Annotated in this window: 44 protein-coding genes; 28 read left to right on the top strand and 16 right to left on the bottom strand. The window is 36.2% G+C overall.

What is annotated here, in order from left to right; genetic code table 11:
- Positions 1 to 104: 104 nt before the first annotated feature.
- Complete coding sequence (gene psb34 / locus CY0110_RS30040; RefSeq protein WP_008277300.1) at positions 105 to 275, bottom strand: photosystem II assembly protein Psb34; 171 nt, start codon at positions 273 to 275, stop codon at positions 105 to 107.
- Between the two features lie 149 nt (positions 276 to 424).
- On the opposite strand from psb34, the gene CY0110_RS19715 reads away from it, so the two are divergent.
- From CY0110_RS19715 to CY0110_RS19735, 5 genes are all read left to right on the top strand, one after another.
- Positions 425 to 868, top strand: a complete 444-nt coding sequence (locus CY0110_RS19715) for a hypothetical protein (RefSeq protein WP_008277301.1) — start codon at positions 425 to 427, stop codon at positions 866 to 868.
- A gap of 570 nt (positions 869 to 1,438) precedes the next feature.
- Positions 1,439 to 3,721 (top strand): sensor histidine kinase, encoded by a 2,283-nt coding sequence (locus CY0110_RS19720; RefSeq protein WP_008277302.1) that lies wholly within the window; start codon positions 1,439 to 1,441, stop codon positions 3,719 to 3,721.
- The gene (locus CY0110_RS19725; protein WP_008277303.1) at positions 3,693 to 4,139 is read left to right on the top strand and encodes a response regulator; all 447 of its coding nucleotides are present in this window, start codon (positions 3,693 to 3,695) and stop codon (positions 4,137 to 4,139) included. Before CY0110_RS19720 ends, CY0110_RS19725 begins: the two co-directional genes overlap by 29 nt.
- Before the next feature lie 37 nt (positions 4,140 to 4,176).
- Entirely contained in the window at positions 4,177 to 4,416 is a 240-nt protein-coding gene (locus tag CY0110_RS19730) for a hypothetical protein (protein ID WP_008277304.1), read from the top strand.
- Positions 4,417 to 4,430: 14 nt separating this feature from the next.
- A complete protein-coding gene (locus tag CY0110_RS19735; protein WP_008277305.1) occupies positions 4,431 to 4,766 on the top strand; it encodes a XisI protein in 336 nt (111 codons plus the stop codon).
- A gap of 346 nt (positions 4,767 to 5,112) precedes the next feature.
- Here CY0110_RS19735 and CY0110_RS28780 read toward each other — a convergent pair whose 3' ends face one another.
- Entirely contained in the window at positions 5,113 to 7,158 is a 2,046-nt protein-coding gene (locus CY0110_RS28780; RefSeq protein WP_008277306.1) for an FG-GAP repeat domain-containing protein, read from the bottom strand.
- Positions 7,159 to 7,539: 381 nt separating this feature from the next.
- Here CY0110_RS28780 and CY0110_RS19745 point away from each other — a divergent pair, with 381 nt between their 5' ends.
- The 3 genes from CY0110_RS19745 (at position 7,540) to CY0110_RS19755 (ending at position 9,304) form a co-directional block, all read left to right on the top strand.
- Complete coding sequence (locus tag CY0110_RS19745) at positions 7,540 to 7,749, top strand: type II toxin-antitoxin system HicB family antitoxin (RefSeq protein WP_198139214.1); 210 nt, start codon at positions 7,540 to 7,542, stop codon at positions 7,747 to 7,749.
- On the top strand, positions 7,742 to 7,987 hold the full coding sequence (locus CY0110_RS19750; protein WP_008277308.1) for a type II toxin-antitoxin system HicA family toxin: 246 nt from the start codon (positions 7,742 to 7,744) through the stop codon (positions 7,985 to 7,987). The genes CY0110_RS19745 and CY0110_RS19750 overlap by 8 nt, the downstream gene beginning before the upstream one ends.
- A 132-nt stretch (positions 7,988 to 8,119) precedes the next feature.
- Positions 8,120 to 9,304, top strand: coding sequence for an aspartate aminotransferase (locus CY0110_RS19755; protein ID WP_008277309.1), 1,185 nt, complete (start codon positions 8,120 to 8,122; stop codon positions 9,302 to 9,304).
- A gap of 282 nt (positions 9,305 to 9,586) precedes the next feature.
- Here the strand turns inward: CY0110_RS19755 and CY0110_RS19760 are convergent, their stop codons facing one another.
- Entirely contained in the window at positions 9,587 to 10,627 is a 1,041-nt protein-coding gene (locus tag CY0110_RS19760) for a catalase family protein (protein ID WP_008277310.1), read from the bottom strand.
- A 282-nt stretch (positions 10,628 to 10,909) separates the two neighbouring features.
- Here CY0110_RS19760 and CY0110_RS19765 point away from each other — a divergent pair, with 282 nt between their 5' ends.
- The 4 genes from CY0110_RS19765 (at position 10,910) to CY0110_RS19780 (ending at position 14,209) form a co-directional block, all read left to right on the top strand.
- Positions 10,910 to 11,665, top strand: coding sequence for a biliverdin-producing heme oxygenase (locus CY0110_RS19765; protein ID WP_008277311.1), 756 nt, complete (start codon positions 10,910 to 10,912; stop codon positions 11,663 to 11,665).
- 139 nt (positions 11,666 to 11,804) lie between these two features.
- Positions 11,805 to 13,202 carry an oxygen-independent coproporphyrinogen III oxidase gene (hemN, locus tag CY0110_RS19770; protein WP_008277312.1) on the top strand — a complete coding sequence of 466 codons (1,398 nt, stop codon included), beginning with the start codon at positions 11,805 to 11,807 and terminating at the stop codon, positions 13,200 to 13,202.
- 318 nt (positions 13,203 to 13,520) lie between these two features.
- Positions 13,521 to 13,853, top strand: a complete 333-nt coding sequence (locus tag CY0110_RS19775; RefSeq protein ID WP_008277313.1) for a type II toxin-antitoxin system RelE/ParE family toxin — start codon at positions 13,521 to 13,523, stop codon at positions 13,851 to 13,853.
- Between the two features lie 5 nt (positions 13,854 to 13,858).
- Positions 13,859 to 14,209, top strand: coding sequence for a helix-turn-helix domain-containing transcriptional regulator (locus CY0110_RS19780; RefSeq protein WP_008277314.1), 351 nt, complete (start codon positions 13,859 to 13,861; stop codon positions 14,207 to 14,209).
- A gap of 20 nt (positions 14,210 to 14,229) precedes the next feature.
- Here the strand turns inward: CY0110_RS19780 and CY0110_RS19785 are convergent, their stop codons facing one another.
- A complete protein-coding gene (locus tag CY0110_RS19785; RefSeq protein WP_008277315.1) occupies positions 14,230 to 14,799 on the bottom strand; it encodes a hypothetical protein in 570 nt (189 codons plus the stop codon).
- A gap of 196 nt (positions 14,800 to 14,995) precedes the next feature.
- Positions 14,996 to 16,807: a translation elongation factor 4 gene (lepA, locus tag CY0110_RS19790; protein WP_008277316.1), complete on the bottom strand. Its 1,812-nt coding sequence runs from the start codon at positions 16,805 to 16,807 to the stop codon at positions 14,996 to 14,998.
- Positions 16,808 to 17,092: 285 nt separating this feature from the next.
- On the opposite strand from lepA, the gene CY0110_RS19795 reads away from it, so the two are divergent.
- A complete protein-coding gene (locus tag CY0110_RS19795) occupies positions 17,093 to 17,347 on the top strand; it encodes a BolA family protein (RefSeq protein WP_008277317.1) in 255 nt (84 codons plus the stop codon).
- 146 nt (positions 17,348 to 17,493) lie between these two features.
- On the top strand, positions 17,494 to 17,817 hold the full coding sequence (gene grxD / locus CY0110_RS19800; protein WP_008277318.1) for a Grx4 family monothiol glutaredoxin: 324 nt from the start codon (positions 17,494 to 17,496) through the stop codon (positions 17,815 to 17,817).
- Between the two features lie 116 nt (positions 17,818 to 17,933).
- Here the strand turns inward: grxD and CY0110_RS19805 are convergent, their stop codons facing one another.
- Positions 17,934 to 18,185 carry a DUF6761 family protein gene (locus tag CY0110_RS19805; protein ID WP_008277319.1) on the bottom strand — a complete coding sequence of 84 codons (252 nt, stop codon included), beginning with the start codon at positions 18,183 to 18,185 and terminating at the stop codon, positions 17,934 to 17,936.
- A gap of 321 nt (positions 18,186 to 18,506) precedes the next feature.
- On the opposite strand from CY0110_RS19805, the gene CY0110_RS19810 reads away from it, so the two are divergent.
- Entirely contained in the window at positions 18,507 to 19,286 is a 780-nt protein-coding gene (locus tag CY0110_RS19810) for a response regulator transcription factor (protein ID WP_008277320.1), read from the top strand.
- A gap of 131 nt (positions 19,287 to 19,417) precedes the next feature.
- Positions 19,418 to 21,004 carry an FAD-dependent oxidoreductase gene (locus CY0110_RS19815; RefSeq protein ID WP_008277321.1) on the top strand — a complete coding sequence of 529 codons (1,587 nt, stop codon included), beginning with the start codon at positions 19,418 to 19,420 and terminating at the stop codon, positions 21,002 to 21,004.
- A 147-nt stretch (positions 21,005 to 21,151) separates the two neighbouring features.
- On the opposite strand, the gene sbcD is transcribed toward CY0110_RS19815, so the two are convergent.
- The 4 genes from sbcD to CY0110_RS19835 all read right to left on the bottom strand — a co-directional run bounded on the left by sbcD (position 21,152) and on the right by CY0110_RS19835 (position 24,300).
- Positions 21,152 to 22,372, bottom strand: a complete 1,221-nt coding sequence (gene sbcD, locus CY0110_RS19820; protein ID WP_008277322.1) for an exonuclease subunit SbcD — start codon at positions 22,370 to 22,372, stop codon at positions 21,152 to 21,154.
- A gap of 282 nt (positions 22,373 to 22,654) precedes the next feature.
- Complete coding sequence (locus tag CY0110_RS19825) at positions 22,655 to 23,023, bottom strand: VOC family protein (protein WP_008277324.1); 369 nt, start codon at positions 23,021 to 23,023, stop codon at positions 22,655 to 22,657.
- A gap of 2 nt (positions 23,024 to 23,025) precedes the next feature.
- A complete protein-coding gene (gene map, locus CY0110_RS19830) occupies positions 23,026 to 23,787 on the bottom strand; it encodes a type I methionyl aminopeptidase (protein WP_008277326.1) in 762 nt (253 codons plus the stop codon).
- A 93-nt stretch (positions 23,788 to 23,880) separates the two neighbouring features.
- Positions 23,881 to 24,300 (bottom strand): DUF1824 family protein, encoded by a 420-nt coding sequence (locus CY0110_RS19835; protein ID WP_008277327.1) that lies wholly within the window; start codon positions 24,298 to 24,300, stop codon positions 23,881 to 23,883.
- Positions 24,301 to 24,791: 491 nt separating this feature from the next.
- On the opposite strand from CY0110_RS19835, the gene CY0110_RS19840 reads away from it, so the two are divergent.
- Complete coding sequence (locus CY0110_RS19840; RefSeq protein WP_008277328.1) at positions 24,792 to 25,004, top strand: DUF2839 domain-containing protein; 213 nt, start codon at positions 24,792 to 24,794, stop codon at positions 25,002 to 25,004.
- A 1-nt stretch (position 25,005) separates the two neighbouring features.
- Here the strand turns inward: CY0110_RS19840 and CY0110_RS19845 are convergent, their stop codons facing one another.
- Complete coding sequence (locus CY0110_RS19845) at positions 25,006 to 25,599, bottom strand: acyl carrier protein phosphodiesterase (RefSeq protein ID WP_008277329.1); 594 nt, start codon at positions 25,597 to 25,599, stop codon at positions 25,006 to 25,008.
- Positions 25,600 to 25,751: 152 nt separating this feature from the next.
- Positions 25,752 to 26,747: a beta-carotene hydroxylase gene (gene crtR / locus CY0110_RS19850; RefSeq protein ID WP_008277330.1), complete on the bottom strand. Its 996-nt coding sequence runs from the start codon at positions 26,745 to 26,747 to the stop codon at positions 25,752 to 25,754.
- Between the two features lie 300 nt (positions 26,748 to 27,047).
- On the opposite strand from crtR, the gene CY0110_RS19855 reads away from it, so the two are divergent.
- The 6 genes from CY0110_RS19855 (at position 27,048) to CY0110_RS19885 (ending at position 33,316) form a co-directional block, all read left to right on the top strand.
- Positions 27,048 to 28,430, top strand: a complete 1,383-nt coding sequence (locus CY0110_RS19855) for an aromatic ring-hydroxylating dioxygenase subunit alpha (protein ID WP_008277331.1) — start codon at positions 27,048 to 27,050, stop codon at positions 28,428 to 28,430.
- Between the two features lie 70 nt (positions 28,431 to 28,500).
- A complete protein-coding gene (locus CY0110_RS19860; protein ID WP_035800100.1) occupies positions 28,501 to 28,956 on the top strand; it encodes an NUDIX hydrolase in 456 nt (151 codons plus the stop codon).
- 115 nt (positions 28,957 to 29,071) lie between these two features.
- Entirely contained in the window at positions 29,072 to 29,482 is a 411-nt protein-coding gene (locus tag CY0110_RS19865) for an FAD-dependent oxidoreductase (protein ID WP_008277333.1), read from the top strand.
- A gap of 616 nt (positions 29,483 to 30,098) precedes the next feature.
- Entirely contained in the window at positions 30,099 to 31,826 is a 1,728-nt protein-coding gene (ltrA, locus tag CY0110_RS19875; RefSeq protein ID WP_008277335.1) for a group II intron reverse transcriptase/maturase, read from the top strand.
- A gap of 5 nt (positions 31,827 to 31,831) precedes the next feature.
- Positions 31,832 to 32,953: an FAD-dependent monooxygenase gene (locus tag CY0110_RS19880; RefSeq protein WP_008277336.1), complete on the top strand. Its 1,122-nt coding sequence runs from the start codon at positions 31,832 to 31,834 to the stop codon at positions 32,951 to 32,953.
- 27 nt (positions 32,954 to 32,980) lie between these two features.
- A complete protein-coding gene (locus CY0110_RS19885; protein ID WP_008277337.1) occupies positions 32,981 to 33,316 on the top strand; it encodes a 2Fe-2S iron-sulfur cluster-binding protein in 336 nt (111 codons plus the stop codon).
- A gap of 146 nt (positions 33,317 to 33,462) precedes the next feature.
- Here the strand turns inward: CY0110_RS19885 and CY0110_RS19890 are convergent, their stop codons facing one another.
- The gene (locus CY0110_RS19890) at positions 33,463 to 33,972 is read right to left on the bottom strand and encodes a hypothetical protein (protein WP_035800105.1); all 510 of its coding nucleotides are present in this window, start codon (positions 33,970 to 33,972) and stop codon (positions 33,463 to 33,465) included.
- Positions 33,973 to 34,014: 42 nt separating this feature from the next.
- On the bottom strand, positions 34,015 to 34,449 hold the full coding sequence (locus tag CY0110_RS19895) for a hypothetical protein (RefSeq protein ID WP_008277339.1): 435 nt from the start codon (positions 34,447 to 34,449) through the stop codon (positions 34,015 to 34,017).
- Between the two features lie 309 nt (positions 34,450 to 34,758).
- Between CY0110_RS19895 and CY0110_RS19900 the strand changes: the two genes are divergently transcribed.
- Positions 34,759 to 35,334: a DsbA family protein gene (locus CY0110_RS19900; protein ID WP_008277340.1), complete on the top strand. Its 576-nt coding sequence runs from the start codon at positions 34,759 to 34,761 to the stop codon at positions 35,332 to 35,334.
- A gap of 207 nt (positions 35,335 to 35,541) precedes the next feature.
- Here the strand turns inward: CY0110_RS19900 and gorA are convergent, their stop codons facing one another.
- The gene (gene gorA, locus CY0110_RS19905; RefSeq protein WP_008277341.1) at positions 35,542 to 36,894 is read right to left on the bottom strand and encodes a glutathione-disulfide reductase; all 1,353 of its coding nucleotides are present in this window, start codon (positions 36,892 to 36,894) and stop codon (positions 35,542 to 35,544) included.
- 507 nt (positions 36,895 to 37,401) lie between these two features.
- Between gorA and tkt the strand changes: the two genes are divergently transcribed.
- The 3 genes from tkt (at position 37,402) to CY0110_RS19920 (ending at position 43,006) form a co-directional block, all read left to right on the top strand.
- Complete coding sequence (gene tkt, locus CY0110_RS19910; RefSeq protein ID WP_008277342.1) at positions 37,402 to 39,414, top strand: transketolase; 2,013 nt, start codon at positions 37,402 to 37,404, stop codon at positions 39,412 to 39,414.
- Between the two features lie 157 nt (positions 39,415 to 39,571).
- A complete protein-coding gene (locus CY0110_RS19915) occupies positions 39,572 to 41,014 on the top strand; it encodes an ABC transporter substrate-binding protein (RefSeq protein ID WP_008277343.1) in 1,443 nt (480 codons plus the stop codon).
- A 6-nt stretch (positions 41,015 to 41,020) separates the two neighbouring features.
- On the top strand, positions 41,021 to 43,006 hold the full coding sequence (locus CY0110_RS19920; protein WP_008277344.1) for a hypothetical protein: 1,986 nt from the start codon (positions 41,021 to 41,023) through the stop codon (positions 43,004 to 43,006).
- A gap of 383 nt (positions 43,007 to 43,389) precedes the next feature.
- Here CY0110_RS19920 and CY0110_RS30480 read toward each other — a convergent pair whose 3' ends face one another.
- Entirely contained in the window at positions 43,390 to 43,659 is a 270-nt protein-coding gene (locus tag CY0110_RS30480; protein ID WP_008277346.1) for an SH3 domain-containing protein, read from the bottom strand.
- Between the two features lie 115 nt (positions 43,660 to 43,774).
- Between CY0110_RS30480 and CY0110_RS19930 the strand changes: the two genes are divergently transcribed.
- Positions 43,775 to 44,996: hydroxysqualene dehydroxylase (locus CY0110_RS19930; protein ID WP_008277347.1), on the top strand; the 1,222-nt coding region annotated here is incomplete at its 3' end.

Here is a 44,996-nt window from a genome sequence, read left to right on the forward strand (position 1 = left end):
GCAAAAGAAACAATTTTATTCAAAAGATACGGAAACAGCAAAAAACCTCAGTCACACTGAGGTCAAACGGGAGAAATTTGAGATGTCAAGCAAGAGATGAATTCTTAGCTAATAACCGTAGAAACAATAACTAAGCTGGCGACGAATAATGTAGCGATAGCTCCTTGAATTAAGTAGCGACGTTGTTGGTAGGGAGCAGGAAACTCAGCGTAGTAAGGTTTGGTTTCAATTGCATAAGTATTGGTAAGTCCGTTATCAAGTTGGGTGGTGTACATAGTTTGTTGCCTCCGATTGCTCTTCATATAAATTAATATAACAAACAATGTAATATTTTGTAAAGATTGCTTGACAAAATATTGCTGATGCTGATGATAATGTGAGCTTATCAATGGTTTACAGATAATTTAGATTAATTAATTTGAACATGAAACATAATTATTTTTTACTATGGTTTGTATTCTTAAGTATTATGTTTGTTCCTAAAAATGCCTATGGGAATGAGGTATGGTCAACGGAAGAATATACAGTAATTTATCTTGAAGACAGACAAAGGACGGCTGTTTGGAGTTATGGAGATGGATTAGGACATATTTTTATAGATGGTTTAGGAGGTAAATTTAAGAATAGAGGATCTTATAATGGTTATTGGGTACAAGAATCATCTTCTCTCCGTTGCGATACTTATAGAGAAGGGATGGATGGTGAACCTAGTTATTATTGGGGTAGATTTGAGATTACATTTATTGACCCGGATTTTCCTTCCCGTTGGCAAGCTAAGTTTGGTCTTTGTGATCAAAACCCTACTATTGTTCTTAATGGAACTCCTGTTGGTAATTTTTCGAGTTCAGTTCCACCTTCGATAGATTAATAAAAACGTAATTATTAAATAAAGAAAGATCAAGATAATGAATCAAGTCCTTTCTCTCGTTCCTGTGTCATCAATAACCCTTTAGTCAATTGGTGTTTTTGCAGTTTTAATGTTAGGTTTATTTGATCTTTCTCTATTTATTGCTGATTCACGCCAACAAGTTAAATTTTAATTTAATGGGCAACAATTGAGTATTACGGTAGATTTATATGGATAGACTATTCCTTTAAATTCTTTGATTATTGATAAGGCTAAAGTAATTAAATTTGGTAAAACCGAACATAATACTGATAAAAGATAACATAATTTTGATGAATAGAGTAAGCAAATTATAATAAAAATATTAAGATTGTTTTTCTTTACATTTCATATTAATTCTTAACCCTTTATCATCTCTATAATATTAATCTTGCGTTATACTGAATTTAATTCTGAGTCAACTGATACACTATTTTATTGCAAGTACATCCATTGAAAATTATACCGCTTCAAGCAAGTTCATATAGGTAAGTTATACGCTTTAGATCAACAATAATTAATTAATTAACCCAGTCAATTGAGGAAAACTTGATGATTAGCAATGTTAAAACCAGTCAAGACATCAATCTGCAAAGATTAGAAGAATTACAAATACATTTATGGGGAAAAACTCAACCTCACGGAGTCTTATTTGTTCTCGATGAGTCTAACCTCAAAATTGTGCAAACTAGCAGCAACACAAAACAATTTTTTGGGATTACACCAGAGGAAATTATTAAGCTAACTTTAGACAATATTTTTGATAGTTTCCAAATTGAACAGTTAAAAACAGGATTAGAAAGCAACAACTTAGATTTTATTAATCCTACCAAACTTTGGGCAAGGGTTGATGGAGATAACTATGTAATTTTTGACGGTGTTTTTCATCGAAATATTGAAGGCTTCTTGATTTTAGAGTTAGAACCAGCTATTTCTCAAGAAAATATACCTTTCTTGAGTTTTTATCATTTAGCCAAAGCTTCTATAAACCAGTTACAAAGTAATGCGAATTTAACGGATTTTTGTCAAATTATTGTTAAGGAAGTCCGTAAGATGACTGGGTTTGATCGAGTCATGTTATATAAATTTGATGAAGACGATCATGGAGAAGTTATAGCAGAAGATAAACTAGAAGAATTAGAACCCTATTTAGGTCTGCATTATCCTGCTTCTGATATTCCCTTACCTGCAAGAAGACTGTTTAGTTCTAACTATATTCGCTTAATTCCTAACGCAAAAGCAGAAGGAGTTGATTTATTTCCCAAGTTACACCCCGTCAATGATACGGCCTTAGATTTAACCCATTCTATCCTCAGAAGTGCCTCCCCTTGTCATCTCGAATACCTGCATAATATGGGTGTAGGTGCATCTTTAACCATCTCCTTAATTGATGAAGGAAAATTATGGGGACTGATCGCCTGTCACCATTTAACCCCGAAATATGTTCCTTATGAATTAAGAAAAGCTTGCGAATTTTTAGGACAAGTTGTCTTTGCTGAAATTTCGGCTAAAGAAGAAACAAAAGACTATGATTACCGCATGAAATTAACAGCAATACAGGGTGGGTTAATTGAATCAATGACCCAAGCTAATACCTTTATAGAAGGGTTAATTAAAAGTAACCAAAATCTCTTAGATTTAACCAGTTCTCAAGGGGTTGTCGTTTGTGTCGGAGATGAGTATAAATTAATAGGAAAAACCCCCAAAGAAGAAGATGTTAAATATTTGCTGCAATGGTTAAAGAAAGAAATTAATGAGGACGTTTTTTCCACTCCTTCTTTACCTAATTTATATGCAGATGCACGAAACTTTAAAGACGTGGCCAGTGGGTTATTAGCGGTTAAGATTTCTCACCGTAATTATATCCTATGGTTCCGTCCCGAAGTGATACAAACGGTTGATTGGGGAGGAGATCCGTCGAAAGCTTACGAAATGCAGAATATTGACGGAAATTTAAAGTTATGTCCCCGAAAATCCTTTGAATTATGGAAAGAAACCGTCCGTCTAACCTCCTTATCCTGGAAACCAGTAGAAATTAAAGCAGCATTAGGGTTAAAAGAAGCGATTGTTAACATTATTCTACGACAAGCGGACGAATTGGCCCAATTAGCCCATGATTTGGAACTTTCTAACGCAGAATTACGGAAATTTGCCTATGTTGCTTCTCATGACCTACAAGAACCTTTAAACCAAGTCTCTAACTACGTGCAACTGTTAGAAATGCGCTACGATGAAGCACTAGATGAAGATGCCAAAGAGTTCATCAACTTTGCCGTCGAAGGGGTCAGCTTGATGCAAACTCTCATTGATGATGTGTTAGCCTATTCTAAAGTGGATATGCGAGACATCGAGTTTCAATTAACTGAGTCTGAAACCGCGCTAGAAAAGGCGATCGCCAATCTTCGGGGACGCATTGCAGACACTAATGCTATCATTACCCATGATCCTCTACCCACGGTCATGGCCGATGGTACTCAGTTAATACAATTGTTCTTAAATTTGATTTCTAATGCGATCAAATTCCGCAAAGAAGCAACCCCAGAAATTCATATTCAAGCGCAACGGTTAGAAGAGGAATGGTTATTTTCTGTAAAAGATAACGGGATGGGGATCGATCCCAGGTTTAGCGATCGCATCTTTGTTATTTTCCAACGGTTACACACCCGTGACGAATATCCAGGTACTGGTATGGGTTTGGCCATTTGTAAGAAAATAATGGAGTGTCATCGCGGTAAAATTTGGGTAGAGTCAGAAGTAGGTCAAGGTGCAACATTCTATTTCACCATACCAGTAGGAGGTCAACAACGTGATCGCAAGAGAGGGTCAACAAGATAAAATTATCCTCTTAGTAGAAGATTCTAAGGCAGATATTCGTCTCGTTCAAGAAGTGCTAAAAACCAGTACCGTTCCCCATCAATTAATGATCGTCAGGAATGGTATGGATGCAATGGCCTACTTGCGAAAAGAAGGGGAGTTTAATGAGTCTCCCCGACCCAATTTAATTATTCTTGATTTGAATTTACCTCGCAAGGATGGGAGGGAAGTCTTAGCAGAAATTAAAAGCGATCCAAATCTTAAACGAATTCCTGTGATTGTCTTAACAACATCGAGTAATGATGAGGATATCCAAGAAAGTTATGATCTTTATGTCAACTGTTATATTACTAAGTCTCGTAACTTAAAAGACTTGTTTAAATTAGTGAAAGGAATTGAATCTTTTTGGTTAGATACGGTTACTTTACCCAATAATTAGTCATATAATAGATAATGATAGATTAGGAGTATAAAGGATGTCAGATTTTGATTTTCATAGAAGATTATCCGCAGTAGAACGAGAAATCAACAAGTTAAAAGATGGATATCAAGAATTAGATAGTGTTGTTGATCCTAAAGGATGGATAGGAGAATCATTTGAGTTGCTTGATAAAGATGTAGAAGCAGTTAAACAAGAAATCTCACAACTGAGACAAGAAGTTAATGGAAAACTTGATGCCATTCTTCAATATTTAACAGGAATGAATAAAAATTAATATGATAGTTTCATATGGATAAATCAACTAAATATCGTCAATTAGTAAAAAATATTTTATTAGAATATACTAATTATAATTCAAACTCTAATGGGTTAGAAACACAGGCAATTTTTGATGAGGAAAGAGAACATTATCAAGTCGTTAATTTTGGATGGGAAGGACAAAAATATGTCCATTATTGTCTCATTCATATTGATTTAAAAGGAGATAAAATTTGGATTCAATGGAATATGACAGAACAAGATATTGCTGAAGATTTAGTTGAATTAGGAGTTTCTGCACAAGATATTGTTATTGGGTTTCATCCTCCTAAGTTGCGTAAATTAACGGATTATGCTGTTGGTTAAAAATTATGTTTTAAATCCTTGCTTTTCTTGAGTTGACATGATATCATGAAAATGATGGAAAAGGTTTGCGCTTCTAACCTTTTGATCAGGTCGTATTTTTTAGATTGGGATAATGCTTTAATTCTGGGTTAATTAACATTGTACGAGTACAATAATAGTATCTTCATATTAATGTGATCGCTCTTTAAATTCTCTGTCATTTTCATTCAAGACAATATAATAATTTAAGCAAAAAGATATGACAAAGAAAAAGGATTTAACACTGTTAAATCCCTACAAATTGATTATATTTAACCGTAGGGGCATAATAATATTATGCCCTTAATTCTATCACATTGAACAAAAATTATATCGGTTTAATAAGATAATACTGGTCTGCATCCGCATTTGATGCAGCGTTACCATTGATTGAAATAAAGTGTTTTGTGACAGGTGAACCTGTGGGATAATTTTGACTCCAAGCCCAAAAGCCAAAGACTCCATTTTGTGTGTCATAGCCTGCAAAAATTGCAGTGTGGCGATGATTATAATTGCCGTTAGAATCAAAGATTGCTATAGCTGAACCAACGGCGACATTTCGGTTTTGAATTACGTTTTCTCCCCGTTTCCAATAACTTGTATTAATTTTTTCTGTATCAGTCATGTCTTTAACTAAATCAACACATTGATACCGATATCCACCGTCTGCTTCAATATATTGACCATCAAATTCACCATTTAAAAGACGGGTTAAATTGCTGGATGTTGTCATTAATGCTGGTGATGGTTCTGGGGTTGGTAATGATGGGGGTTGAGGGGTTGGTGATGGTGTACCCCTATCACCTGTTTCATGTAAAGCTGTACCAGTATGAAGGAGGGCAGATTTAAAGTTAGTAGCTCCTGAAAAAATATGAACTTCTGTGCTACGAGTTCCTGTTGAACTTTTCTTAATAGCAACTAAATCAGCACGTCCATCACGATTCCAATCTGTCATTTCAAATTCAAAATTAGAACCTGTTTCATGTAAAGCTGTACCAGTATTAAGGAGGGCAGATTTAAAGTTAGTAGCTCCTGAAAAAATATGAACTTCTGTGCTACGAGTTCCTGTTGAACTTTTCTTGATAGCAACTAAATCAGCACGTCCATCACGATTCCAATCTGTCATTTCAAATTCAAAATTAGAACCTGTTTCATGGAGTGCTGTACCAGTATTAAGGAGGGCAGATTTAAAGTTAGTAGCTCCTGAAAAAATATGAACTTCTGTGCTACGAGTTCCTGTTGAACTTTTCTTAATAGCAACTAAATCAGAGAATCCATCACGATTCCAATCTGTCATTTCAAATTCAAAATTAGAACCTGTTTCATGTAAAGCTGTACCAGTATTAAGGAGGGCAGATTTAAAGTTAGTAGCTCCTGAAAAAATATGAACTTCTGTGCTACGAGTTCCTGTTGAACTTTTCTTAATAGCAACTAAATCAGAGAATCCATCACGATTCCAATCTGTCATTTCAAATTCAAAATTAGAACCTGTTTCATGGAGTGCTGTACCAGTATTAAGGAGGGCAGATTTAAAGTTAGTAGCTCCTGAAAAAATATGAACTTCTGTGCTACGAGTTCCTGTTGAACTTTTCTTAATAGCAACTAAATCAGCACGTCCATCACGATTCCAATCTGTCATTTCAAATTCAAAATTAGAACCTGTTTCATGGAGTGCTGTCAAATCGAGATTTTGCTCAACTAAAACATCAACCCCACCAATATTAATAACTCCCCAATCATTTTCACTCTGTAATGATGCTAACTCACCATCAGATAATACATCTCCTTGCACCAAATGAGCGAATATTTCTCCTTCATCACCAACAGCATCAGTTACATTAATCTGATAATCTACATAATGCCCTGTTTCCTCTAAAATGACCGAAACAATATCACTTAAACTGTTATTGAGTAGAAAATCCTCTGAGACATAAATCTTACCGGTTGAAGTGGCAAACGCTCCATTTGCATCTCCCATATCCTCAGCAGATAACACCTCAATCTCTGGAAACAGACCAAAATCATCCTTTGCCCATTGTTGCGCTATACTATCAGCGATCGCCTGATTATAACTATCCCCAAAAGCGACAGTGAACGCATCAGAAAACCCCTCATGACTGGCAAATTCAGTTAAAGCATCCTGTGCTATATCCTTAGCTTGATTTAACTTCGTCTCTTGATTGGTACTCTCTCCAAGCATTTGCTCAAAAAAAGCAATTTTTTCGGCTAAAGAATTAATTTCTGCTAAATTCGCTCCTTGTTGGTTTGTGTGAGTAAAAGCAGATAGATTATATTCATCGTTAAAAGAAGACAAAGCTTGCTTTAACTCAGGAGAAAAAGAGGAATTTTCCCCAGACTCAAGATAATTATTCATTAAACCTCTCATGTATTAAAACTGTGAAAAATACTGGCTGATGCTTGTCAATTTGAGAAGATTATGACAAATAATTATTATCAATCGAGTGATAAAGATCGCAATAAAGCAGTGTTCAAAATCATAGTAATTATTACCCTAAAATGACTAACGGATCTTTCAATAATTTATAATGAAGATAAAGTTATTAAACTATTTGGATAGTTTTTTATGTGATATTTTTAACCCAAAATTAATGTTAAAAATATTTGATTTTCTTGACTTGACATGATATTATGAGAACAATAGAAAAGGTGTGCGCTCATAACCTCAGTTTTGAAGGATGTCATCTCTTGTTTTGATACAATCAGATTTTGACATCATTTTTAACGGAATTAGTGAATAATGAATAGAAGATTTACTGCGATTATCTATTGGGAAGAAGATGTTTATGTTGCTGAATGTCCAGAGGTGGGAACAGCAAGTCAAGGAGATAGCATAGAAGAAGCATTAGCTAATCTCAAAGAAGCAACCGAACTATATTTAGAAGAATTTCCTTTACCTAAAACATCCCCTCGTTTATTGACTACATTTGAGGTATTAAGTGCCTAAATTACCTAGAGTGAGTAGTCAAAAAACGCTCAAAACCTTAGAGAAACTAGGATTTGTGCAAATACGACAAAAAGGGAGTCATTTAATTCTCAAAAAAGAAATAAAAAGTGAAGAGGAAGAAATAATTGAAGTCGGTTGTGTTATTCCCATGCAAAGAAAGACTCTGGCAGTAGGAACATTAAAAAATATTTTAAATCAAGCAGGGTTAACAGTTGAGGAATTTCTAGACAATTTGTAAATAATTTATGAACCCTATGAACATAATATTATATTATTTATCTTGGTAGTTATTAATTAACAAAATTTGCAACAGTTTGTAAAGTTTGCTAAGATGGAAGTTTACTTATAATTTGTAAAACCCCCCGTGACTATGAGTTTGAGTTGGATGCGTCGCGCTGATCGCTTAAAAGCTTTACCTCCCTACGTTTTCGCTAGATTAGATGAACTCAAAGCCAAGGCCAGAGAACAAGGATTAGATTTGATAGACTTAGGGATGGGGAACCCTGACGGAATGGCACCGCAACCCGTCATAGAAGGGGCGATCGCAGCCTTACAGCAGCCTCAAACCCACGGTTATCCACCCTTTGAAGGAACTGCTAGTTTTCGTCAAGCCATCACTGCATGGTATCATCGCTGTTATCGAGTGGACTTAGATCCCAGTAGCGAAGCCTTACCTTTAATTGGCTCAAAAGAAGGGTTAGGCCATTTAGCTTTAGCTTACATCAATCCGGGGGATGTAGTCTTAGTTCCCAGTCCCTCTTATCCGGCGCATTTTCGCGGCCCTTTAATTGCCGGGGCTGACCTTTATCCCATTATTTTATCAGAAGAAAAAGACTGGTTAATTGATCTTAATTCTATCCCCGAAAATGTTGCTAAAGCAGCTAAAATTTTATACTTTAATTATCCTAATAATCCTACTACTGCCACTGCACCGAGAGCCTTTTTTGAAGAGATTATTAAGTGGGCAACCCATTACGAAATCATGTTAGTTCATGACTTATGTTATGCCGAATTAGCCTTTGATGGCTATCAACCCACCAGTTTATTAGAAATTCCTGGAGGTAAAGACATTGGTGTAGAATTTCATACCCTTTCTAAAACTTATAATATGGCCGGTTGGCGTGTCGGGTTTGTAGTAGGCAATGCTAAAATTATTCAAGGGTTAAGAACCTTAAAAACTAATTTAGATTATGGTATTTTTTCAGCGGTTCAAGCTGCTGCTGAAACGGCTTTAAATTTACCAGATAGTTATATTAAACAAGTTCAAGAAAGATATCAAACGAGACGAGATTTTCTAATCAAAGGATTAGGAGAATTAGGTTGGAAGATTAAACCCTCTCAAGCTACTATGTATCTTTGGGTTAAATGTCCAAGTGATACTAATTCCACCGATTTTGCCCTGGATGTACTGCAAAAAACAGGGATTGTTTTTACCCCAGGAAATGCCTTTGGAGAAGGGGGGGAAGGGTATGTCAGGATTAGTTTAATTGCAGATTGCGATCGCTTAGGAGAAGCGTTAAACCGTCTGAAACAAGCAGGAATTTGTTATAGATAATATTAGTAAGGAGCTTGTTTATATTGAAATTGATAGTCATTAAAATTATGAAGTAACTTAGGTGTAGTCAGTAGATTAGCACTTTTAATTTGGAGTTGATAAAGACAACCTTATTTCTGCATAATAAATCGAATTATCCCATCATTCTGCCCATTCCCAATCTGGACTCATTAGCGATTTTCCTATTTAATTGTAAACAATATGTTGATTCCAATAAAAACTTATATAGCTCACTTTCAATAGTAAAAGCAAGCTATAGCTATAAAATCAACTAAAGCATTATTAAGCATTATTTATTTTATTACGAAAATCAGCCATATCTCCATAAATTTTACGCGCCCGATTAACTCCCCCCAACGGTCGATATTCTTGTAAACAATTCCAAGGAGAAAAAGATTGTCTTTCGTCCATTTCTATACGTTCTTGATTATTAAATTCTTGTTGAAAAATCCTCATAGTGGCAACTTTAATAAAAGGGGATTCTTTCTCATCCCATAACACCGTCGGATCTTCAATTGGCATTTTTTCTGCATTAGTTTGTAGTTGAATACAGAAGTCAAAATAAGCATCTTTTTTGGCTAAATGCTTAGTCATTGCTTCTCGTAAATAGTTGGTTTTATCTTTAGCTGTTTCAATATTAAATTTTTTCCCTTCAAGGTGAGGAAATACAGCATATTTCATAGCAGTATCCCTAAATTTATAAGGGGTTGCACTCCAATAATTGGCCTCCAAAGGGCTTGTCATAACTTGACTTCTAACTTGATTTAATAAAGGTAAAGAATAAGCGATCGCTTCGTAAGACGCTTTTAGTTCATCAGGAATATGTTTAGGACTTCCATCAGCATTCATACTAATTTTTCCGTCCCGAATACCATTAACAATAGGAAAGAAATCTAAATAAGCTTTAGCATCTCTGAGAAAAAAGATTGGTGTATTAACTGCAATAAAATCTTGTTCATTAGGCACAGAATCTTCAAATGCTTTGCATCCTTTAACCCCTAATAACTTAATCGAAACCCCTCGAATATCGCCCAGGGTATCTGGTTGAAAATTTCCATTTTTATCTGACGCACCACTCCCATTAGAAAAGCGAACCCATATCGGATAAGTTTTAGGTTCAGCAAAAATTCCGACCTTGAATTGATCGGACATATTTTCCTCAATAATAAACTCCCCTTGAACATAACCATGACTTTTGGGATGTTGGGTTCTTGGACTCGGAGAAAACTGATAATCCCTCATCAAAAATTCAAAAATTTCAACTAATTTTTTAATCGTTTGTTGTTCGTCTTCTGGAAAATGTTCTTGACCTAGTTGTGACATAATTACCTCTTACTTTTGCTTAATGTTTCTTCTTTATAACTAAATTTTCAATTATTTCTCTTATTTTTAATGATAAAAACCATTTTCTCTTTAACCAACCTATAACGACAAATCTTTAACTCGCGTTATGTTAAGTTTTGCTAAATTTAGCAGTTAAGTGATAATATAACTGTATAGTAATAAACTGAAATAGAAATTACAGCACTGAGTTTATGGCTTCAGACAGAGAGAGCATTTTTCGTCTAAAGTCTAACCTCTAACTGCTACCAAGAGGTATTGATCATGAGTAATAACTTAGCCCTTAAGCTTCGGGAAGGAACCAGTCATTCTCACACCTTGGCAGAGAATACTGCCTTTACCAAGTGTTTTCTCAAAGGCATTGTTGAAAGAGAACCCTTTCGTAAACTATTAGCTGACTTTTATTTTTTATATTCTACCCTAGAAGAAGAGTTAGAACGCCATAAAGACGATCCTGTTATTAGTAAGATTTATTTTCCCGAATTAAACCGTAAACAAAACTTAGTAAAAGACCTAGAATACTACTACGGAGAAAATTGGGCAGCCGATATTTTCCCATCAGTAGCTGGTCAAACCTATGTCGCAAGAATTCGGGAAGTTTCTCAGATTGAACCTGCCTTATTAGTTGCCCACTCTTATGTTCGTTATATGGGTGATTTATCTGGGGGTCAAAGCTTAAAAAATATTGCTCGTTCAGCTTTAGAATTACCTGCAGATCAAGGAACCCAATTCTATGAATTTGAGCAAATTGCTACCGCAGAAGCTAGACGAGAATTCAAAGGAAAATATCGTGATGGTTTAAATGCTTTACCTATCGATGAAAGCTTAGAACAGAAAATTATTGATGAGGCCAACCACGCCTTTACATTAAACCGTGATGTGGTGCATGAATTAGAAGCTGATGTTAAAGAAGCCATCGGTGATCATGTGTTTGAATTAATCACTCGTCAGGCAATTCCTGGGGCAACTGAACACCCTCATGGTCATGGTCATCCCCACAACGTAGCTATTGCCGAATAAAGCTGTCAATCCTGTTATTACAAAGGGGAAAAGTTAGAAAAATAAACAATTGAGTTGCTATTTTTGTTAAACTAACTTCCCTTTTTTTCTGCTCGATCCTACCTAAGTTATCTAAACTCTTGAGAGGCTAATTAAGACTATGAACTTAACAGCTAAAACCATTGAATTCGACCAAGACTTAATTAAAAAATACGACAAATCTTTACCTAGATATACCAGTTACCCCCCTGCAACAGAACTTAAAAGTAAGGTAGGAGAAGTAGAATTTAGAGCAGGAATCGCAGCAGGGAATCATAAAAATACGCCTCTTTCTCTCTATTGTCATATTCCTTTTTGCGAAACAGCTTGTTATTTTTGTGGTTGTAATACCATTATTACAGGAAATAAAAAAGTTGCCGATCCTTACTTAGAATATTTAATTAAAGACATTGAAAGAACAGCCGAATTAATTTCTCCTAATCGTGCAGTCAACCAAATTCATTGGGGAGGTGGGACTCCAAATTACTTAAATCAATCCCAAATCGATCAGTTATTTAATACCTTAGTTAAAAACTTTAATATTGATAAAGATGCTGAGATATCTATTGAAGTCAATCCCCGATATCTTGATCGCAATTTTATCTTTTTCCTGAGAAAGTTAGGGTTTAATCGTATTAGTTTTGGAATACAAGACTTTGACCCGAAAGTACAGAAAGTTATTAACCGTGTTCAACCCGAAGAAATGTTATTTAATGTCATGGGTTGGATGAGAGAAGCTGAATTTGAAAGTGTCAATGTTGACCTCATCTATGGATTACCTTATCAAAACCGAAACACCTTTAAAAAAACAGTTCAAAAAACCATAGAATTAGATCCTGATCGTATTGCTGTGTTTAACTTTGCTTATATTCCTTGGATTAAACCAGCGCAAAAAAATCTCCCTGTTGATGAACTTCCCGATGCGCCAGAAAAGCTTGCAATGTTGCAAATGACCATCGAAGAATTCAATAATAATGATTATTTATTCATTGGAATGGATCACTTTGCTAAAGCCAATGATGAACTAGCGATCGCTCAATCTCAAGGTGATTTACATCGTAACTTTCAGGGTTATACTACCAAACCCGAATCTGATCTTTTAGCTTTTGGCATGACATCTATTAGTATGTTACATGATGTTTATGTTCAAAATCATAAGAAGATCAAAGACTACTATAAAGCCTTAGATGAGGGACATTTACCCATTGAAAAAGGCGTAACTTTGAGTAAAGATGACATTATCCGTCGCGCTGTTATTATGGAATTAATGTGTCAATCTCAACTCTATAAAAATCGCATTGAAGAGAAGTATAATCTCAATTTCGATCTTGATTTTGACGAATATTTTGCCCAAGAATTAATCGATCTCAAACCTTTAGAAGCTGATGGATTAATACATTTACATAGCGATCGCTTAGAAGTTACTAATACCGGTCGCTGGTTAATCAGAAATATTGCTGCGGTGTTTGATCCTTATCTCAAAGGACGCAAAGAACAGTCTTTTTCTAAGGCTATTTAATACTCACATCTTGCACCTGCGATTCAACTAGCTATATCCCCCCTTTAATTCCCCCCTTACTAAGGGGGGTAGGGGGGATGGCAAGAGGCAACAGGATTTATTTTGACTGTAACTGATTAAGAATTGATTTTCTTTATTTTGCTCTTAAGTTTTTCTGTACTGGTGCAAGATATCAGTAATAGCTTAGGGAATCAATTATTTTACGGTATTATAATAGCTTTAGATCAACTTCTAAAGCTATTTTTCTCTATATGGGGAGTTAAGTTTAGCTAAAGTCTCGACATAGACAGTAACTTATATGTTACTCTTGGATTTAAGATGAAAATTCAAGAATATATTAGAGAAGATGGGTCAAGTCCCTATGAGAAATGGTTTAACAGTCTTGATGTTCAAGCTGCTGCTAAGATAACGGTTGCTTTGTCTCGTTTAGAGTTAGGTAATACCTCTAATATTAAGTGGATTAATGGAATTGGAGAATATAAAATCAACTGGGGTCCTGGATATCGAATCTACTTAGCAATTGAAGGTAAACAACTTATAATTTTATTCGGTGGTGGAACAAAAAAGAGTCAACCATCGGATATCAAAAAAGCTAAAAAATTATACCAAGAATACAAAAACAGAAAAAAACAAACCAAAAAAAAGAATTAACGATTATGTCATTAACCAGAGATTATCTTGAAACAGTTAATAAGCGAGTCAAACAAGATTCTGAATTTGCAAAAGCTTTGCTTGATGAAGCTACCTATCTTTTTCTTAATGGGGAACCAGAGACGGCTAGACTCATATTAAGAGATTTAATTAATTCAACAATAGGATTTGAAGAACTAGCCATACAAACCGCTAAACCTAGTAAAAGTCTTCATCGAATGCTATCAGCTAAAGGTAATCCTACAATGGATAATTTAACAGCTATTTACTCTGTTTTGCGTAAAGCATTAAATGTAAATATTGCAGTGACAATAACCCCAAGTTCTGAACAACAAAACCAGATATTGAATGTTTAGGCTTAAAATCATTTTTACAACTATTGATGATTGTGAATTGCTTTATGATGTAATTCACAGAGTAATAATAAGTCCTCATATTGTTCATGACCTAAATTTTTATAATGTTTATGATGTACGTGTAATTCGTTAAAATTTCCTATTCCTAAGCCTTCAATACACATTTCACACTTTCTTTCTTTTATTAACATCATTGCCGATTTGATTTTTCTCCAATGTCTTGTTCTTAAATAACTTTCATAATTTATTTTTTCATTACTGTTTAAATTATAGCCTTGTGTATTTATCAAGAACCAAATTCTTTTGAATTTTTCTTGTAATTCTATACTGTCAGTTTCATGACTCAGTATTGTACATAAGTTCTTATGAAAACAATTAAAAGAGGTAGAATATTTCCTCTCACTCAGATATTGTAACTGATCGTTTCTGTCTTCTTTATGCTTTTCCAGTTGATAATGAAATATTTTGTTCTTATCTATAACTAAGGAACGATGATATAAATATTGCTGTTTATAGAAGTTGTGCGCTAATTTGGGATATATTTCTTGATACCATTTTTCATAAAAATTTTTAACTTTATTCGTTTTCATTTCTTCTCTCGAAAACAAATGAAATAAATCACTAAATGATATTTCTCTGAATATAAACCAATCGTAGTACATCGTATTTATTAAATTAATAATTAGCTAAAACTATTAATAGTGACATAAGTTTAATATAGATTAAAAGTCCCTGAAAAACATGACAAGAAGACTGCTATCATAACAATCTTCTTTATCCAATCAATTATTGAGGATCTAGCTTTAATACCGCCATAAACGCCTCTTGAGGAACGTCTACGGTACCGATCGCTTTCATCCGTTTCTTACCTTTAGCTTGCTTTTGTAGCAGTTTCTTCTTACGAGAAATATCTCCCCCGTAACATTTCGCTAACACATCTTTACGCAATGCTGGTATATGTTCACTGGCGATAACTTTAGAACCGATCGCAGCTTGAATGGGAACCTTAAACTGATGACGGGGGATCAACTCTTTTAACTTCTCAGTCAAAGCGCGACCCACATAATAAGCTTTATCACGGTGAACGATCATTGCCAACGCATCCACACTATCCCCATTAACCAGAATATCCAATTTAACCAGAGGATTTTCGCGATAACCGATCAGTTGATACTCCATGCTTGCATAACCCCGCGATCGCGACTTTAACTGGTCAAAAAAGTCCGTCACCACTTCAGCTAAAGGTAACTCATAGATCAAAGACGTTCTTGAGAGGGTAAAGTAGCGCATATCCTTAAACACACCCCGACGACTTTGACAGAGTTCCATCAACGTCCCTACATAGGTTTCAGGGGTAATCATTTCCACTTCAATATAGGGTTCTTCTACCTTTTCCCGTTCTTGGGGGGGTGGTAGTAAACTGGGGTTATCGACTTGAGTCATTTCCCCATCAATAGTGGTGACGCGATAGATTACAGAGGGTGCAGTGGTAATTAAATCTAGATCATATTCCCGTTCTAGGCGTTCTTGAACAATTTCCATGTGCAGTAACCCCAAGAACCCACAACGAAAACCGAACCCCATCGCGCTAGAGGTTTCGGGTTCATAAGAAAGGGCCGCATCATTGAGTTTGAGACGGTTTAATGCCTCTCTTAAATCTTCGTATTGATCGGCATCTGTGGGGAATAATCCACAAAAGACCATCGGTTTTGCTTCAGTGTAACCGGGTAACGGTTCTTTGGCCGGGGCTTCTGCTAAGGTGATGGTATCCCCAACCCTTGCATCTTCCACTGCTTTGATGGCTGCGGCAAAATAACCTACTTCCCCTGCGTGAAGGGAATCTAGTTGTATTTGATTAGGCGATAACACCCCTAACTCATCGATTTCGTATTCTTTGCCAGAAGCCATTAAACGAACGCGGTCGCCTGTTTTCACCGTTCCATCCATGACCCGAAAATAAACAATCACACCCCGATAAGGATCGTAATAACTATCGAAAATCAACGCCCGCAACGGTTTATCCACCGTATCGCTAGGAGGAGGAACCAAATGTACAATGGATTCTAAAATTTCATCAACGCCGATCCCTGCTTTGGCCGAAGCTTTAATAATACCCGTACAATCTAACCCTACCACTTCCTCTATTTCATTGGCCACTCGTTCCGGTTCGGAGCCAGGTAAATCAATTTTATTTAAGATAGGAATAATCTCTAAATTATTCTCTAAGGCCAGATAGACATTAGCGAGGGTTTGCGCTTCTACCCCTTGAGAAGAGTCCACCACTAATAATGCCCCTTCACAAGCCGCTAATGAACGAGATACCTCGTAGGAGAAATCCACGTGACCTGGGGTATCAATCAGGTTAAGGACGTATTCTTGCCCATCTTTTGAGCGATAGTTCATCCTGGCCGCTTGTAATTTGATGGTAATGCCCCGTTCCCGTTCCAAGTCCATATTATCAAGGAACTGCTCTTTCATTTTCCGTTGGGCAACGGTTTCAGTCATTTGTAACATTCGATCGGCTAGGGTTGATTTCCCGTGATCGATATGAGCAATGATACAAAAATTACGAATACGAGAAACAGGAACGTCGGTCATAGAATCTGTCGGTGGGGTAAGTTTACAAAAGTTGGCCTTGTGTATTAGTGTAAGATTTTTTTGCTTTAACTACCACCATTAGAGCGTTTTTCTAAAGGACTTTGTTCTTCTTAGATAGGATTAGGGTATATTAACTCTTTAAATAAAAATTTAATCAAGAAGATATAAACCTTGATACCTTATAGGTTCCCTAGGGATAGGGTGTCAGAAAAAAAGGAGAAGGCGTGAGCAAAAACCGCTAAAATTAATAATAGTATTTTTATTCGTTCTCCAAAGAAAAAGCCCATGGTTGCACTTGCACAAGTTGAAGATATGATTAAAGCCCAACTCCCGGATGCTCAGGTGGTAGTGCGGGATCTGACCGGTGGAGGTGATCATCTTGAGGCGATCGTTGTCTCTGCTGAGTTTGAAGGAAAAACCATGATTAAACAGCATCAAATCGTGTACGGCGCACTTCAAGATGCCATGGACTCCGAAGCGATTCATGCCCTTGCCTTAAAAACCTACACCCCTCAAGCTTGGGAAGCAGCCCGACAATAAATACTATCTGTACTGAGATAACCTTGTTATAAAGGTAGGTGCTGATTCGTCTATCTAGCCCTGATAGACTTAACAGACAACACGATTCTCTTCCTCACAGATCCAATAAGCCAATTATCATTAAATAAATCCCTCCAGGAGCAAGTATGAACCCAGAAACCAAAGAAAAAATTGACCAAATGGTTAACGATCACAAAATCTTGGTCTTTATGAAAGGTAATAAGTTAATGCCTCAATGTGGCTTTTCTAACAATGTGGTACAAATTTTGGGTACCCTTGGTGTTCCTTTTGAAACTGTAGACGTTTTAGCTGATCCTGAAATTCGTCAAGGAATTAAAGAGTATTCCAACTGGCCAACTATTCCCCAAGTTTATATTAACGGGGAATTTGTTGGTGGCTCTGATATTATGATCGAGATGTATCAAAATGGTGAGCTACAACAAATGGTAGAAGTAGCTTTGGCTTCTTAAAAAAAATAAGCCCGCACAAGCGGGCTGTAGTTCTCTGCCATAATTCTTTCAGGTCAAAATTTAGGATATTCATAGTCTTTTTTCTTTATTCTTGACCGAAAACATAAATATGGTCATTATCGATAATAATCAGTCTCACGTTCTAGAGCAGTAAACTCAAAATTAGAAGGATCGCGGAAAAAACGCCAAGCGTCCTCTTCTAAACGATGAATTAAATAGGGTTCTAAAACATTTACCTGTCGCAGACAAGCAAGATAGCCATCCATATAACATTGAATTTCATCAAAGCGACGGCCTCGGTTCCATAGCTCCACCATGCCGTCTGTGAGATTTTGGTAATAACGAATTGCCAAGGGATGTTGCAGCATAATCGATGAATAGGAATAATTTCAAAAGGCGTTGATACAAAATAAATGACTTAATCTTAATGAATCATTAAGAGAAAAACAAGCTACAATATTAAGTAAATCAAAAATTTAAGAAAATCTTACCAGTTCGGTATTTTACATTCTATCTCTGTCTTATCCATTTGAAAACCGTACAGGTAACTTGATCAAGACAAGAATGAATTTTATAGAATCTTAAGGTTTTCTTAGGAAATGCCCAAAAGCAGCGTAGCCGATGTTACAAATTCTTGACAATAGGTTTGTTACGCTAATGACTGTCAAATTAGAAGGACGAAAACTAAGGTGAGTCTCATTTATACCGCTATTGTTGAGGGGAATCCTCATCTACGCTCATTATTAGGTTGGCATCTGCAACAAGCAGGTTATACAGCGCAACAATGCGCCAATCTGCAACAAGCCCGCAGTGTCTTTAACCGTCGCCAACCCACCTTAGTAATCCTTGACGCTGATCTATCTGACGGAGATCCTCTAGAATTGTGCCGGTGGCTTCATCAACAACGGCAATCGATGATTCTTATTTTATCGGCCCGCAACACAGAAAAAGATATTGTCAGAGGGTTAAATGCAGGAGCGGACGATTACCTGACCAAACCCTTCGGAATGCAGGAATTTATGGCTAGGGTTGAAGCCTTAATTAGACGGGTTCGCGTGGCTGCTGCTCCTTTGTTCCTAGATTATGGTGACCTAAAAATTGATTTAGTACAACGTCGGGTTCAGTTCCAGGGACATTTTGTGGATTTGACCCCCCAAGAATTTAGCTTATTGTACGTCCTTGCCCAAGCAGAAGGAAATCCTCTCAGTCGCTCAGAATTACTGCAAAGAGCTTGGCCAGAAGCGATTGATAATCCCCGTACCATTGACACCCATGTTTTGTCCTTACGGAAGAAAATTGAAACCGATCCTCGTCAACCTAGTTTAATTCAAACGGTTCGCAATGTCGGTTATCGATTCAACTCAGAAGTCATACAAGAGTCCTCTGCTTCTCCTAAGACTTCGACCACAACTCAATCAGCCAAAATAGCAGCAGTTGAGCCAATTAATATTAACAAGTTATCCTCATAATATCCTTTCTAATAAATTTTAGATGGGGACTGAGCAAAACTTTTTTGTCAATCGTTATCAGTCTATAGCTAGATGTAAAGTCAATTTGATTTAAGGAGAATATTGACAAGACGCAACCAGTTTAGTTCTCCATGAAAGAAATAGCTATAGCCCACATAAATGACTTAGAAAATGGTCAAATGCAGCAAATAGCTGTTAACGATACACAAATATTACTCTCTAAAATCAACGATAAATTTTATGCAACTGGAGCATTTTGTCCTCACTCTGGCGCACCTTTAGAAAAAGGAATTTTATCCGAAGAAAGGATAGTTTGTCCTTGGCATAATGCTTGTTTTAATGCGATCGCAGGGCAACAAGAAGAACCACCAGGGTTAGACTCTTTATTCGTTTATGTGACTAGAGTTGAAGGGGAAGAAGTATTCGTTCAGTTACCTGACGAGACATCCCATCATCGCACCCTAGAAATGGCTCAATATGTTCCGAATGTAGATAATCGCACTTTTGTTATTTTAGGTGCCGGTACAGCCGGAATCAACGCAGTAGAAACATTACGACAAGAAGGGTTTCAGGGTAAAGTCATTTTGATTAGTGCCGAAGAAATATTACCTTACGATCGCACACAATTAAGTAAGAAGTATCTACAGGGGAAAACGAGAGAGAATGCTTTATCTTTACGCAGTCAGGAATTTTACGCTCAACATGATATCGAATTAAAATTGGGCAAAATTGTAACTAAAGTCAACCCGTTAAAGAAAATGCTGACTTTTGACGATAATTCCTGTCTTGAATATGATTCTTTACTATTAGCTACAGGCGGAAAAGCTAAAAAATTAAATGTAGCCGGGTCAAATTTAGCTAATATATTCACGTTACGTCAACTAGAAGATGTTAACTTCATCTTAGAAACGGCTAAAGATGTCAAAAACGTTTTAATTATTGGTTCGAGTTTTATTGGTATGGAAGCAGCAGCTAGTTTAACTCAGCAAGGACTAAACGTTACAGTGGTTTCTCCTAATGATGTTCCTTTCAAAAAAATATTGGGGGATAAGTTAGGTAAGATGTTTCAAAAACTCCACGAAACCAACGGTGTCACCTTTAAACTTGGCACAAAAGCGGTTGAATTTAATGGCGAGAAAAAAGTAGAGTCAGCCAAATTAGAAAATGGAGAAACCATTCCCACTGATCTCGTTATTGTTGGTATTGGTGTGGTTCCAAATACAGACTATCTAACAGACAGTGATCTCAAAGCAGAAGATAACAGTATCGCTGTTAACCAATATTTACAGACTAACATCGAAGATATTTATGCTGCGGGGGATATTGCTCTATTTCCTTATTTACCTATGGAAAAATCAACTCGTATCGAACATTGGCGACTCGCAGCACAACACGGACGTATTGCAGCTAAAAATATGTTAGGTCATAATCAATTGCAAGACGTTTCTGAAATTGTGCCTTTCTTTTGGTCAGGACAATATAACTTAAAATTGCGTTATGTCGGACACGCTGAACAATGGGATGAAATAGCGATCGATGGCGATTTAGATCAACCAGAGTTTCTAGCATTTTATCTCCAAAATAATAAAATTATGGCAGTAGCAGGAGTCAACAGGGATCAAGATATAGCTGCTATCTCCGAATCAATGCGCCAACAAAAAATGACCGATGCAACCACAGTTAAGACTCAAAAAATTAACTGGATTCAGAGGGTTTGATATAATTAATTGATAATATATTAGGTGGTCATAAATAAACGTAAAGTGGGCAATACTAAGAAAAAGCTTACAAACCTTAACTAGAAACTATTTAAGACATTGCCCACCCTACAAGTTTTATTCATTTAATTATGCCTACCTACTTAGTTATTCTTCAGTTAATAATAATTGTGCTGCTTCCAACATATCATTCCTAATATCCTTAATGTCCTCTTGATTATTAAGATAGGTTTTTAATGCTTCGATGGGATCTAAACTTTTTCCGATTCCTAATTCTGGTAAACGAGGACGAGACAATTGACTAATAATTTCAGGGCGAATAGTATAACTATGGGCAGTCTTTAATGCTTCATGAATCACACTATTATTAATGAGTTCTAACTGTTCAGAACGAATCTGATAATTTACCCTTACTACTGTATTTTCAATGGTCTTTTTTTCAATGGCTTTCACCAAGGCAGCTTGAGGATCTTCTGCTTGGGAAATATCAACTTTTATGGTTAAAAAAGGACGAGCCGGTAAAGAACAAAAATCCCAATTAGCTTTACCTTTTTCCAGGTCAATTAAAATATAACCTTTTTCTTCTTTTTCTTCACTAAAATCAACCCTTTCTATACTTCCTGGATAAATTACAGGGGGATCATTACTAGGATTAAGATTTTGATGTTTATGAACATGACCAAGAGCAACATAATCAAATTCAGGACGTATTAATAAAGAAATAGGAATGGTAAACCCTCGACCCACGGCTAAGAATTGTTCTGCCCCAAATCTGGCACGATTAACCATTAAATGACCTAATAAAATAGTAGGAAGATTAGGATCTAATTTTCTAATTTCTTCTTCTAAAACAGGCTCTAATGCTTTGATTAATAACTGGTTAATTTCATCTAAAGATAACCCTTCCGTTTTGGATTTAGTTAATAAAGAAGAGCGAGTTAACCAGGGTAAAGTTATTACTTGAATATCACCATTATTAGTAGTTATTTTATGGGTAATTAAGTTATCTCCGACAATAAAACCAGGAACGGCTAAGGTGCGATAAATACATAAACTTGCCCCTCCATTTCCTTGTGAATGTTGGTCATGATTTCCGACTAATAAAATAGTAGGAATATTAGCATCAGCCAATCGTCGAAATTGAGCAGCAAACGCTTCTTGAATATAAGGTGCAGGAGTCGCATCAGGAAAAGCATCACCCCCAAATAAAACCAGGTCAACGGGTTCATTAATTGCTCGATCAATACATAACTTTAAACAATTAATAAAGTCTTCTAAACGGGTATTTAAGCCAGTTTTTGGGTTAATTTTTCCGTGAGAAAAACCGCTACCGAGATGAATATCTGAAAAATGAAGAACTTTAATCATAGTGGAAGTTATTATCAATAAGATTCAGTATTACTTCTAAATTGATACATAGAAGTCTTTACAACATTTTTATTCGAGATAGCATTTGTTTAGCATTTTCGTCCTTATAAATGTGATGAAACAATTTTGGCACCCATTCTAATGTAACATTAGGACTAAGACTTAACGATTCAATTTTGTCAAGAAACAGATGTACTTGTTCATCTAAGTTAGAAACAGACTTATTTTCGTAGTTTACCAAGTTTAAAACTTTGTTTAAATGATATTTAACCTCGCTAATATTTAGGAAGATTGATGTAAAATTAAACGATTACCATCGGGATCGTAAGTATAAATTTCTTGACCATGAGAAGCTACATTAATCTTGCCGTCAGGAGGATAACCCATGTTAGTTAAAAGAGCGATCGCTTTTTCTAAGTTTTCCACTTCTAAACACAAACTTAAACCACTTCTTGCTGAATTATTAAACTCAGTTTCATGGCTACCTTTAGGCTGAAAAATCCCCAACCGTAACCCCAATAAGTTAAATTGTGCATAACGTTTTGGTTCATAAGGATGGGGTTGTTGGGATAATAAGTTACTGTAAAAATCAACGACTAAATCAAAATTACTTGTCCCCAACGCCACAAAAGCAGTGCTATATTGCAACATTTTTAATCAGAAAGGGTTAAAATTTCTACTCCTGTTTCAGTCACAGCAATGGTATGTTCAAATTGTGCCGATAACTTACCATCTTTAGTAATGGCAGTCCAACCATCTTCTAAAATGACAGCTTCCCACGTACCTTCATTAATCATGGGTTCAATGGTAAATACCATCCCAGATCGTAGTTTTTTGCCCTTTCCTCGCTTGCCATAATGGGGGACTTGGGGGGCCGTATGAAAGATATTACTCACGCCGTGGCCGACAAAATCTCTCACCACAGAGAATCCTTGAGGTTCGGCACATTCTTGAATGGCAGCACCGATGTCACCAATTCTTGATCCTGGTTTAACAGTTTGAATCGCCTCCATTAAACATTTTTCGGTCACTTCAACCAATCTTTGAGCCAAAGGAGAGGGAGTCCCCACAAAGAAAGTTCTTGAAGTATCCCCGTGATAACCATCTAAAATGGGAGTCACATCAATGTTAATAATATCGCCGTCTTGAAGGATTTGTTTTGCATTAGGAATACCATGACAAACTACATGATTAACACTGGTACAAATAGATTTAGGAAAGCCATGATAGCCTAAAGGTGCGCTAGTTGCACCGTGGGCTTGTGTCCATTTTTCCGCTTCATCATTAATTTCTAGAGTGCTAACCCCTGGTTTCACCATATCGGCTAAATGGTCTAACAGTTGAGCAGCTAAACGTCCAGCCCGACGCATTTTTTCAATTTCTCGTTTCGATAATAAGGTAATGGTTTCTCCCATGTTTTCGATGTGAAATTAACTAATAATGGTTTTTTCCATGATACCAAATTTCCCGATCATAAAGACTTGAGATTATCTCTTGACCCAGAAGAATTACTCAAATAAATTGAGCGGAAAATGACCGTAGATTCCAACTAAATTATGATTATCGGATTGACAAGAAAGTAAGACTCCACGGTAACTTCCTGTATAATAATCAACATAGTAAGACATCGTTTCAGTATTAAATTTAATATAGATAGGAGTTTGTCTTGGTGCTGTTAGAGAGGGTTCTAACTTCTCAGATATTCCTAAAGCTTTTAAATAACTTTTAAGGGTTTTAAATCCTTCTTGAAAGCTATCAGCGCAAATACCAATGTTCTCAGTGACACACAAATCTGAAACAATTTTAATAGCTTGCCGTAATTTATGTTTATCTGCTTCAAAATCTACAATTTTAATTTGGAGACAGCTATATTCTTTAAGAATTGTGAGAGCTTCCTCTACGCTTAAGTTAGTATTAGTTTGACTCATGATGGTAAGTTAAATGAATTAGTGTAGGACAAAATTGCTAACTAGATAATAATCATTTTATCCTCCCTTTGGAGCTAGGAGTCAGCAGTCAGAATTCATATTAATAATTAAACAATGTCTTGAGTGCGTAATTTGCTTGTTCTCCTGATTTCCTTTATTGATAGGTTTCTAAAATACAATCTGAAGCAGAGTATGCTAAACAAGTCGTGGTAAAGATTTAAGAAACCCTAAAATTGAAGTTAAGATTAATTAGTCGGACTTTGTAAACTTTACACAAATCTACAAAATTGAGTTTCATGATCCATGCTACGACGATAAGGGTCTTCACGGAGTGAATTCCCTGATGTTTTTAAGATTCCCTGTAGTAAACTTTGTGGTGAAATCTATTCTAACTAATATTAACTCATAAATGTTATGACTTTGTGTTAAAAGTTGACTGAAGATTCCCTTCAACAGTTATGATAAAATAATGATGAGTTGTAGGCTAATATATGGGTGAAGCAAAACGCCGTAAAGAAGCTTTAGGAGAACAGTACGGTCAAGAAGAACGTATTTTGCCTTGGCTCCCTATTTCTAAGCGTCAAGGTCAAGCTTTTTATCAATGGACAACAAGAGGGGCTTGGGTTGGTATCGGCATTATGGTCGCTATTTGGCTAACAGTCCGTGTTGTCGGGCCTGGGTTAGGTTGGTGGAATGTTCAATAGGTTAAAAAGTATGACGATTTTGGTTAACATACTCAACAAGCTGAGGAAAAAACAATAGAAAATCTGATTCTAATTCATGATAGTTGTGTTGTAAATCGTTATGAGCGATCACACAATGATTAGGTCGTTTAATTCGTTTAGCGAGTCGTTGACAGGTTCGCTTAATTCCTTCTGTTTTTTGATAAGAAACTAACCAATTTTCTAGAATAATTCTAGGTAGAATTAACTGTAATTTTTTAGGAAGCAAATAGTAATTTTTTTGTAAAATAATATAAATGTTTTGAGCAAATGTTTCTAAATTTTCTTCAGAAAATAGACTCCAGTTTTTAGCTAAAAAATGATCATAAAAAATATCAATTAAAACTCCAGAAAATCGTCCTTGGGATTGATAAATTCTGTTTTTACTCCATTTAAAAATCTCATGGGTATCCGTAAACCTATCAACCCTAAAATGGGTTTCAATTCCTTTAATAATACCTTGAGAGTAGAGTGAACTTTCTTGATCAATTCTTCCTTTAACGAAATCTCCCAATAAATTTCCGATTTGCGATTCTGGAGTATTCTCTGCTAACAACAAATGGGCCAGATAATTCATAATCTGTAAAAAAGGATTTATTTATGCCAATCTCTTATATCCAGGGTTAAAATTAAAGTTATTTTAACATAGTTTTTAAATTCCCATAGTATGTTAAACAATTAGAGGTCAATGATTCTTGACCTCTACACAGATAATTATTACCATTTTTCTCAAGAAGGGGATTGTCTTGAGTGCGTCTTCTCTTGGTGCGCGTTCCCTATGTGCTTCGCAAGCACCGGGGTCGCACCGCTACATTCTGAATACGATTCAGAATTACGCACTCGCTTTTTATGATGACCATGAAAACGAATCCCTAAAAATACATCATAGAGGAAATTCCAAAGGTTTTTTCCTTTTAATAATCCTAGAGATTGATCGCATCCTTTGGCATCTAATAACGGTTTAGTGGCATGATAAGCCGGTCTATATTTATACCAAGGAATGGAAGGCCATAAATGATGAACCAAGTGATAGTTTTGTCCAAAAATTAAGATGTTGAGAACTGCACTAGGATAAACCCTAGCATTTTTCCAGCGATCGCGTTCTTCAAATGGTCGATGGGGTAAATAATCAAAGAATAATCCTAAAGCTACTCCTACGACTAAAGCAGGAACAAACCAAAAATTCATCACATAGCCAATAAAACCGTAATGAATGCCTAGAAAAACAACCGTAAATAAAAATAATCTACTTAAAAACCATTCTAAAAGTTCGTATTTCTTCCAGAGACGACGTTTAAAAAAGAAAATTTCATGATAAAAAAAACGTGCTGCTATCATCCATAACGGTCCACCAGTAGAAACAAAATGATCCGGATCATTATCAGGATCATTGACATTCGCATGATGTTGTAGATGAACCCTTGTGAACACAGGGAACGCAAAGCCTAGCATTAAAGCACTTCCGTGACCTAAAATAGAATTTATAATACGATTACGGTGGGCAGCATTATGAGAGGCATCATGAATCACTGTACCTGATAAATGTAGGGCAAGAACACTACAAACAAAACAAATCAAGTCAGGCCACTCCCATAACCAATAACCGCAAATCGAACAACCAATGAGGGATAAAGCGGTAAAAAACATCACCACGTTGGGGTTAAACCCGCCTGGGGGTTTAAGAAACTCTCTAGGGACTGTTTGCAGCGTTTGTGCCGACTGCATTGCTGTTTCTTGCTCCTTTATCGACATTATGATTAATCTTTGAGTAGTTTACACGATAATAGAAATTTAATAAAGATTTGTAACATTATCTCATCTTATGTAATGATTAAGGTTAAATTACGAAAACTCAAGCTTAAAGTGTAGTTCATTAGTTCAGATAGAAGACGTATTAAATTAAGAATAGTTCAAATATGAGACACTTTAAGAATAAAACATAAGTATTTTAATGATTTCTAATAAGGCAGCTTTAACATAAATAAAACGTTAAAATTAAATAAAAGGTCAAAAGATTCAATAAGCATGAGTAATCAATTTTCTTGGAGTCAAAATTGGTATCCTATCAGTCCGTTAAGTTATCTTGATGCGTCTGTTCCCACTCCTGTTACCGTCTTGGGTAAAAAGTTGGTTATTTGGCAGAATAAAAAGCAACAGTGGGTTGTGATGGACGATCAATGTCCCCATAAGTTAGCACAACTTTCTTTAGGAAGAATAGAGGATGATGGAACCTTAATGTGTCGACATCATGGATGGTGTTTTAATGCGGAAGGAAACTGTACAAAAATTCCTATGTTAGAAGAAGAAGCTAGAAAAACCGCTTGTAATAGTTCCCGTTCACAAGTGACAGTTTATCCGACACAAGTTAAACAAGGATTATTGTGGGTTTGGCCCGATGATAAAACAACAGCATTTGAAGATTGTCAGTTAAAAGAACCAGCAATTATTCCTGAGTGTGGTTTAGATGTTACCGCTACAGATTGGCATTTATTAGAGGTTCCTGTGGGTTATATTGTCTCAGTAGAAAGTAGTTTTGATCCCTCCCATGCTCAATTTCTTCATGAAGGTTTAGCAGGGTTTGCTCCTGAAAAAGCTATACCGATAACCTCTTTTAAGACAGTGGGAGAAATATCAGCAGAATCAGGATTTACTTTAAAACATAGTGGTTACAATATTTTTAACAAGGATATGGAAGCAACAAGACAATTTAATCCTCCTTGTTGTAACACGACAATTTACCGTTATCCTAATGGAAATATGATGTTAGCGCAACTTTATTTTATTCCTACTGAACCTGGTCGATGTCGTTATATTAGTAAGTTTATTACTAGCATGAACTTTTCACAAAATAACTTTATCTTAGATCGACTACCTCAAAAATTAAAAACAGGATTTCAACATTTATCAACTTATCAATTAAGTGACCAAGATTTAATGGTTATGCACGCTCAAGAAACCTTACAAGCTAGTTTAGAAAAACCTTGGCACAAAAGCTATTTTTTACCAGCAAAAGCTGATATTGGAATTATTACCTTTCGTCAATGGTTAGATCAGTTTGCAGGAGGCAAACCAGCTTGGAAAAATGTTCAAGAAAAATTGTATCAACCCCTGACAGAAGAACAATTATATGAGCGTTGGCATCGACACACAAAATATTGTCCTAGTTGTCGAGCTAGTGTAGATTTTTTAGGAAAAGTTGAAACCTATTCTCGTTATTCAATCATTATTTTTTCGGTTTTAACTTTACTTTTATTGCTTCTACCAATCTCAAGTAAACTAGCAATTTTATCAACAATTATTGCTATTGTCAGTGTTTTATTTTCATTCTTCTCAGATCATTTACATCATGGTTTTATGAGTGGTTTACCGAAACATGGACTACCGATTAGAAAACTATATGATCGGTAACTAGCAGTTAGTTAATCGAACTGCTTGCTATAATTAACAATCCTTACCTTTAAAGAGTGATACTATTAACATGGGTCAAATATGGCGATATATAAAGGCCGTAATGGGGATTATTTTCCGTCATCCCATTACAGGTACTACTATTATCCCGGTACTTCCTGATGGTCGTATTGTTTTAATTCAACGAAAAGATACGGGAAAATGGGGACTACCAGGGGGTATTGTTGACTGGGGAGAAGACATTTTAACTACAGCTAAGCGAGAATTAAAAGAAGAAACAGGGTTAGATTTCTTAAATGTTGGTCGTTTAGTGGGGGTTTATTCTTCAATGGATCGTGACCCAAGAATCCACTCAATTTCTATTTTAATTGAAGCAGAAGTTACAGGGGATTTTGCTGTAGAAGATACCCTCGAAGTCATAGGAATTGAAGCATTTTCTGTCGATAACTTACCATTAGGTAATCTTTCCCATGATCATGATCGCCAATTAAAGGATTATTTACAAGGGTTAACAGTGTTAGCTTAATGATTCAAATATGGATACTTTAGTTAAAGTGGTTAGTTTAGGTGTTATAAGTATTTTGATAGCGTTTACTTTAACTCTTTTTTGAGTTTAAAAAATATTTCAATTAATATTATCTATGATGAGTTACCTTGACAAAAAAAATGTGGTCATTATTGGGGGAGGACCCACTGGGTTAGGCACTGCTTTAATGTTAGCAAAAAGAGGGTGGAAAGAGATTATAGTCATTGAAAAAAGACCCTCTGCTGATTATTATGAACCAGATAAATCCTTTAACTATCAAATTGATGGTCGAGGACAAAAATTAACAGATTTATTAAACCTTACTGATCAACTCGCGGATTTAAGTGTTCCTAACACAGATTTTTATTTAACACTCATTAAATCAGATGGAACACGAAAAGTAACAAAACTTCCTATCGTTGATCCTGAAAGAAAAACCGCCTACTGGTTACCGAGAGCTTCTTTTGTTAAATTATTATCTGAAGAAATTGAAAAAAAGTGGCAAGACTCTATTCGTGCGATGTAGCAAGCTATGTGTTAGCAGCTTAGGATAAGCTGCACAATGAGCGGAGAGCCGTCTCTCCCAGTGGATTCTGTCCCATTGTCCCCACGTAAAAGAACTCTAAAAAAGAGTTTGGTCACGCTAAGAGTAAGTAATGAAATTAGTGGAATGCAGACCACGAAAGTATTCAAATCTAGAAGCCTAATCTAGATAAGAGCTAGGGGAAGTAAGGAAGGGTTAATGAAAATGAATCATCGATGAGGCTTCGTCATGCTTGAAGAAGTGAAATAAGGCTGATACACTTCAACCAAAAGGTTAGTAGATAGGTTATATGGTCGAATCGTCCATATAACGACAGAACAAAGGCTCTACCGAAGTATAGATGAAACCCGACACCTTAACGAATCTCAACACATGGAACTACAGAAACCCCTATAGATTCTTAGGAAAACTGGTCGAAATCCTAAGTAGGTTAATCGCAAGAGAGACGGAATCATCTAGAGGGAAAGGGATGTCTGAGAAAGCGAATGCCCTGGGTAATGCCAGGAATAGAGGTTCAAAATTTGCCTTACATCGAAAGATGGCAGACTTCAGACAGGTTTTCAACGATAAATCAAAGTAATAAGGAACTGAAACTTAAGTGAAAGATAGAGTCCAACAGGACATCGGAGCTAAAGAGACTTTAAGAGAATGGTCAGACATCGACTGGAAGACCGTGATTAAAAAAGTTAAGAACCTGAGACAGAGAATTTATCGTGCGACACAAGAAAAACAATGGAACAAGGTTAGAAGCCTACAGAAATTGTTAATCCGTTGTCACTCCAACCTGCTACTGTCAGTGCAAAGAGTAACACAAACTAATCAGGGGAAACGCACACCAGGCGTAGATGGTAAATTAATTAAGACCCCCCAAGATAGAGTGAAATTAGTTAATCAATGGGAAAAATACAAGCCCTGGAAGGTAAAACCAGCCAAAAGGATTTACATCCCAAAAGCCAATGGTAAAAACCGACCATTGGGAATACCAACCATTGATGACCGCATAGCACAGGCAGTAATCAAAAATGCTCTAGAACCCAGTTGGGAAGCTCGATTTGAGCAAAACAGCTATGGATTTCGACCAGGAAGAAGCTGTCACGATGCCATAGAACAATGTTTCGCCAGATTACAAAATAATCGCGACACATGGGTATTGGACGCTGATATCAGGGGAGCATTTGACAACATTAGCCATAAATCTATACTTAAAAAACTAGGACAAGTACCTGGTAGAAAGTTAATCAAACAATGGCTAAAAGCAGGATATATCGAAACAAACGTTTTCCACAAGACAGAAAGCGGAACTCCGCAAGGTGGGATAATTTCACCCCTATTAGCCAACATCGCGTTAGATGGAATGGACGACTGGCTAGGTAATTTTCAAAAAACTAAGTTTGGCAAAATATACCAATACGGCAAAAAGAAAGTCCATAGCAAACACAAATATAGGAAGTATGGATTTATCCGCTATGCAGATGATTTCCTAATCACCGCAGAGTCAAAGGAAGACATTGAGGAGATATTACCAAAAGTAATAGAATGGTTAGCTGAAAGAGGGTTACAACTCAATCAAGAGAAGACCCAAATAAAACATATCTCAGAAGGGATTAACTTTCTAGGATTCAACATTAGGCAATACCAAGGAAAATGTCTGATTAAACCTCAAAAAGAGAAGTTAAGAGAAAAGTTACGAGAAATAAAATCGTGGCTATATGAACATCCCAATCTAAAACCAGGGGCGGTCATAAAGGTTCTTAATCCAATCTTAAGAGGATGGGCAAACTATTACAAACACGGAGTGAGTAGCCGTTCATTCAACTACTTCGACCATAGGATGGTTAAAATGCTTATCAAATGGGCTAAGAAAAGACATCCAAACAAAGGAAGTGAATGGGTTGTCCCAAGATACTTTGGAAGAATCAAGGGCGATCACTGGGTATTTAAAGCCATATCCCAAGACAGAAAAGGGAATAAAAAGGTGGAATACATATATAAAATGGCATCCACTAAAATAACTCGCCATGTCAAAGTCAAGGGAAAGGCATCACCCGATGACCCCACCTTACAGAACTACTGGGATAAAAGGCGAACTGGGTATGGTAAAACATATTTCGCCAGAGGTTCCAAGCTATACAAAATAGCAGAAAACCAAAAGTGGCAATGTCCAGTATGCGGTGAACATCTTTTCAACGGAGAAAAATTCGACACTCACCACAAGATAGAAGTAATGGAAGGTGGAAATGATGAGATAGAAAATCTCATACACTTACACAAAAAATGCCATTTACACATCCACAGTGAGAAGAAGAAAGTGTCCAAGAAAGCTTGAGCCGTATGAGGCGACGAGTTTCAAGTACGGTTCTTAGGGGAAAGGAGTATGGTGACATATCTCCTTTTACCCGACAAGTTTTATTTAATACTAATTGTCTTGAAATTAAAGTAAGTGAAGATCAGTTAAAAGTTATCGCTCAAACTCAAGATAATCAAAAACTAATCTTGATTCCAACCTTGTTAGTTGGTGGTGATGGATTAAATTCAATTGTTCGTAAAACTCTCCATGAAACAGAAGAGAAATCTAATTCATTTGTAATGCAAATGTTTCCTTCTCCTAGTTCTGGACTTAAGTACAAAGTGCTTACTTTACCGCCTCAATTTCCCTTATCAGAAGAAAAAAACGATCTAACTAAATCTACAATGGCTTATGCTATTCGCTCTTTTTTTAAAGAAAAAAAGAAAGCAATTTCTTTAGGCTTATTACCCTTCAAAAATCCTAACCAACCTAGAACTGCTAATATTATTACTTATCCCAATCATCAAATTTGGCAATTAAAAACATCAGAAGAAGTCAAACAATTCTTAAAAGTAGCTTTTCCTCAAATTCCTTTAGAAAAGATTGTTTCTGATAAAGAAATAGCAAGATTTACCTATAGTGAAGGGGGAAATTTTCCCATTCCTCAATTTTGTTCAGGAGTCTATAAAATTTGGGGAGAACCCGACAAAAGTAAAGGAATAGCTGTTATCTTATTAGGAGATGCTGTCCATTGTTTTCCCCCTGATATTGGACAAGGGGTTAATTCTGCTTTAGAAGATGTTTATATCTTGCAAGAAATATTAGAGAAAACTAAAGATAATCTGTCTGAGACACTTCCAATTTATCAAAACCGACGACAAGATGATATTAAAGCGTTAATTCGTTTAGTTCAGATTAGTTATCCCTGGCAATATAATCAAGATCCTTTACAAAAAAAGTTATGGAGTATCAACTTCTTTATTCGTTTATTATTGAGTCGTTTTTTGCCTTTTCTATTTAGTCCTCATTCCTTTGTTCTCATTCAAAATCATGAGTTATCTTATTCAGAGATTCTTGCTAAAAGTAACAGAACAATAAAAATTTTATTGGGTACTGTTGTTTTAGGCGTTATCTTAATTTTATTTTTTATTGTAATGTATAATTAAAGGAAAATTTTTATCATTGGTGATTGTATGTTTAAAATTACTGCACAGGGAAAAACCCTTACTTGTCATCAAGGAGAAAATTTACGCCGTGTTCTTCTTAAAAATAATATTGATCTTTATAATGGTCAAGCAAAAATTATCAATTGTCGGGGAATTGGAACCTGTGGAACTTGTGCCTTAGAAATAGAAGGGTTAGTCTCCGAAGCTAACTGGAAAGATAAAGCAAGACGTTCTCTACCTCCCCATTCTTTAGAAAAAAATCGTCGTTTAGCTTGTCAAACTAAAGTGTATGGAGATTTAAAATTAACTAAATACGATGGGTTTTGGGGACAAGGTGATAACGTGATTTGGACGGCTGAATAAATCAAATTTTTTCGCTCCCATTTTTACAGTGATCGCCCCAAACAATCAGTGCAGAGCAACTAAAAGAAACCCTGCAAAAATGGTTTGGAAAAATACTGAACTTCGGTTAATTCTGTTAGATATATGATAGATGTTCTATATAAAAACTAACGACGTAACCATTTAGATGCTACAGCACCTAACGCTGCACCCACTAAAGGGTTACTCAAGAATTTAATTAATGCAGGTTGATCAGCCATAACGTCTTGAAAGATATCAGGATGAGAATGATAGGCAAAGCTGGCTAACTTACTGACATCATCAGCATTCATGCGACTAGCATGGTGAGTCGACAAACTTAATTGTTTTTCTAAGTCTTTTTCACTTAATCCTCTTTTTTTGAGATGCTTGAAAAACTCTCTGGCTACATCATCTCGTTCGTTTGGTTTAATTTGAGCGATCGCTTTTTGTAATTCTGGTTCCATTTGTTGTGGAGAAACCTTATCATGATCGAAGGCACGACGAAAAAGACCATGTCTTTCTTCTCGACTCGAACGATTAGCAAAATCGTCAAAATTATCATAATTTTCTTCGACAGGGGAACTATTGAGAGATTCAACGTTGCCACCAGCAAGGTCGCTCATTATTTGTTTTTTGTATCTGTCACTACTAGACATATTTAGTCTTTACTCCTGTTCTTAATTTAGTATTGATTGAATCTAAGCTTGATACTCTATCTGGTTAGACTGAATATCATACTTACTGGTCAAAATTCTTTCCTTATCTGGGGCATATATCAAGATTGTTAAATCCTGATTGGGAAAATTTTTATGAAAACCCATTGTTAGGGATTTAGCCAAAGTTTTTACTTCTGTTGGTTTGACTTGTTCGGAGATAACTACGCCTAGCTTATTGTTGTCGCGTACGTAAGCATCTTTAATCAATCCTTGGCTGGTATTAACGACCCAATCACCAAATTTTTGACCTGCCATACTATTTCCCCTTTCTAATTGGGTGTAAGCTTCAGTTCTATCTGAAGTATAATTAGAAATTTTTGTAGGGGTATTTGATGAACAAGCAGTGGTAGTTACTATCAACAAAATCAATAAAGTGGTGGCTAGAAAGCGACGAATCTGAATAAAATTAATTGCCATAAAAACTCCTGTGTACTATTATTATTAACACTGCACTCGTAGTAGTTAACTCCAAAAAAATTATATTTACTAACTTTAAAATAACTAAAAATTCATCAAAAGTAACTCCATCTGAAGAGATAAACTTGTCAAAAATTGTCATTTATGATTTATTTCTTTATCTACCCCAAGGAAGAGGCTGTGGGAACAATACTTTATTAACTTAGTAAAAAAAGCTTTTGTCTGATTCAACTTCAAGATAGAGGTAATGCGATTAATTACCATTAATTAAGTGTTACATTGAATTTAAGTAATATCAAATTTAATTAAATGCCCATTCCCATTCCTAAACGTCCCAGTGGTTACAGATTAGGTAGCAGTAATGCACCTATACAAATCGAGATGTTTTTCGATCTCGAATGTCCTTTTTCTCGAAAAGGTTGGCAGACAATTCTGAAAGTGTTTAAGGCATACGATGCTCAAACAATCTATTTAATTTTACAACCAATGACATTAGGCAACCATCGTCAGAGTTGGGATGCGACCAAAGCTGCGATTGTAGTTGCACAGGACAACACAGAGAAATTTGTTGATTTTGTTAGCTATCTTTTTGATCATCAGCCAGAATTTGCTAACGAAGCTTTTAAAGATAAAACTCAAACAGATTGGCATAATCTACTAGCAGATTATGCGGTGGACAGTAATCTTTGGTCTGATCAAGAAAAATTTATTCGACTACTCAATAGCGAAGAAATATACAACCAAGCGAGAATACCTGCTCGTTTTGCAGCACTACAGGGTGTATGGTCTACTCCAACCTTTTTTATTAATGGTGCGCAAACAACAGATTTATCATCCCAGTCTAGTTTACAAGACTGGCAAGACAAAATTAATTCGCTCTTATAATTATAACCACTCAATTTTTTAGCTTAGCTTTATTTGTGTTCAAGGTTACTATGAGCAATGAGATAATATGTGAACTTAATTTAGATGCGTTTACTTTGGTATCTTATATTTTTCTGTTTCCTTTTTTGTATTGGCATTATGCCATGAATAGGGACATAATAGGCGACTTTAATTATGTCCCTAGAAAAATCAATAAGCCATTAAACTTTAACGCATGGTGACAAACTCTTCGGCTGAAGTAGGATGAATACCGACCGTTGCATCAAAATCAGATTTTTTCGCTCCCATTTTCACAGCGATCGCTACCCCTTGAATAATTTCAGCAGCGTAGTCTCCGACCATGTGGGCCCCTAGAACTTTTTCCGTTTCTTGATGAACCACTAATTTCATGAGGGTTTTTTCTTCTTTTCCTGGTAAAACGTAATACATGGGACGGAATTTACTGCGATAGACTTTAATAGAACCTTCTCCATACTGTTCTTTAGCCTCTTCTTCGGTTAATCCCACTGTTGCTGCTTCAGGTGTACTAAACACAGCAGAAGGAACATTTTCATAACTCATAATGCGAGATTTTCCGCCGAAATGGGTGTCAGCAAAGGCCCGTCCTTCGTTAATAGCTACAGGGGTTAAATTAATTTGATCGGTACAGTCGCCTACAGCATAAATATTCTCTTGAGAAGTACAGCTATATTTATCAACTGCGATCGCCTCTTGTTTAACTTCAACCCCGGCATTTTCTAAGCCTAAATTATCTAAACTGGGTTTACGTCCAGTGGCTGCTAAGCTAACCGTATCGGCTAGAATCATTTCATTGTTTTTATCCCCTTTAAGAGCAATTTTTAACCCTTGGGATGTTTTTTCAATGGACGTAATAATCGTGTTTTTAAGGATTTGGATACCATGATGTTCCATTGATTCTTGAATGGTGGTTCTGATATCTTCATCAAAGCCGTTAAGAATTTTATCCCGACGAATAATTTGAATAACATCCGAACCCAAACCGCGCATAATACAGGCAAATTCTACCCCGATATAACCGCCTCCCCAAATAACCAGTCGTTTCGGTTGTTCAGTTAGGGTAAACATATCATCAGAAATGATCGTATTTTCAATTCCTGGAATGTTTGGTCTAACTGGGTGTCCACCCACTGCAATTAAGATTTTATCGGCGGTAACTTTGGTATTTCCTACTTCTATAGTGTGGGGATCAAGTAATTTTGCATAGTCCCGATAAAGTTCTACATTAGACTTATCTAACATCCGTTGATAAATACCATTAAGACGTTGGGTTTCTTGTTGAACAGAAGTGATCATTTTTGACCAATCTAAGGTACTTTTAACGGGACTCCAACCATACCCTTGAGACTCTTGAAACGCTGCTGGAAAATGAGACGTATAAACCATTAATTTCTTGGGAATACAGCCTACATTGACACAGGTTCCCCCTAAGCGATTATTTTCTGCTAATCCGACTTTTGCCCCATATTCTGCAGCCCGTCTAGCAGTTGCAATACCACCTGAACCGCCACCAATAACAAATAGATCAAAATCATAACTCATAATAATACAAATCTCCTAATTTTTCCGTCTTTTTTTACTTTTGCTTTGTGTCGTCTGTTTCTATAGTTTATCGCTTCTTGGCATAGTTGTTAGGGGTATTGAGTCATAAAATAAACATCTTTCGTTGCTATAGACAAACTTAATACAGAGAATTTTTTTGAGTTTTTTATGTTGATATTTAGTAAATTTAATCTTTTTTTTTATCTTAAGGCAATTATCTGCAAAAGGATGGCCACTAAAACAGAAAAAATAATAAAATAATTAGGATAAAAATACAACTCAACTGCCTCGACTCATCCACAAGGGTAACTAAAGATATGGGTAATCGACTGAATATCCTTATCGTCATCGTAAGATTAAGGTTGATCAGAAAATTGTTATAGTATATCTTCCCATCGTTACCCAAGAGTGGGATGATAAAAACAAACCTTGGGGCAAATTACAGATCGGGAGTTGCCCACTCCACACTGAATTGTTGTCTTATCGTAGTTTATTTCAAGAAAAATTATGGTCGCTGCCACCCAGTCACTTCAAGAACTTTGTATTAATTCTATTCGTTTTTTAGCAGTTGATGCTGTAGAAAAAGCAAAATCAGGACACCCAGGACTGCCCATGGGCGCGGCCCCGATGGCTTATGTCCTGTGGGATCAGTTTATGCGGTTTAATCCCAAAAATCCCAAATGGTTTAATCGCGATCGCTTCATCTTATCGGCGGGTCATGGCTGTATGTTACAGTACGCCCTACTCTATTTGACCGGTTACGATAGTGTCACCATCGAAGACATAAAACAATTCCGTCAATGGGAATCTAAGACCCCTGGACACCCAGAAAACTTTGAAACCGAAGGGGTCGAAGTTACCACAGGACCCCTAGGACAAGGGATCGCTAACGGTGTGGGTTTAGCCTTAGCAGAAGCTCATTTAGCAGCTACTTTCAACAAACCTGATGCTACCATTGTTGACCATTACACCTATGTTATTTTAGGGGATGGTTGCAATATGGAAGGGGTGGCCAGTGAAGCTTGTTCTGTTGCTGGTCACTGGGGACTAGGCAAACTCATTGCTCTTTATGACGATAACCATATCTCTATCGATGGTTCTACCGATGTCGCCTTTACTGAAGATGTGTCCAAACGCTTTGAAGCTTATGGTTGGCACGTTCTCCATGTGGAAAATGGTAACACCGATTTAGATGGTATTGCCAAGGCGATCGAAGAAGCCAAAAAAGTCACCGATAAACCTTCGATGATCAAAGTAACCACTACCATCGGTTACGGTTCTCCCAACAAACAAAACACCGCCGGTATTCACGGGGCTGCTTTGGGGGCTGATGAAATTGAGTTAACCCGTCATAATTTGGGATGGGAGCATGAACCTTTTGTTGTGCCTCAAGATGTGCTAAGCCACATGAATAAAGCCATCGAACGGGGTGCTGACTATGAAAACGAATGGAACAAAGCCTTTGAAACTTACAAGTCGAAATATCCCGCCGAAGCTGCTGAGTTTGAACGCTATTTAAGTGGTCAACTTCGTGAAGGTTGGGAGAAAGAACTCCCAACCTTTACCCCCGAAGATTCTGCGACAGCAACTCGTAAGCATTCTGCTGCTATCCTCAATAAGTTGGCTCCTGTGATTCCTGAATTAATTGGGGGTTCGGCTGATTTAACCCACTCTAACTTAACAGAATTAAAAGTTTCTGGTGATTTCCAAAAAGGACAGTATGGTAACCGTAACGTCCACTTTGGGGTCAGAGAGCATGGTATGGGTGCTATCTGTAACGGAATGGCTTTACATGGTTCTGGTTTAATTCCTTACGGTGCGACTTTCCTAATCTTTACTGACTATATGCGGGCTTCTATCCGTTTATCAGCTTTATCTCAAGCTGGCTCTATCTGGGTGATGACTCACGACTCCATTGGACAAGGGGAAGATGGTCCCACTCACCAACCAGTAGAGGTATTAGCGTCTTTACGCGCCATTCCTAATTTAACAGTTATTCGTCCTGCAGATGGTAATGAGTGTTCTGGAGCTTATAAAGTCGCTATTGAGAAGGCAAAACAAAACGCTCCTACTTTGATGGCTTTCACTCGTCAAAATGTGCCTAACCTTCCTGGAACTTCTATTGAAGGGACAAGCAAGGGTGCTTATACCATTGTTGACTGTGATGGAACTCCTGATATTATCCTCATTGGAACGGGTTCTGAAGTTAGCCTCTGTGTCAGTGCAGCCGAAAAATTAACCGGCGAAGGTAAGAAAGTCCGTGTGGTTTCTATGCCTTCTTGGGAGTTATTTGAAGCGCAAGACGCAGCTTATAAAGAGTCTGTTTTACCTAAAGCGGTTACAAAACGGGTATCCGTTGAAGCTGGCGTTAGCTTTGGTTGGGCGAAATATGTCGGCTCCGAAGGAGATACAGTGAGTATCGACCGTTTTGGTGCTTCTGCTCCTGGCGCAACCTGTATGGAAAAATTTGGCTTTAGTGTAGATAATGTTTTAGCTAAAGCAAAAGCTGTTTTAGGATAGTTAATGCCTAATTCTCATTATTCATAAATTAAAACCCTCTATGTTTTTAGGGGGTTTTTTATGCTTTTAAAATCTTGCACCTTACACTCTACTTTCACTACGCAACGGATTCAACAGAGGCTAATTATAATAGATTAGCCGTTAATTAATAACATTCATGGATAAAACATTAAAAATAATCTTGGCTACTTTAAGTACCATTGGTACATTAGCCATTATTGTTATCCTCTGGGAATTAGCAGTTAAACCTCTTCTCATTAGTAATAATGACCCAATTCCTGATCCAAGTCCTACTATTACTTCTTCCCCAACATCTAGCCCTTCTCCTACTGATCCTAGCTTAACAGAAATCACCTTAAACGAACGATTTAGTAATGGCGATCACCGTTTATTTACCAATTCCAATAACTCTAATGTTGAGCAAGGTATTGCAGCGTTTAAAGCAGGAAACTATGATGAAGCGTATCAACAGTTTTCTGAAGCGATTAAAATAGTACCAAATGACCCAGAAATTCAAATTTATCTTAATAATTCACAGGCAAGAAAAGCAGGAAATCCCTTTACTTTAGCTGCTGTTGCACCAGTTGATGAAAAACCAACCAATGCAGAAGAAATGTTACGAGGAGTTGCCCAAGCTCAAACTCAATTTAATCAACAAGGGATTAATGGAAGACTATTAGAAATAGTAATTGTAAATGATAGTAATGATCCAACTTATGCTCAACAAGTGGCTAAAAAAATTGTTGATAATAATAATATTTTAGGAGTGATTGGTCATAATTCTAGTAGTGCGACTGCGGAGGGTTTAAAAGAATACGAAACAGCAGGGATAGCAATGATTTCTCCTACTAGCACCAGTACCAGTTTATCGGGTAATGTCTTTTTTAGAACAGTTCCTTCAGATGCGAAAGCAGGACAGTTTTTAGCTCGATATGCCATTCAAAATAATATTAGTAATGTGGCTGTTTTTTACACATCAACGAGTAATTATAGTCAAAGTTTGAAAGATGCTTTTGTTAATGGTTTTCAACTATTAGGAAGCACAACGGTGATAGATATGAGTCTTCCTAGTTTTAATCCTAAAAATACAGTAGAAAATTTACAAAATCAAGTAGATGCTTTTGTGATATTTCCTGATACTGATAATAAAATTATTAACCTTGCATTACAGGTTGCTGACGCTAATGCTAATGTAGGGAACCCCAAAAAATTATTAGGGGGTGATGCTCTATATAATCCTGCCACGCTAAAATTAAGTCAAGGAGGGGTGAAAGATTTAGTATTAGCTGTTCCTTGGTTTGCTAAAAATACTTATCCTTATACAAATTTAGCAGCAAAACGATGGGGAGGACGAGTGAGTTGGCGTACAGCAACCAGTTATGATGCTACTAAAGCCTTTACTAAAGTATTGTCGGAAAATGCTACCAGAAATAGGGTTTTAACTAATTTACAACAGACGGAATTATCCCCTGATGAAACATCAGGAGAACCCATACAATTTCTTAAAAGTGGCGATCGCAATACTGACCCTTTATTAGTTCGAGTGATTCCTAAAAGTAGTAATTTTGCTGAATACGATTTTGAAATTATTAATGACTAATTAGTTATGAAATTATCTATACTTACTTATCCTATTAGTTTCTTGATCCTATGTTCAACTCCCTTAATTAGTTGTTCTTCTGGTATTATTGGAACAACACCGATCAGAACAGAATTTAGTCAGAGATTACTCCGCCGTACAACGACGGAGCCTGCTCTGACCCTTGGTGAACTTTCGTCTTTAACTTTGCCTCCAGTTGAGACAAAATACCGTAATCAATGGACAGCAGAATTAGAAAAAGGCTTTCAAAAAAGAGCATTAGAAATTATTGATTTTTATGCCGATAGAGAAAGTTATGGCAATGGTTATGGAGAAAACGAAAAACGGTCTTATCCTAGAGCGATGTTGGATTTTTTAGCAGGAAATGAAGAGAAAGCGATCGCTTTTTTACAACAAGAAGATCCCCAAGCTGAAAAACATCAACATACGGATGGCATTGATTACTATTATTGTTTTACTTTAAAAGGGCAAATTCGTAAGTATTTTTTATATGGCAAATATTTTAATCCTGACTATAAACAACGAATGTTTGAAGGGGCAAAAAAATGGACATCTGAAGATCCTTTAAACCGTCCTCACCCTGTTTATGGGTTAGGAGATGGTAGCGGTAGAGACTGGGATATTAGTCGACGAGGAAGGTGGGTTGATGGCAGAAATACAGACAATTTGAGGGCGATGAGAGAAACCTCTGTTTACTTAATGGCCGAAGAAACAGGTAACGAAGAAACAAGATTAATTTATAAAGAAAAAATTCAGCGATATGTCTGGGCATTGTATCATATTGGTATGGGAGAATGGGACTCAGAAGTGTATCATGGACATACGTTTGCACCCTATCTAAATCTTTATGATTTTGCTAAAGATCCCGAAGTTAAATTATTAGCAAAAGCAGCTTTAGATTGGATGTCTGTCGCTGCTGCGATTAAATATTATCGAGGGGGTTGGGGAGGCCCAGTAAAACGAGATTATGGAGGGGGAAATGTAGCCATGGGGTCATCTTCTGCTAGAACTTTTTGGTTATATTTTGGTGATACCCCTTTACCAAATCATCACCCAGAAGAGGATACTTTATTCTTCATTACCAGTTCCTATCGTCCCCCATTAGCTGCCGTAGCATTAGCCCATAAAAACTTTAAAAAACCTCTAGAAATTCTTAGCAGTAAACCGTTATATGAAAATTGGAAACCTGGGAATTCTGATGAGCCGGGTTACTGGGAAACGCAGTTTTTTGGCAATACGTATCAGATGGGAAGTTTAGCAGCAAAATTTCCTGATGGCGATGTTGCTCCGTTTAAATTAATGGCTTATAATACTCAGCGAGGAGTTGATTATTTTGTGGTTAATACGGGTAAAAAATTTGTTAGACCAAGTAAACAACCAGGGGATGAAATTGGTCAATATCGTAATCTTTTAATTTGGTTACGTCCACCGTCTCAGTCTAATTTTAACTTTCAAATTCCTAAAAATTCTCTGGCAGAAATTGAAGATAATATTTGGTTTTTTAAACTTGAAAAAACTTGGTTGGCAGTTCATCCCATTAATTTGAAACCTTACCAAGAAGTTACACATAAAAAAGAGAAATATTCACAAGAAAAATTTCTAACAGCAGCAAAAAATACTAATAACTTTTATGGATTTGTTTTAGAGGTTGGGGAAAAAGAAACTCACGGTAATTATAATCAATTCAAAGAAAATATCAAAAAAAAGAGTCAGCTTAATTTAGAAAAGCTAACTAGGGGAATTATTAATTATCAAGGCAGTAATCGACAAACCTTGCAATTAATTTACAATACTCTTAATCTTTTACCGATGATTATCCGCGATGGAGACTTACATCAATGGTCAGAAAATTTTGCTCTTTATAACAGTCAAACAAAAGATAAATCTCCTATTTTTTTAGGTTACAAACAAGGAAAATTACAAGTAAAATCAGGGGGTTATGAGTTTACAACTGAAGTTAATGACGAGAGAGAAGTCGTGACTTCTCGATGATTTTACAATTTGACAATTGTCTAACTTATAACTACAAAACTGCAATTAAATTGTTTCTGGTTGATAACTTAATAACCAAATCAAAATGGGCGATATAATGGTGCAAGCAACGCTAATTAAGCCAACGACTTCTAAGGCTTGGGTAAAGTCAGTGGACATATTTTTATCCTCTAAATCTATGAACAAAAGGGCTGAGCATTAATACTCAAAAACGAAAGTTTCAGTGATATAAATACCCGATAATTCTAGGATACTTAAACAAAATCTATTCTTTCACCTGCTTCTACTATAATTTTAACAAATATTTTAAATAGTTACTCTTTATATAAAGAAGTGTATAATTTAATAAAGTTTTAAAACAACCAATGTCATAAGATTCATAATTAACGATCAAAACAACTAATAAATTCTCGAAATACCCAACCAAAGGCACCACTTTGAGGATATTGCCCCACTAAAGCCCAAGGACGACCCTTAGAGTCATAATCAATTTTAATAATATAAACTTCAATCCCATTGTTTAACGTATCTACAATTCTACCATTGGGGGTTTCCCGAACATTCAGAGGGGTTTCAGTGGGGTCTGTTACTTTACAAATTTGTTCAGCTTTGGCAGAATTAAATGGTAATTGCCACAGAGATAAGAGTAACAAAAATGATACAATCTGATATCATTTCAGCATAATTCCAATCAATTTTTATCTCTATTATAGGTTGGTTATTTTTTGAAATTTTCTCTATTTGAAAATATTTAACAAATTTTTAAAAATGTCAAAACACAAAAAAGTTGTGGTTGTGGGGGCTGGTTGGGCTGGTTTAGGAGCAACTTATCACTTAGCAAAACAAGGTTATGATGTCACTTTATTAGAAGCCTCTTCTTATCCTGGGGGGTTAGTCGCTGGCTGGAAAACAGAGGATGGAAAATCTATAGAAGCAGGAATTCATGGCTTTTGGTATCCATATAAAAATATTTTTCAATTAGTAGAAGAATTAGGGTTAAATCCCTTTACAAATTGGACTCGTTCTTCTCAATATTCTCCAGCAGGGTTAGAGGTAGAATCACCCATTTTTCAAGACCAACCCCTTTTACCGACTCCATTAGGAACATTTCTGTATACTAAATTTCAACGGCTACCTTTAATTGACCGCTTATCAGCATTACCCCTTCTTTATAGCTTAATCGATTTTGATAATTCCCCTGAAGCTTGGGAACGTTATGATAAAGTCACTGCTAGGGAATTATTTAAACAATTTGGCGTATCTTCTCGCCTCTATAAAGACGCTTTTGAACCCATGTTATTAGTAGGTTTATTTGCCCCAGGAGAACAATGTAGTGCAGCAGCTACATTAGGAATGCTCTATTATTTTATCTTAGCTCATCAACCGAATTTTGATGTAGTTTGGTGTCGAGGAACCGTAGGGGAAATGATATTCAAACCTTGGATAGAAAAGATAGAAAGTTTAGGGGGCAAAGTTTTAACTAATAAACGAGTAACTGACATTATTGTTACTAATCAAGGAACAACAAAAGGGGTTATGTGTAACAATGAAATTTTTGCAGCCGATGCCGTTATTTTAGGGGTTAGTATTAGTGGAATTAAAAAGATAGTAGCAGAAAGTAAGGTGTTAAATCAGTATCCAGAATTTTACAATTTATCTAATTTAGGGGGAATTGATGTTTTAGCCACTCGATTATGGTTTGATAAAAAAGTTGATATTCCTCTACCTTCTAATGCTTGTTTCGGCTTTGATAAAACCACAGGATGGACATTTTTTGATCTTAATCATCTTCATGACGAATACAAAGAGTTATCAGGAAGTGTTATCGAAGCAGATTTTTATCACGCTAATCAACTATTAACGATGAATGATGAACAAATTATTAATAAAGTCCATCAAGATTTAACCACTTGTATTCCTGGCTTTGCTAATGCTAATATTGTAGATAGTCGCGTCATTAAAGTACGTCAAGGAGTTACTCATTTTGCCC

It is taken from the genome of Crocosphaera chwakensis CCY0110 (assembly GCF_000169335.1).
Taxonomy (GTDB): Bacteria; Cyanobacteriota; Cyanobacteriia; order Cyanobacteriales; family Microcystaceae; genus Crocosphaera; species Crocosphaera chwakensis.

Excerpts from the sequence above, each read along its gene's own strand:
- CY0110_RS19885 (WP_008277337.1), top strand. The coding sequence starts at position 32,981 with ATGTTTAAAATTACTGCACAGGGAAAAACCCTTACTTGTCATCAAGGA.
- CY0110_RS19915 (WP_008277343.1), top strand. The coding sequence starts at position 39,572 with ATGGATAAAACATTAAAAATAATCTTGGCTACTTTAAGTACCATTGGT.
- CY0110_RS19920 (WP_008277344.1), top strand. The coding sequence starts at position 41,021 with ATGAAATTATCTATACTTACTTATCCTATTAGTTTCTTGATCCTATGT.
- CY0110_RS19825 (WP_008277324.1), bottom strand. The coding sequence starts at position 23,023 with ATGTTGCAATATAGCACTGCTTTTGTGGCGTTGGGGACAAGTAATTTT.
- lepA (WP_008277316.1), bottom strand. The coding sequence starts at position 16,807 with ATGACCGACGTTCCTGTTTCTCGTATTCGTAATTTTTGTATCATTGCT.
- tkt (WP_008277342.1), top strand. The coding sequence starts at position 37,402 with ATGGTCGCTGCCACCCAGTCACTTCAAGAACTTTGTATTAATTCTATT.
- CY0110_RS19880 (WP_008277336.1), top strand. The coding sequence starts at position 31,832 with ATGAGGCGACGAGTTTCAAGTACGGTTCTTAGGGGAAAGGAGTATGGT.
- sbcD (WP_008277322.1), bottom strand. The coding sequence starts at position 22,372 with ATGATTAAAGTTCTTCATTTTTCAGATATTCATCTCGGTAGCGGTTTT.
- map (WP_008277326.1), bottom strand. The coding sequence starts at position 23,787 with ATGGGAGAAACCATTACCTTATTATCGAAACGAGAAATTGAAAAAATG.
- gorA (WP_008277341.1), bottom strand. The coding sequence starts at position 36,894 with ATGAGTTATGATTTTGATCTATTTGTTATTGGTGGCGGTTCAGGTGGT.
- CY0110_RS19780 (WP_008277314.1), top strand. The coding sequence starts at position 13,859 with ATGTCATTAACCAGAGATTATCTTGAAACAGTTAATAAGCGAGTCAAA.
- CY0110_RS19855 (WP_008277331.1), top strand. The coding sequence starts at position 27,048 with ATGAGTAATCAATTTTCTTGGAGTCAAAATTGGTATCCTATCAGTCCG.
- CY0110_RS19795 (WP_008277317.1), top strand. The coding sequence starts at position 17,093 with ATGGTTGCACTTGCACAAGTTGAAGATATGATTAAAGCCCAACTCCCG.
- CY0110_RS19775 (WP_008277313.1), top strand. The coding sequence starts at position 13,521 with ATGAAAATTCAAGAATATATTAGAGAAGATGGGTCAAGTCCCTATGAG.
- CY0110_RS19845 (WP_008277329.1), bottom strand. The coding sequence starts at position 25,599 with ATGAATTATCTGGCCCATTTGTTGTTAGCAGAGAATACTCCAGAATCG.
- CY0110_RS19765 (WP_008277311.1), top strand. The coding sequence starts at position 10,910 with ATGAGTAATAACTTAGCCCTTAAGCTTCGGGAAGGAACCAGTCATTCT.
- CY0110_RS19840 (WP_008277328.1), top strand. The coding sequence starts at position 24,792 with ATGGGTGAAGCAAAACGCCGTAAAGAAGCTTTAGGAGAACAGTACGGT.
- grxD (WP_008277318.1), top strand. The coding sequence starts at position 17,494 with ATGAACCCAGAAACCAAAGAAAAAATTGACCAAATGGTTAACGATCAC.
- CY0110_RS19865 (WP_008277333.1), top strand. The coding sequence starts at position 29,072 with ATGATGAGTTACCTTGACAAAAAAAATGTGGTCATTATTGGGGGAGGA.
- CY0110_RS19805 (WP_008277319.1), bottom strand. The coding sequence starts at position 18,185 with ATGCTGCAACATCCCTTGGCAATTCGTTATTACCAAAATCTCACAGAC.
- CY0110_RS19730 (WP_008277304.1), top strand. The coding sequence starts at position 4,177 with ATGTCAGATTTTGATTTTCATAGAAGATTATCCGCAGTAGAACGAGAA.
- crtR (WP_008277330.1), bottom strand. The coding sequence starts at position 26,747 with ATGCAGTCGGCACAAACGCTGCAAACAGTCCCTAGAGAGTTTCTTAAA.
- CY0110_RS19715 (WP_008277301.1), top strand. The coding sequence starts at position 425 with ATGAAACATAATTATTTTTTACTATGGTTTGTATTCTTAAGTATTATG.
- hemN (WP_008277312.1), top strand. The coding sequence starts at position 11,805 with ATGAACTTAACAGCTAAAACCATTGAATTCGACCAAGACTTAATTAAA.
- psb34 (WP_008277300.1), bottom strand. The coding sequence starts at position 275 with ATGTACACCACCCAACTTGATAACGGACTTACCAATACTTATGCAATT.
- CY0110_RS28780 (WP_008277306.1), bottom strand. The coding sequence starts at position 7,158 with ATGAATAATTATCTTGAGTCTGGGGAAAATTCCTCTTTTTCTCCTGAG.
- CY0110_RS19720 (WP_008277302.1), top strand. The coding sequence starts at position 1,439 with ATGATTAGCAATGTTAAAACCAGTCAAGACATCAATCTGCAAAGATTA.
- CY0110_RS19760 (WP_008277310.1), bottom strand. The coding sequence starts at position 10,627 with ATGTCACAACTAGGTCAAGAACATTTTCCAGAAGACGAACAACAAACG.
- CY0110_RS19835 (WP_008277327.1), bottom strand. The coding sequence starts at position 24,300 with ATGAGTCAAACTAATACTAACTTAAGCGTAGAGGAAGCTCTCACAATT.
- CY0110_RS19895 (WP_008277339.1), bottom strand. The coding sequence starts at position 34,449 with ATGGCAATTAATTTTATTCAGATTCGTCGCTTTCTAGCCACCACTTTA.
- CY0110_RS19735 (WP_008277305.1), top strand. The coding sequence starts at position 4,431 with ATGGATAAATCAACTAAATATCGTCAATTAGTAAAAAATATTTTATTA.
- CY0110_RS19815 (WP_008277321.1), top strand. The coding sequence starts at position 19,418 with ATGAAAGAAATAGCTATAGCCCACATAAATGACTTAGAAAATGGTCAA.
- CY0110_RS19900 (WP_008277340.1), top strand. The coding sequence starts at position 34,759 with ATGCCCATTCCCATTCCTAAACGTCCCAGTGGTTACAGATTAGGTAGC.
- CY0110_RS19860 (WP_035800100.1), top strand. The coding sequence starts at position 28,501 with ATGGGTCAAATATGGCGATATATAAAGGCCGTAATGGGGATTATTTTC.
- CY0110_RS19890 (WP_035800105.1), bottom strand. The coding sequence starts at position 33,972 with ATGTCTAGTAGTGACAGATACAAAAAACAAATAATGAGCGACCTTGCT.
- CY0110_RS19755 (WP_008277309.1), top strand. The coding sequence starts at position 8,120 with ATGAGTTTGAGTTGGATGCGTCGCGCTGATCGCTTAAAAGCTTTACCT.
- CY0110_RS19785 (WP_008277315.1), bottom strand. The coding sequence starts at position 14,799 with ATGAAAACGAATAAAGTTAAAAATTTTTATGAAAAATGGTATCAAGAA.